The 55,162-nt window shown below is 39.6% G+C and carries 49 protein-coding genes and 1 pseudogene (1 of these 50 running past the window's edge); 30 read left to right on the plus strand and 20 right to left on the minus strand.

Annotation, left to right across the window (positions count from 1 at the left end; translation table 11 throughout):
- Positions 1-1,977: the 5' portion of a putative LPS assembly protein LptD gene (locus tag H148_RS0100290; RefSeq protein WP_156877172.1), read on the minus strand. 678 nt of this gene lie to the left of the window's left edge; 1,977 of the gene's 2,655 nt are visible here — the first part of the coding sequence; the start codon lies at positions 1,975-1,977; its stop codon lies beyond the left edge, outside the window.
- Between the two features lie 168 nt (positions 1,978-2,145).
- Between H148_RS0100290 and H148_RS0100295 the strand changes: the two genes are divergently transcribed.
- Genes H148_RS0100295 through H148_RS0100310 form a run of 4 tightly spaced genes read left to right on the plus strand, consistent with a single transcriptional unit; the run spans position 2,146 to position 6,461 of the window.
- Positions 2,146-3,264: an N-acetylmuramoyl-L-alanine amidase family protein gene (locus H148_RS0100295; RefSeq protein ID WP_037324421.1), complete on the plus strand. Its 1,119-nt coding sequence runs from the start codon at positions 2,146-2,148 to the stop codon at positions 3,262-3,264.
- A 55-nt stretch (positions 3,265-3,319) separates the two neighbouring features.
- Positions 3,320-4,270, plus strand: coding sequence for an MlaD family protein (locus tag H148_RS0100300; protein WP_029033005.1), 951 nt, complete (start codon positions 3,320-3,322; stop codon positions 4,268-4,270).
- Between the two features lie 10 nt (positions 4,271-4,280).
- A complete protein-coding gene (locus tag H148_RS0100305) occupies positions 4,281-5,630 on the plus strand; it encodes a 4Fe-4S dicluster domain-containing protein (RefSeq protein ID WP_029033006.1) in 1,350 nt (449 codons plus the stop codon).
- 39 nt (positions 5,631-5,669) lie between these two features.
- Positions 5,670-6,461 carry a (Fe-S)-binding protein gene (locus H148_RS0100310; RefSeq protein ID WP_029033007.1) on the plus strand — a complete coding sequence of 264 codons (792 nt, stop codon included), beginning with the start codon at positions 5,670-5,672 and terminating at the stop codon, positions 6,459-6,461.
- Positions 6,462-6,514: 53 nt separating this feature from the next.
- On the opposite strand, the gene H148_RS0100315 is transcribed toward H148_RS0100310, so the two are convergent.
- Positions 6,515-7,045 (minus strand): hypothetical protein, encoded by a 531-nt coding sequence (locus tag H148_RS0100315; RefSeq protein WP_029033008.1) that lies wholly within the window; start codon positions 7,043-7,045, stop codon positions 6,515-6,517.
- A gap of 180 nt (positions 7,046-7,225) precedes the next feature.
- Here H148_RS0100315 and H148_RS0100320 point away from each other — a divergent pair, with 180 nt between their 5' ends.
- Genes H148_RS0100320 through bshA form a run of 3 tightly spaced genes read left to right on the plus strand, consistent with a single transcriptional unit; the run spans position 7,226 to position 11,790 of the window.
- Positions 7,226-7,711, plus strand: a complete 486-nt coding sequence (locus H148_RS0100320; protein WP_029033009.1) for a hypothetical protein — start codon at positions 7,226-7,228, stop codon at positions 7,709-7,711.
- Positions 7,711-10,635 (plus strand): serine hydrolase domain-containing protein, encoded by a 2,925-nt coding sequence (locus H148_RS0100325; protein WP_029033010.1) that lies wholly within the window; start codon positions 7,711-7,713, stop codon positions 10,633-10,635. Before H148_RS0100320 ends, H148_RS0100325 begins: the two co-directional genes overlap by 1 nt.
- 3 nt (positions 10,636-10,638) lie before the next feature.
- A complete protein-coding gene (gene bshA, locus H148_RS0100330; RefSeq protein ID WP_029033011.1) occupies positions 10,639-11,790 on the plus strand; it encodes an N-acetyl-alpha-D-glucosaminyl L-malate synthase BshA in 1,152 nt (383 codons plus the stop codon).
- Between the two features lie 36 nt (positions 11,791-11,826).
- Here bshA and H148_RS0100335 read toward each other — a convergent pair whose 3' ends face one another.
- A complete protein-coding gene (locus H148_RS0100335; protein ID WP_029033012.1) occupies positions 11,827-12,309 on the minus strand; it encodes a hypothetical protein in 483 nt (160 codons plus the stop codon).
- A 133-nt stretch (positions 12,310-12,442) separates the two neighbouring features.
- On the opposite strand from H148_RS0100335, the gene H148_RS0100340 reads away from it, so the two are divergent.
- The 4 genes from H148_RS0100340 to H148_RS0100355 all read left to right on the plus strand — a co-directional run bounded on the left by H148_RS0100340 (position 12,443) and on the right by H148_RS0100355 (position 19,080).
- Entirely contained in the window at positions 12,443-15,352 is a 2,910-nt protein-coding gene (locus H148_RS0100340; protein WP_029033013.1) for an FAD-binding and (Fe-S)-binding domain-containing protein, read from the plus strand.
- 51 nt (positions 15,353-15,403) lie between these two features.
- Positions 15,404-16,468, plus strand: a complete 1,065-nt coding sequence (gene aroC, locus H148_RS0100345; protein ID WP_029033014.1) for a chorismate synthase — start codon at positions 15,404-15,406, stop codon at positions 16,466-16,468.
- 18 nt (positions 16,469-16,486) lie between these two features.
- Positions 16,487-17,812: a dicarboxylate/amino acid:cation symporter gene (locus tag H148_RS0100350; RefSeq protein ID WP_029033015.1), complete on the plus strand. Its 1,326-nt coding sequence runs from the start codon at positions 16,487-16,489 to the stop codon at positions 17,810-17,812.
- Between the two features lie 113 nt (positions 17,813-17,925).
- Positions 17,926-19,080: a peptidase MATCAP family protein gene (locus tag H148_RS0100355; protein ID WP_029033016.1), complete on the plus strand. Its 1,155-nt coding sequence runs from the start codon at positions 17,926-17,928 to the stop codon at positions 19,078-19,080.
- An 86-nt stretch (positions 19,081-19,166) separates the two neighbouring features.
- Here the strand turns inward: H148_RS0100355 and H148_RS0100360 are convergent, their stop codons facing one another.
- Both H148_RS0100360 and H148_RS0100365 read right to left on the minus strand, forming a co-directional pair.
- A complete protein-coding gene (locus tag H148_RS0100360; protein WP_029033017.1) occupies positions 19,167-19,580 on the minus strand; it encodes a thiol-disulfide oxidoreductase DCC family protein in 414 nt (137 codons plus the stop codon).
- A gap of 12 nt (positions 19,581-19,592) precedes the next feature.
- Positions 19,593-21,764, minus strand: a complete 2,172-nt coding sequence (locus H148_RS0100365) for an endonuclease MutS2 (RefSeq protein ID WP_029033018.1) — start codon at positions 21,762-21,764, stop codon at positions 19,593-19,595.
- A 44-nt stretch (positions 21,765-21,808) separates the two neighbouring features.
- On the opposite strand from H148_RS0100365, the gene ung reads away from it, so the two are divergent.
- Entirely contained in the window at positions 21,809-22,474 is a 666-nt protein-coding gene (ung, locus tag H148_RS0100370) for a uracil-DNA glycosylase (protein WP_029033019.1), read from the plus strand.
- Here the strand turns inward: ung and H148_RS0100375 are convergent, their stop codons facing one another.
- From H148_RS0100375 to H148_RS0100405, 7 genes are all read right to left on the minus strand, one after another.
- Entirely contained in the window at positions 22,475-23,122 is a 648-nt protein-coding gene (locus H148_RS0100375) for a hypothetical protein (RefSeq protein WP_037324406.1), read from the minus strand.
- A gap of 8 nt (positions 23,123-23,130) precedes the next feature.
- Complete coding sequence (locus H148_RS0100380) at positions 23,131-23,979, minus strand: substrate-binding domain-containing protein (RefSeq protein ID WP_029033021.1); 849 nt, start codon at positions 23,977-23,979, stop codon at positions 23,131-23,133.
- Positions 23,976-26,027 carry a polyphosphate kinase 1 gene (gene ppk1, locus H148_RS0100385; protein WP_029033022.1) on the minus strand — a complete coding sequence of 684 codons (2,052 nt, stop codon included), beginning with the start codon at positions 26,025-26,027 and terminating at the stop codon, positions 23,976-23,978. Before ppk1 ends, H148_RS0100380 begins: the two co-directional genes overlap by 4 nt.
- Positions 26,028-26,093: 66 nt before the next feature.
- Positions 26,094-26,969, minus strand: coding sequence for a nucleoside phosphorylase (locus H148_RS0100390; RefSeq protein WP_029033023.1), 876 nt, complete (start codon positions 26,967-26,969; stop codon positions 26,094-26,096).
- Position 26,970: 1 nt separating this feature from the next.
- Entirely contained in the window at positions 26,971-27,906 is a 936-nt protein-coding gene (locus tag H148_RS0100395; RefSeq protein WP_029033024.1) for a DUF1835 domain-containing protein, read from the minus strand.
- 10 nt (positions 27,907-27,916) lie between these two features.
- Complete coding sequence (locus H148_RS0100400) at positions 27,917-28,273, minus strand: translation initiation factor (RefSeq protein WP_029033025.1); 357 nt, start codon at positions 28,271-28,273, stop codon at positions 27,917-27,919.
- Positions 28,274-28,277: 4 nt separating this feature from the next.
- The gene (locus H148_RS0100405; RefSeq protein ID WP_029033026.1) at positions 28,278-29,225 is read right to left on the minus strand and encodes an isopenicillin N synthase family dioxygenase; all 948 of its coding nucleotides are present in this window, start codon (positions 29,223-29,225) and stop codon (positions 28,278-28,280) included.
- Between the two features lie 127 nt (positions 29,226-29,352).
- Here H148_RS0100405 and H148_RS0100410 point away from each other — a divergent pair, with 127 nt between their 5' ends.
- The 14 genes from H148_RS0100410 to H148_RS16955 all read left to right on the plus strand — a co-directional run bounded on the left by H148_RS0100410 (position 29,353) and on the right by H148_RS16955 (position 42,530).
- Entirely contained in the window at positions 29,353-31,362 is a 2,010-nt protein-coding gene (locus H148_RS0100410; RefSeq protein WP_051286100.1) for an alpha-ketoacid dehydrogenase subunit alpha/beta, read from the plus strand.
- Positions 31,363-31,491: 129 nt separating this feature from the next.
- Positions 31,492-31,653, plus strand: a complete 162-nt coding sequence (locus tag H148_RS18435) for a DUF1328 family protein (RefSeq protein ID WP_029033028.1) — start codon at positions 31,492-31,494, stop codon at positions 31,651-31,653.
- Positions 31,654-31,735: 82 nt separating this feature from the next.
- Positions 31,736-32,212 carry a lipocalin family protein gene (locus H148_RS0100420; RefSeq protein ID WP_029033029.1) on the plus strand — a complete coding sequence of 159 codons (477 nt, stop codon included), beginning with the start codon at positions 31,736-31,738 and terminating at the stop codon, positions 32,210-32,212.
- Positions 32,213-32,223: 11 nt separating this feature from the next.
- The gene (locus H148_RS0100425; protein WP_029033030.1) at positions 32,224-32,919 is read left to right on the plus strand and encodes a YiaD family glycine zipper/OmpA-like lipoprotein; all 696 of its coding nucleotides are present in this window, start codon (positions 32,224-32,226) and stop codon (positions 32,917-32,919) included.
- A gap of 29 nt (positions 32,920-32,948) precedes the next feature.
- Positions 32,949-34,100, plus strand: a complete 1,152-nt coding sequence (locus H148_RS0100430; RefSeq protein ID WP_342663229.1) for an NAD(P)/FAD-dependent oxidoreductase — start codon at positions 32,949-32,951, stop codon at positions 34,098-34,100.
- Positions 34,100-34,807: a methyltransferase domain-containing protein gene (locus tag H148_RS0100435; protein WP_029033032.1), complete on the plus strand. Its 708-nt coding sequence runs from the start codon at positions 34,100-34,102 to the stop codon at positions 34,805-34,807. Before H148_RS0100430 ends, H148_RS0100435 begins: the two co-directional genes overlap by 1 nt.
- Before the next feature lie 9 nt (positions 34,808-34,816).
- Positions 34,817-35,869 carry a type III polyketide synthase gene (locus H148_RS0100440; protein ID WP_029033033.1) on the plus strand — a complete coding sequence of 351 codons (1,053 nt, stop codon included), beginning with the start codon at positions 34,817-34,819 and terminating at the stop codon, positions 35,867-35,869.
- Entirely contained in the window at positions 35,863-36,657 is a 795-nt protein-coding gene (locus H148_RS0100445; RefSeq protein ID WP_029033034.1) for an enoyl-ACP reductase FabI, read from the plus strand. Before H148_RS0100440 ends, H148_RS0100445 begins: the two co-directional genes overlap by 7 nt.
- A 109-nt stretch (positions 36,658-36,766) precedes the next feature.
- Positions 36,767-37,219, plus strand: coding sequence for a 3-hydroxyacyl-ACP dehydratase FabZ family protein (locus tag H148_RS0100450; protein WP_029033035.1), 453 nt, complete (start codon positions 36,767-36,769; stop codon positions 37,217-37,219).
- Positions 37,216-38,490 carry a beta-ketoacyl-[acyl-carrier-protein] synthase family protein gene (locus H148_RS0100455; RefSeq protein ID WP_029033036.1) on the plus strand — a complete coding sequence of 425 codons (1,275 nt, stop codon included), beginning with the start codon at positions 37,216-37,218 and terminating at the stop codon, positions 38,488-38,490. Before H148_RS0100450 ends, H148_RS0100455 begins: the two co-directional genes overlap by 4 nt.
- A 55-nt stretch (positions 38,491-38,545) precedes the next feature.
- Positions 38,546-38,800 (plus strand): acyl carrier protein, encoded by a 255-nt coding sequence (locus H148_RS0100460; protein ID WP_029033037.1) that lies wholly within the window; start codon positions 38,546-38,548, stop codon positions 38,798-38,800.
- Positions 38,797-39,399, plus strand: a complete 603-nt coding sequence (locus H148_RS18220; RefSeq protein ID WP_051286101.1) for a 4'-phosphopantetheinyl transferase family protein — start codon at positions 38,797-38,799, stop codon at positions 39,397-39,399. The genes H148_RS0100460 and H148_RS18220 overlap by 4 nt, the downstream gene beginning before the upstream one ends.
- 60 nt (positions 39,400-39,459) lie before the next feature.
- Entirely contained in the window at positions 39,460-40,191 is a 732-nt protein-coding gene (locus tag H148_RS0100470) for an MBL fold metallo-hydrolase (RefSeq protein ID WP_029033038.1), read from the plus strand.
- 308 nt (positions 40,192-40,499) lie between these two features.
- A complete protein-coding gene (locus H148_RS16955; protein WP_051286102.1) occupies positions 40,500-42,530 on the plus strand; it encodes an aconitate hydratase in 2,031 nt (676 codons plus the stop codon).
- 44 nt (positions 42,531-42,574) lie between these two features.
- On the opposite strand, the gene H148_RS0100485 is transcribed toward H148_RS16955, so the two are convergent.
- Positions 42,575-43,141: a 3-hydroxyacyl-CoA dehydrogenase NAD-binding domain-containing protein gene (locus tag H148_RS0100485; RefSeq protein ID WP_029033039.1), complete on the minus strand. Its 567-nt coding sequence runs from the start codon at positions 43,139-43,141 to the stop codon at positions 42,575-42,577.
- 191 nt (positions 43,142-43,332) lie between these two features.
- Between H148_RS0100485 and H148_RS16960 the strand changes: the two genes are divergently transcribed.
- Positions 43,333-43,836, plus strand: coding sequence for a DUF4251 domain-containing protein (locus H148_RS16960; protein ID WP_051286103.1), 504 nt, complete (start codon positions 43,333-43,335; stop codon positions 43,834-43,836).
- Between the two features lie 284 nt (positions 43,837-44,120).
- Here H148_RS16960 and H148_RS18225 read toward each other — a convergent pair whose 3' ends face one another.
- From H148_RS18225 to H148_RS0100505, 3 genes are read right to left on the minus strand one after another with little or no spacing between them, the layout of a single operon-like run.
- Positions 44,121-45,788: a KGGVGR-motif variant AAA ATPase gene (locus tag H148_RS18225; RefSeq protein WP_051286104.1), complete on the minus strand. Its 1,668-nt coding sequence runs from the start codon at positions 45,786-45,788 to the stop codon at positions 44,121-44,123.
- A gap of 7 nt (positions 45,789-45,795) precedes the next feature.
- A complete protein-coding gene (locus tag H148_RS16970; RefSeq protein ID WP_211222964.1) occupies positions 45,796-46,302 on the minus strand; it encodes a helix-turn-helix domain-containing protein in 507 nt (168 codons plus the stop codon).
- Position 46,303: 1 nt separating this feature from the next.
- Complete coding sequence (locus tag H148_RS0100505; protein WP_029033040.1) at positions 46,304-46,684, minus strand: type II toxin-antitoxin system HigB family toxin; 381 nt, start codon at positions 46,682-46,684, stop codon at positions 46,304-46,306.
- Positions 46,685-47,016: 332 nt separating this feature from the next.
- On the opposite strand from H148_RS0100505, the gene H148_RS0100510 reads away from it, so the two are divergent.
- Complete coding sequence (locus H148_RS0100510) at positions 47,017-49,332, plus strand: S9 family peptidase (protein ID WP_037324409.1); 2,316 nt, start codon at positions 47,017-47,019, stop codon at positions 49,330-49,332.
- 70 nt (positions 49,333-49,402) lie between these two features.
- On the opposite strand, the gene H148_RS0100515 is transcribed toward H148_RS0100510, so the two are convergent.
- The 4 genes and pseudogenes from H148_RS0100515 to H148_RS18780 form a co-directional block, all read right to left on the minus strand.
- The gene (locus H148_RS0100515; RefSeq protein WP_029033042.1) at positions 49,403-49,876 is read right to left on the minus strand and encodes a DUF1569 domain-containing protein; all 474 of its coding nucleotides are present in this window, start codon (positions 49,874-49,876) and stop codon (positions 49,403-49,405) included.
- Between the two features lie 115 nt (positions 49,877-49,991).
- Positions 49,992-50,726, minus strand: coding sequence for a translation factor GTPase family protein (locus tag H148_RS18770; RefSeq protein WP_245583365.1), 735 nt, complete (start codon positions 50,724-50,726; stop codon positions 49,992-49,994).
- A 42-nt stretch (positions 50,727-50,768) separates the two neighbouring features.
- Positions 50,769-51,032 (minus strand): annotated as a pseudogene (locus H148_RS18980) (elongation factor G); the annotation flags it as partial.
- Positions 50,986-52,110 (minus strand): GTP-binding protein, encoded by a 1,125-nt coding sequence (locus H148_RS18780; RefSeq protein ID WP_245583366.1) that lies wholly within the window; start codon positions 52,108-52,110, stop codon positions 50,986-50,988. The gene H148_RS18780 and the pseudogene H148_RS18980, both read right to left, overlap by 47 nt.
- Positions 52,111-52,411: 301 nt before the next feature.
- Here H148_RS18780 and H148_RS0100525 point away from each other — a divergent pair, with 301 nt between their 5' ends.
- Positions 52,412-54,280, plus strand: coding sequence for a M61 family metallopeptidase (locus tag H148_RS0100525; protein WP_029033043.1), 1,869 nt, complete (start codon positions 52,412-52,414; stop codon positions 54,278-54,280).
- A 114-nt stretch (positions 54,281-54,394) separates the two neighbouring features.
- A partial coding sequence (locus H148_RS0100530) for a transposase (protein ID WP_029033044.1) occupies positions 54,395-55,162 on the plus strand: 768 nt, incomplete at its 3' end.

Here is a 55,162-nt window from a genome sequence, read left to right on the forward strand (position 1 = left end):
ACTTCCGCGGATACTAATAGGAGATAGTTTCAATGAATCTCCCGCCAAATTATAGGAAGTGCTTATATTAAGATTGTTAAGTAGTTTTACTTTTCGCGGTTCGGCATCTACCGAATCTTTCACCTTTGCTTCAAAAGTATTACTTAATGAAAGGCCAATAGAACTGGAGAATATTTTTCCCGGGGGACCGTATAAGGTTCCCTGGAATCTGGAATATTCGACAATACGTTCTTCACGACCTTCAGTCTCCGGAATGATATAATTATCATAATAATACCCAAACCCGGGATTTATATTATAACTTATAGATGGACGTATCATGTGCCGAATGGCCTGTAGTTTTCCATCTCCGCTAAAATTTTTGGTTCCGTAGATTGTGGTCCCAATACTAGTGTTGAAGTTGTAGGTGCGAAAGGAGTCAAAGCCACTCACTGTGTCGATGATCTCAAGGCGTGCATCCTCATCGTAGGATCTTTTAAAGGTCCTGAAAACCCATGACTCGGTATAATTTGTTCCCGCACTTACACTTAAATAATTAAATAATTTAAAATTGGTGGTGAGCGGGATAGAATGCTGAGCTCCTAAGATGGCATTTTTGAACATTTCGGGTTGAAAGAAGAGGGAATCTGTAGTCTGAAATCTATTCTCTCCTCTAAAATTGTACTGGAAATTAATGTTCTCTATGATACCTTTTTTGGCACCTATCTTGGGCTCAAATGGGTAAACTCGAGCCATGCTAGCCTGCACGGTAGGAAGCGTCATATTAATCTGTTCCGTATTGGTATTCTGGCTATGCGTCGCAGCGATGCTCAAGTTTACCTGAGGCTGGATGTTAAAAGTTTTTGAGTACGAAACCGAAGAGCTTAAGGTATTTGTCAACCGGTTTCCTGTGTTCATTTGGTTGGTAGAAGCCTGGTAATAGTCACTACTACCAAGGTTCACAGCTGCAGAGAACCTGGAGGAAGGATTTGCTTTTGAATCCTGGGCGTGGTTCCAGCGAAGGTTGTAAATAGTGGATTCAGAAAAATCTGGAAACCCTCTTTCACTGTTGATCAACTTTTCATATCTAAAACTCACATTTCCCCTAAACCTGTAGCGAAGAGCATAGGAGGATTCCATCCTTAATCCATAACTCCCGTTGGTATAATAATCTCCCAGGACAGTAAGATCAACATAATCACTTATGGCAAAATAATAACCTCCATTTTGCAGATAGAAGCCGCGATTGTTGTCATCTCCAAAAGAGGGGATGATAAATCCTGAAGTTTGCTCATCGGTCATTGGGAAATATCCAAAAGGCAGACCCAATGGAGTAGGAACATCGGCAATATACATGTTTACAAGCCCCGAAACTATTTTCTTATCGGGTACTAGTTTGATCCTTCTGGCGTAAAAATAGTAATCGGGATTCTCTTCATTGGGAGAGGTGGTAAACCTTACATTTTGCATGTAATAAACTGAATCATTTTCCCTTTTAGTGATTTCCCCAAGCACTTTAAATTCTCCCTGGTCTGTACGGGAATTGAACACAAGAGCTTTTTCAGAATCGAAATTAAAACGAATAGAATCGGGACGTACTACACTCTGGGCCTGGGTGAATACCGGCTTTTGAGTGTATACACCTGCCGTGTCAACAATTCCGTAGGCATAAACCTCATTCCGCTCATTGTCGAGAATGATTCGACCCGCAGTAATATTAATATCACCATAAGTGACTTCGGCATTGTTGTAAAGATAGATCCTGTTTTCGCGCGGACTTAAACGCATATAGTCAACGGCCGTGTAAACAACTCTATCTGCAAGCATTTCATTCCGCGGTCTCACCGTATCTTGTTGTGTAAGACTTATAACGGGAACCGGAGCTTCTATAATAATGGAATCGAGTATTACTTGCACCGGTTCACGTTCTGCAGGAATGCGGATACCTTCATTTGTTTTGATTTCCTGTGCTGTAGATTTTGGGGCTAGAAAAAGCATAAAAATACAGCAGGAAAGTATGTAAAGTATCTTTGTTCGCAATGCTAGTTATGCTATTTTTGTATGGTGTGGCTCGTTTTTTGAAGTCTCAAAATTACATATATTTTTTAAGGAACCTTTTAGAGTTCAGGAAAAATAATAAGCGTTTTAATGAACCGTTATTTCAATATGAAAACGAACATTTTAGTCTTTTTGATATTTTTTACTACTATTAATTTCTCCCTGGCTGCTTCTGTTGGGGGAGATCCGCCGCGAGATCCTTTCGTAGTGGTATTAGACGCAGGCCATGGAGGTAAGGATCCGGGAAATAGCTGGAATGGATATTCAGAAAAGGATATTTCCCTCAATATAGCTCTACAGGTAGGAGCCGAACTTGAAAAAATTCCGGATGTAAAGGTTATCTACACTCGTAAATCTGATGTTTTTGTTACTCTTGCAGGAAGAGCCAATATTGCAAATAAGGCTGAAGCAGATCTTTTTGTTTCTATTCATATGAATGGTCATAGATCGCAAGCCCAGGGGACAGAGACTTTTGTATTAGGACTTCACCGAAATCAGGATAACCTCGAAGTAGCTATGCGGGAAAACCAGGTAATTTTTCTGGAGGAAGATTATGAAATGACCTATGATGGTTTTAATCCGAATTCACCTGAATCTTACATAGGCCTTACTCTTATGCAAGAGGAGTATCTCGACCAAAGCATCCTATTAGCAGATCTTATTCAAAAAAACTTCACGAATATTAATAAGAGAGTGAACAGGGGAGTGAAGCAGGCAGGATTCCTGGTGTTAAGAGAAACTTATATGCCGAGCGTCCTTGTTGAAGCAGGTTTTTTGAGCAATAAGGCTGAAGGAGCTTTCCTTAATAGTGCTGCGGGGCAATCTGCGATTTCAGCATCTATTGTAAGGGCAGTTAAGGATTATAAAAACTCGATTAATCATGATATTCTGGACAACTTGGAGGCCAATCCGCCCGTACAGCTTACGCAGGAAACTGAGGAAATGCCTTTAGATGTTTATGACGGAATAACTTTTCGTGTACAATTGGCTGCCTCAGGTAAGAAGCTTGATCCTTCTTCCCGAAATTTTAAAGGCTTAAAGCAGGTCTCAAGGAATAAGGAGGGAAAACTTTTTAAATATTATTATGGAGCTACTTCCAGTTTTTCGCAAATCCAGGATTTCCATGAAATGGCAAAGCGCACAGGTTATCCTGACAGCTACATAGTAGCTTTTCGTGGAAATGAGAAGATCAGCGTTAATGAGGCGTTAAAAACAAAAACCAAATAGACCTTCTTTACTAGATAAATTTTATATTTGTGCCTCATCAAACAGGACAATTTTTGTGAAATATACTAAAGAGGTAAAAACCGCTCTTCTGGCCATTGTTGCCATTCTTTTATTTATTTTTGGATACAGCTTTTTAAAAGGTAAAAACTGGTTTGATTCCAGTAGAACGTTCTATGCCGTCTATAGTGATGTGGAAGGACTTTCACCTTCATCCGCTGTTACTATTAATGGCCTTAGGGTGGGTAATGTCACCAAAATTGGATTTCTTGATGTCTCCGGGAGACTGGTAGTGACTTTTTCTGTTGATAATGATTTTCCTTTTTCTGAAAATAGCGTAGCCCAAATATATGGGGGTGGACTCATTGGAGGTAAATCGCTTGCCATTATTCCCGAATATGAACCGGGAAATATTGCAGTGTCGGGAGATACGCTTCCCGGTGAAATAGAAGAGGGGCTACTTGAACTGGTAAACGAAAGGCTTACTCCGCTGCAGGAAAAAATAGAAGATCTCATTGTAAGTGCAGATTCTTTAGTCAATTCTTTTAATGAAGTAATGAGCCCTGCCACGAGAAAAGATATAAAGAACAGTATTGCAAGTCTTAATGCAACAATGGTTTCCCTCAACAATTCGGCAAATACTGTAGAAGAGGTGTTGGACGAAAATGCTCCTAAACTTGACCGAACTTTTACCAATCTTGATGAGATGGCTATAAACTTTAGTAACTTCTCAGATACCCTTGCTGAAGTTGATATACTTAAAATCACAGAGGAGCTTGAAGCTACAGTTGCTAACCTGGAAGAATTTTCTGAAAAAATGAACTCCGGCGAGGGAACAGCCGGAAAGCTTGTTAATGATCCTTCAGTTTACAATAATCTTGAAAGGGCAACAAATCAGCTTGATGCTTTGATACAGGACGTGAAATTGAATCCAAAACGTTACGTACATTTTTCTATCTTTGGGAAAAATCCGGGACCTTATTCGCCACCGGGAGATTCATTAAAATAACCAACCAACCATGCAGATCCTTGCACAAATCGTCTTTATCCTTGCTCTGGCAATTGGGATAGGTATTTTCGTTCGCAATATTCGGAGGATGATTCGGAATATTAAATTAGGCCGGGAAATAGACCGGACCGACAATCCCGGGGCAAGATGGAGGAAAATGGCAAAAATTGCACTCGGCCAGTATAAAATGGTGCGCAGACCTGTCTCAGGAATCGTGCATGTTATTGTATACATAGGTTTTATCATCATCAACATTGAAGTTCTTGAAATTATTATTGACGGAATTTTTGGTACCCATAGAATTTTTGCCTTTGCAGGTGAACCTTATCGTTACCTGATAGGTGCATTTGAAATTCTCGCACTTTTGGTTTTATTAGGAGTTATCATTTTTTGGATCAGGCGAAACGTAATGAACATCTATAGGTTCAGAGCCAGGGAGATTACAAGTTGGCCCAAGAATGACGCCAATTATATCCTCTATTTCGAAATGGTTTTGATGACCCTATTTTTGGTTATGAATGCGGCAGATTATCAATTGCAGTTAAATCTTGCTCCTCATTACGCCATGACAAGCGGGGAGATCGCAGGTGCTTTTCCGGTAAGTAGTTTTTTATTGCCACTGCTGGATGGATTTAGTAATTCTACACTTATTATTATTGAGAGAACCGCCTGGTGGTTGCATATTCTGGGGATTCTTTTCTTCCTGAATTATCTCTACTACTCTAAACATCTTCATATTCTTCTGGCTTTTCCAAATGTCTATTATTCCAAAATAAGGCCGAAGGCAGAATTTGACAATATAGATGCTGTTACAAAAGAGGTTCAACTTATGATGGATCCTGATACAGATCCATTTGCCGCACCGGCAGAACCTGAAGGGGAAGCTGAGGGAGAGCCGGCAAAATTTGGCGCATCAGACATTTTCGATCTCAATACGGTGCAGTTGCTCAATTCCTATACCTGTACCGAATGTGGGCGTTGTACAGATCAATGTCCGGCAAACAATACAGGTAAATTACTTTCTCCCAGAAAAATCATGATGGATACTCGTGACAGGTTAGAAGAGGTTGGAGAAAATATTAACAAAAATGGCAAGTTTGTAGATGATGGAAAACAACTCCTGGATGACTATATACAACGTGAGGAGATATGGGCCTGTACCACTTGTCAAATGTGTGTGGAAGCCTGTCCTGTTGGTATAGATCCTATGTCAATCATTGTGGAAATGAGAAGATATCTCATGATGGAGCAAAGTGCCGGACCGGCAGATCTGAACAATGCATTAAGCAATATTGAGAATAATGGAGCTCCATGGCCCTATAACCAAATGGACCGCCTGAACTGGGCAACCGAAAATTAATTACCAAACCGGCCTTTTCGAGGCTGCAATAAAGAAACAATGGCAGAAAATATTAAAGTGCCAACAATGGCAGAATATATGGCCGAAGGAAAAAAACCCGAAGTTCTTTTTTGGGTTGGTTGCTCCGGAAGCTTTGATGACAGGGCAAAGAAAATAACAAAGGCTTTTGTGAGGTTGCTCAACAGGGCAAATGTAGATTTTGCTGTTCTTGGAACAGAGGAAAGTTGCACCGGTGATCCTGCAAAACGTGCCGGCAATGAATTTCTTTACCAAATGCAGGCTGCCGGAAATATTGAGGTATTAAATGGATATGAGATAAAGAAAATCGTCACCACCTGTCCACATTGTTTTAATATTATGAAAAATGAATATCCTGGACTTGGAGGGAATTATGAGGTAATGCATCATACCACCTTTTTAAAGTCCCTGTTGGAAGAGGGGCGTCTTACCGTAGAGGGAGGAAAATTTAAAGGTAAAAGGATAACCTTTCATGATCCTTGTTATTTGGGTCGGGGAAATGGTATTTATGAAGCTCCTCGCGATTTACTGAGAAAGCTGGAAGTTGAGCTTGTGGAGATGAAAAGGTGTAAAAAAGATGCGATGTGTTGTGGTGCCGGAGGTGCCCAGATGTTCAAAGAACCCGAACCGGGAAAAGAAGATGTCAATGTCGCCCGCACAGAACAGGCAATAGAAGTAAAGCCGGAAGTAATCGCCGCAGGATGTCCTTTCTGTAACACAATGATGACAGATGGAGTTAAGGCAAAAAACAGGGAAGACAATATAGCTGTCATGGATATTGCCGAAATGATTGCAACTGCCGAAGATTTGTAGGCAAGAGAAAAAGTATAAAAAGGGGCTGTAAAATATGATTTTACAGCCCCTTTTTATCTTTGTTCCAATTTTAGTCTTGCTTCATTCGGCCTGATATTTCTCACCAGGATCAAAATTTCATCTTCCGTAAGTCCTTCTTCTATGTAATTTCCCTGTCTCCCTCGTAAATAGGCGTACTTTTCCAAGTTCGTCCTATACTGAAGCCAGGAGCTTTTCTTGTCTTTTTCCCCATAACCTTTTAAATAGGCAATAATCACCTGGTCGTCTGCAACCTTAATATGTTTTTGTTCATTGTACATGTGTAAAATCTCCATACCGTGCGAAATTCCCTGTTGCAGCATTTCAGAGTACGAATTCCCTCCCGATGCATAAACAGGTTCCAAATAGTAAGTACAAACAGGGGTAGTGATGGTATAGCAATATGATTCAACGTAATTGTTAAATTCGTCCCAGATGCTGCCCACTTCAATATGGATCTGTTTGTCCTCGCGTAACCATTCCGTAAGGTTATGGAGATGATTAGTTCCGCGAGAAAACCCCAACTTCTTTGCAATTTTAAAAAGTTCCTTTTCCTTATTTTCCATAAGACAAAATTAGAGTAGAAAGTTTCTAAAATTATGATTTTTGTCAGCCTGTGGCAGTACTTTTGATGACAAAGTCTTAGAACCTTTATGAGAAGGAGAATAAGTGCAACTTTAACCTTCACAAATTGGAATCCCGCTTTCAAATATGTTATTTTTGTAATTCTAAATTTATCCAAATTAATGTACGTTCCATTTGAATCTTTACCCGAGAGTTCCAGAGTTTGGATCTTTCAGGCAAATCGCTCTTTTACAGAGGAAGAGCAGACCGAAATTAAAGAAAAACTTCAGGCTTTTATTGAGCAATGGACTGCCCACGGTGCCAATCTTCAGGCTTCTTATGAGATGCGCTATAAACGATTTATTATTCTTGCTCTTGATCAAAAAATGAATGCTGCCACAGGTTGCTCCATTGATGAATCTGTACGATTTGTTCAGCAGTTGGAAAAAGAATACAATGTTGATCTTCTGGACAAGATGAATGTTTCCTTTAAACAGGGAGAATTTGTTGCTTATAAGACGCTCACAGATTTCAGAAAGATGGCTAAAGACAAAGCGGTTTCTCCAAAAACCATTGTTTTTAATAACCTCGTAAACAATAAAGCTGAATATCTTTCAGATTGGGAAGTTCTTGCATCTGAAAGCTGGCACAAGCGTTTTCTAAATTGATGAGAATTAAAATCCTTATTACAGGTCTCTTGCTGACCTTGTTTTTTATTCCCCAAATTTCCTACTCTCAAAGTCGTCCTTTAATTGCTGAAGATGTAGAGCAACAGCGGCAATGGGTAGACAGCATCTATAATGCAATGTCTTTAAAGGAAAAAGTTGGACAGCTTTTTATGATAGATGTATTTTCTTCAGATCCTGCTTCCAAAACCGACAAAGCAAAGGAACTGGTGGAACAGCACCATGTTGGCGGGGTGATCTTCTCAAAAGGAGGACCAAAAAGACAGCTGAAACTACAGAATGAACTGCAGGATCTTTCCAAAGTACCACTTCTTATAGGAATGGATGCCGAATGGGGTCTGGCGATGCGGCTCGATTCGACCTATGCCTATCCCTGGAATATGACTTTGGGGTCCATACAGGATGAAAGTTTGATTACTGAAGTTGGGGCGAGTATTGCAAAACAATCAAAGAGGTTAGGAGTACATGTAAATTTTGCACCTGTGGTGGACATAAATACAAATTCTGAAAATCCTATTATAGGAAACCGTTCTTATGGCGAAAACAAAAACAATGTCACCAGAAAGGCTGTTGCTTTTATAAAAGGTATGCAAAGAGAGGGAGTTCTTGGAAGCGCTAAGCATTTTCCCGGCCACGGAGATACCGAAAGAGATTCTCATAAAACTCTGCCCACAATAGATTTCTCTCGTGACAGGATCTTTAGAGAAGAACTATTTCCTTACGGGGAGTTAATTGCTGAAGGTTTAGGTAGTGTAATGGTGGCCCATTTAAATGTTCCCAGTCTCGAGGAGCGCACCGAATTTCCTTCCACTCTTTCTCATGAAATCGTCACCGGAATTCTAAAGGAGGAGCTTGGGTTCAACGGACTTATTATTACTGATGCTCTAAACATGAAGGGTGTTGCCAACTTTGATGAGCCGGGAAGAATAGATCTGGCTGCATTTTTAGCAGGGAATGATATTTTGCTTTTCTCTGAAGATGTACCCAAAGCTTCAGAATTAATTATAGAAGCATATAATAAAGGTCATATTACAGAAGAACGGCTGAAGCATTCAGTAAGAAAAATTCTTTATGCAAAATATAAGGTTGGTTTAAACAAATATGAACCTGTAGATCCCACATATATAATTGAAGATCTCAACAGCATTCGAAATGAGGTGCTTGCCCATAAACTGTATGAAAATGCTATGACGGTAATAAAAAATGACAGGTCGACCCTTCCTGTCAAGGATCTGGAAACCAGTAAAATTGCCTATGTTCATTTTGGGGAAGATTCAGGGGATGCCTTTTACGAACAATTGAACCGATATGCTCAGGTTGATTCGGTTTCGGCAGAAAATCTTAATGAGTTATTGGATAAGCTGGAATCATACAACCAGGTAATTATTGGTTATCATCAATCTTCTGCTTCTCCATGGAGCGGTTTCAGGCTTAATGAACAAGAGCAGGTTTGGCTTTATGAAATAGCCCGAAAAAACAAGGTGATTTTTAATGTTTTTACCAGCCCCTATGCTTTACTGGATCTACATACCACAGCAAATTTTGAGGCGATCCAGGTAGCTTATCAAAATAATGATCTTGCACAGCAAAAGGCAGCACAGGTTATTTTCGGGGCTCTTGAGGCTAAAGGAAAACTTCCTGTTAGTGCAGGAAAGAATTTTCCCGTAGGAACCGGTTACAAAACCAGAAATTTAAACCGTCTCTCTTATGGACTGCCTGAACAGGTGGGGATGAATTCATATAAGCTTAATAAAATTGATGATCTTATTGAGAAGGCGATTGAACAAAAAATGACACCTGGGTTACAGGTGCTTGTAGCACGAAAAGGAAAGGTGATCTACGAGCGAAATGCAGGCTATCATACCTATGAGAAAGAAAGGCCCGTAAAGGCTTCAGATGTTTATGATTTAGCTTCTCTAACGAAAATCCTTGCAACCCTTCCGCTTTTGATGGAGCTGGTAGATCAGGATGAAATAGATTTAGATTCAACCTTAGGCGAAATGTTACCATCTTTCCGCGGAAGCAATAAAGAAAATATTACCATCCTGGAAATGCTGTCCCATTACGCCCGACTCAAAAGTTGGATTCCTTTTCACTGGATGACCATTGATCAAGACACTAAGCGTCCCGATGTGAAGTATATTCGTTCCCAGCAGGATAGAGGTTACAATGTACAGATAGCCGAGAATATGTATGCCAGGAATGACATTAGGGATACAGTACTTCAAATAATTAGAGATAGTGAATTGGAAAGAAGGAAGGAGTATAAATATAGTGATCTGCCTTTTTATCTCCTCAAGTTTTACCTTGAAGACATTTACGGAACCTCTCTCGAATATCTAACCCAGGATCATTTTTATAATTCTCTGGGGGCCCATTATACTACCTATTTACCACTTCAAAAATTTTCTAAAGAGAAAATTGTGCCCACAGAGGAAGACAGTTACTGGAGAAGTCAGCTGTTGCAGGGATATGTTCATGATGAAGGGGCGGCACTTCTAGGAGGAATAGGAGGGCAGGCTGGATTATATTCAAATGCCAATGACGTGGCCAAAATCATGCAAATGTATTTAAATGGAGGGCAGTATGGAGGTAAGAGATATTTTGATCGAGAAACAGTAGATAAATTTAATACCTGCTATTATTGTGACGATGACGTGCGACGGGGAGTTGGGTTTGATAAACCCCAGCTTCGTGAAGCCGGACCTACCTGCGGTTGTGTTTCTATGTCCAGCTTTGGACATAGTGGATTTACAGGAACTTTTACATGGGCAGACCCCGATGAAGAAATAGTTTATGTATTTTTATCGAACAGAATTCATCCTTCTGCAGAAAATAATGAACTTACGAGGGAAAGTATCCGCTCGAATATCCAGGACCTTATTTACGAAGCTATAGAACGCTAATACATGAAAATTGCCATTGTTTGTTATCCCACTTTTGGGGGAAGTGGTGTGGTCGCTACAGAATTGGGTATGTCTCTCTCCAGGAGAGGTCATGAGATCCATTTTATAACATATAAACAGCCTGTTAGGCTGGAGCAGCTATCCCATAATATTCATTTTCATGAAGTTAATGTGCCCGAGTATCCTCTTTTCCATTATCAGCCGTATGAACTTGCTTTAAGTAGTAAGCTGGTAGATATGGTGAAGCTCTATAAAATAGAGGTGCTTCATGTACACTACGCTATTCCTCATGCCTATGCAGGCTACATGGCAAAAAAGATGTTGGAGGAAGAAGGAATTTTTTTGCCCATGGTGACCACTCTTCATGGAACTGATATTACCCTTGTTGGCAATCATCCATTTTATAAACCGGCTGTAACTTTTAGTATCAACAGTAGCGATGTTGTGACTTCTGTATCCCAAAGCCTTAAAGCAGATACTCTGCGTCTTTTCAACGTGAAGCGGGAGATTGACGTGGTGCCAAACTTTATTGATACTACTAAATACACTCAGTCAATTAGTAATTGCCAAAGGAGTATGTTGGCCGCAAATGATGAAAGGATCATTACTCATGTTAGTAACCTGCGGAAGGTAAAACGCGTGAAAGACGTAATTATGATCTTTAATGAGGTGCAGAAGAAATTAAAATCAAAACTCATTATGGTAGGGCAGGGGCCTGAAAGAGAAGTGGCCGAAGATTTGGTCCACGAACTGGGATTGGAAGAAAAAGTATTGTTCCTGGGAGAATCTCATGAAATTGATAAGGTGTTGAGCTATTCAGATCTTTTTCTGTTACCTTCAGAAAAAGAAAGTTTTGGACTCGCAGCTCTTGAGGCTATGGTCAACGGTGTTCCGGTTATTTCTACCAACACCGGCGGACTTCCGGAGGTCAATAAACAAGGTTTTTCAGGATATTTAAGTGATGTGGGCGAAGTCTCAGAAATGGCTGCAAACGCCATATATATTCTGAAAGATGATAAAATTCTGAAAAAATTCAAAGAAAATGCCCGCAACCAGGCCTTTGTTTTTGATGTAGATTCTGTGGTTCCTCTCTATGAATCTTTGTACCAAAAAGCCTTAGATTCAGGCATAAAAGAAAAGGCTGCTAAAAATTAAATTTTTAACAGCCTTTCCGGGTATAAATTTATATGTTTAGAACTGATAACGCAGGCCAAGTGCGACATCAAATCCTAGATCATCACCGTAGTAATTTACTAAACCTATTTCAGGTCTAAAATCGAGAGAGATCAACAGTGGAAAGTCAAAGTCGTATTCGATACCTATGTTTCCGGCCGCAGTGACAAAAAGACCGTCATCATCGTTATCATTATCATCAACTTCAACAGAACCAACACCTGCACCAAAACCGGCATACCAGTTAAATCCTCCTTCTATGTTCCAAACCCAATGATGAAGTCCGGTTAGACGAAAAGCATCGTATTCTCCACGGCTGCTCCATCCAAGATCAAACTCGAGGCGATTGTTTTCTGACAGCCCATGCTGATAGGAAATTTCAGTTCCAACACCATTATTGTCACCTAAACGTAAACCCAGGGCATGATCTGCAATAGTTTGTGCTTGTGAAGAAAGGGTAAAACCAAAAATACATAAAGCTAATAAAACAATTTTTTTCATAATTTTTCATTTAATTTGTTCCTACAAAATTAGACTATCTGAGTGACCGACTATCCCCAACTTCAGCTAATTAAATGTTAATGTTAACAGAGACCTGTTAATCCGTATGCCAAAAGCTGAGAATAATAAAACTATGATTGATGAGCTTAAAGGTCTTGAATCCAATTTGGAAGGGAAACTCTTCTACGACGCCCTCTGGCGTAGGATATTTGCTACAGATGCTTCTGTTTACCGTACGGTTCCACTGGCAGTAGCCTATCCTAAAACTGTTGAAGATCTTAAAAAACTAATTTCTTTTGCTACAAAAAATAATACCTCTCTCATTCCACGCACCGCAGGCACCTCACTTGCCGGCCAGTGTGTTGGAGAGGGCATAGTAGTAGATGTTTCAAAGTATTTCACCGGGATTATTGAACTTAATACTGGCAAAAGGACAATAAAAGTTCAGCCAGGGGTGATCCGGGACGATCTTAACAGGTATCTCAAATCTCATAACCTCTTTTTTGGTCCTAATACTTCAACCTCCAATCGTTGTATGATTGGCGGAATGGTGGGTAATAATTCCAGCGGAACCACCTCCATTAAGTATGGCGTAACCCGGGACAAGGTACTGGAAATGAAAGTACTGCTTTCTGATGGCTCTGAAGCTGTTTTTTCTGAAATTACTTCGGAAGAATTACGGGAAAAAATGCAGTTGGATTCCATGGAAGGAGACATCTACCGGAAGTTATATCAGGAACTTAAGTCGGAAGATGTAAGGCAACAAATTATTTCAGGTTTCCCAAAACCGGAAATTCACCGCCGCAATACCGGATATGCAGTAGATGAACTCATTTCAGCTGAAGTTTTAGGGGGGGAAGAGGAGAAGATCAACATTTGCAAATTGCTTTGTGGAAGCGAAGGAACTCTCGCTTTAACAACCGAAATTACTTTGCAGCTGGATGAGTTGCCTCCAAAAGATGCTGTAATGATTGCAGCACACTTTGATTCTGTTGAAAAATGTTTACAAGCGGTAGTGCCTGCTATGCGGCACTCTTTGTTCACCTGTGAGATGATGGATAAGGTCATCCTGGATTGCACTAAAAACAGCATTAAATACAGGGAAAACAGATTTTTCATAGAAGGAGATCCTGCAGCGATCCTTATGCTTGAAATTAGATCTGCTTCTGAAGAAGAGCTTACTGACCGAACTGCCGACCTGCTCAAAACTCTTTCCGATTCAAATTTGGCTTATGCACTACCGGTACTTCGAAATGAAACAATTGAACTTGCTTTGGAATTGCGAAAGGCAGGTTTAGGCCTTTTGGGAAATATAGTTGGGGATCGAAAAGCCGTGGCTTGCATTGAAGATACCGCTGTTGCAGTGGAAGATCTCGCAGCATACATTTCTGAATTTTCAGATTTGATGAAGGATTACGGTCAGGAAGCAGTTTATTATGCTCATGCCGGTGCAGGAGAATTACACCTGCGTCCGATTCTTAATCTTAAAAAGGAACCTGATGTGGCCCTTTTCAGAAAGATAACCGAAGACGTAGCTTCCCTGGTTAAAAAATATGGCGGTTCCATGAGTGGAGAACATGGTGACGGTAGGGTGAGAGCAGAGTTTATCGAATTCATGATAGGTGAAGAGAATTATAACCTCTTGAAAAGGGTGAAAAACATCTTTGATCCAGAGAACATTTTTAATCCTGGGAAGATTATTGATGCCCCTGCTATGGATGAAAGTTTACGGTACGAACCGGGCCGCCGGGAACCGGAAATCGACACCTTAATGGATTTTACAGATTCCCTTGGTATTCTAAGAGGTGCCGAAAATTGTAACGGTAGCGGCGACTGTAGAAAGCCGTCCGAAGCCGGAGGTACAATGTGCCCCAGTTATCGTGCCACCCGTAATGAAAAGGATACAACCCGCGCCCGTGCCAATGCTCTACGAGAATTTTTAACACATTCAGATAAACCTAATCGATTCGATCATGAAGAGTTGAAGGAAGTTCTTGACTTGTGCATTAGCTGTAAAGGCTGCAAAAGTGAATGTCCTTCTAATGTTGATATGGCGGCATATAAGGCAGAGTTTCAATACCAGTACAATCGTGCAAATGAAGCTTCCCTGCGCTCGAAAGCATTTGCTTTCAACGCAGCGTTGAACAAAAAAACATCAGGAATTTCCCCTTTTTCGAACTTCATGTTTTCAAACTCCCTGACTTCCGGAATTCTGAAGAGAACCATGGGAATTGCTCCACAGCGCAGTCTTCCGCCACTTTCTCGTCAAACATTGTCTTCATACTACAGGAAAAATCAAAGAAAAGTTGAAACCCCGATCAAAACGGTTTACCTGTTCAATGATGAATTCACGAACTATCTGGACTCCGAAGTAGGAATGGCGGCTATAAAACTTCTTAACGGCCTAAATTATGAAGTGAAAATTATAGAACATCCCGAAAGTGGACGGGGCTTTATTTCTAAGGGCTTTTTAAAAGAAGCCAAAGAAGTAGCCAATAAAAACATTCAGATATTTAAAGATATTATCTCACCTGAAAGTCCGTTGTTGGGATTGGAACCTTCTGCAATTTTAACCTTTAGGGATGAATATTTAAGATTGGCCGATGATAAAGCAGCTGCAGAACGGGTATCCAAAAATGTCTTTCTACTGGAAGAATTTTTCAAGAAAGAAGTCATTGCGGGAAATATTACTGCCGACTCTTTTACTTCAGAAAAAAAGAGGATCAAATTGCATGGACATTGTCATCAAAAAGCACTCTCGGGTGTGGAAAATACATTTGTAATGCTAAATCTTCCGCAGAATTTTGAGGTGACGGTGATTCCTTCGGGTTGTTGCGGTATGGCGGGTTCTTTCGGGTATGAAAAAGAGCATTATGAGGTAAGTATGCAAATTGGTGAACAAACATTGTTCCCGGCGGTAAGAAAAGCATCGGAAGGGACTGTTATTGCAGCTCCCGGTACCAGCTGTAGACATCAAATCCAAGATGGAACGGGTAAAAAAGCTCTGCATCCTGTAGTGATCATGGCCGAAGCATTGAAATAAACATTTTCAAATCTTGGCTTAAAAAATTACATTTGCTCAAAATCACCTTCAATGGCGGGAAATTCCTTCGGAAAACTTTTTAGACTTACCACATTTGGGGAATCTCATGGCGAAGCCATTGGAGGAATTATTGACGGCTGCCCCGCCGGTCTTAAACTTGATCTGGAAAAAATTCAGCAGGAAATGGAGCGGCGTAAGCCGGGTCAATCTGCTATCGTGACCCAGCGGAAAGAACCTGATACAGTGAAGTTCTTTTCGGGCATTTTTGAAGGAAGAACAACAGGAACCCCTATTGGGTTTGTTATTGAGAATGCAAACCAGAAGTCAAAAGATTACTCGCACATTAAGGATGTCTATCGTCCTTCCCATGCCGATTATACCTATGACAAAAAATACGGCAACAGGGATTACCGGGGCGGTGGAAGGTCTTCGGCCCGCGAGACAGCGTGCAGAGTAGCGGCAGGAGCTGTTGCAAAGCAACTGCTTCAGGAAATAAAAATTACGGCTTATACTTCTTCAGTTGGTAATATTCAGCTTCAGAAAAAATTTGAAGAGTTGGATCTTTCAGAAATAGAAAAGAATCCCGTTCGTTGTCCCGATCCTGAAACTGCAGCCGAAATGGAATCCTTTATTAAAGAGATTAGATCGCAGGGAGACACTGTGGGTGGAGTAGTGGAGTGTGTCATATCGAATGTTCCGGTAGGGCTGGGAGAACCTGTTTTTGATAAACTTCATGCCACTTTAGGTGCAGCTATGCTTTCAATTAACGCTGTAAAAGGATTTGAGTATGGAAGCGGGTTTGCTGGTGCGGCTATGAAAGGTAGCGAACATAATGACCTCTTTGAGCCTGATGGCTCCACAACTTCGAATTTTAGCGGAGGCATTCAGGGAGGTATATCCAATGGAATGGATATTGTTTTTCGTGTGGCTTTCAAACCCGTGGCCACCATAATGCAAAAGCAAAAGACAATAAATGCTGAGGGCGAAAGTGTAGAAATGCAGGGCAAAGGAAGACATGATCCTTGTGTGGTGCCCCGGGCAATTCCAATAGTGGAAGCCATGGCCGCCCTGGTGCTGGCCGATTATTATTTGATGGATAGAACTTCTAGGATATAATTATACAGAAACTATAGTATGAAAAAATTAGCACTGCACTGGCAAATCTTACTGGGAATGGCTGCCGGGGTGATCTTTGCGCTTTTAATGACCAATTTTTCCTGGGGAGCCGAGTTCATAAGTGACTGGATAAAACCTTTCGGAAATATTTTTATTAATGCCCTCAAGTTAATTGCAGTGCCTCTAATTTTGGCTTCGTTAATAAAAGGGATTTCCGATCTTAAAGATATTTCGAAGTTATCCAAGATGGGGACCCGAACTATTTTGATCTATATCGGTACCACATTGATTGCAGTGACCATTGGTCTCTTATTGGTGAATTTAATAGAACCGGGTGGTGCTATTGCCGAGGATACGAGAAATGATCTTATTGCCAGTTATGAAGGTGATGCAAATGTACGAATAGCCGATGCTCAGCGACAAAAAGAGGCCGGACCACTCCAGGCCCTTGAGGATATAGTACCAGGAAATATTTTTGCTGCAGCCAGTGATAATGGTAATATGCTTCAGGTGATCTTTTTTGCCATCTTTTTTGGACTGGGTCTTATTTTGATTCCTGAAGAAACTGCAAGGCCTGTAAAAGCTTTTTTTGACGGGTTCAATGAAGTGATTCTCAAATTGATTGACCTAATAATGCTGGCTGCACCTTATGGTGTTTTTGCCTTACTTGCCGCGCTCGTGGTGGAATCTCCCAGTGCAGATCTCTTTGCCGCACTGGCTATGTATGGTGTCACTGTAATCATCGGCCTCGCCTTAATGATTGGCGTTTATATGCTAATCGTTTGGATCTCCACCGGGAGAAATCCAGCCTTTTTTGAAAATGGTATTGCCCCCGCTCAATTACTTGCTTTTTCCACTAGTTCAAGTGCTGCGACCTTACCTGTGACCATGGAGCGAACCGAAGAGCATCTTGGAGTACATGAAGAGGTGACAAGCTTTGTTTTACCCATTGGTGCTACAATAAATATGGACGGTACGAGTCTATATCAGGCTGTGGCTGCTGTATTTATAGCCCAGGCTTTTGGAATGGATCTTACTTTAGGTGCACAATTAGGTATTATTGCCACTGCAACTCTTGCTTCAATAGGTTCTGCAGCTGTCCCGGGTGCCGGAATGGTAATGCTGGTAATTGTACTTTCCCAGGCAGGAATTCCCGAAGCAGGTCTTGCCCTTATTTTTGCAGTAGACAGGCCACTTGATATGTGCCGTACCATGGTAAACGTGACTGGTGACGCCGCAGTCTCTATGATGGTAGCAAAATCTGTAGATAAGCTGGGAGATCCACGGGTAAAAAACTGGGATGATAACCTTCCAAAGAGAGAGAAGATTCCTGCGGAAAAATAGATATTCTAAATCCTCTTACAGATCCAACGATTTTTCCCTTCCAAAGCTTGTGAGACTTGGCGGAAATCCTTGTATTTGCGCGGGATAAATTTTTTACCTGAAAATCTTCCATAATGACCAATAAAACCCGCAATTACTTTAAAACCCTCCTGGAAATCGACCAAAACCTTGACAGGCTTGTGCGGGAGATTGACGTGCTGAATTATTTGAATCCGCTGAATATTGAGCAGGAAAAAAAACGTTTTTTTAGTTCAAAGTTTTCGGAAGAACCTGTCTTCAAGTACAGAAAACTTAAATTTGATCCTTATACCCTGCAGCGGCAGTTATTTAGCCAAAGACTGGAGGATATTCCCGATGAAGATATCCATAAGCTGTATTATGATGCGATTTATGAGTATTCGGGATTGGTGCAATGTGTAGCCACAGTTGGCAAGGAGAAAAAATTCTTTTATAACTCCCTGCGGGTGTTTGGCACTCCCACCGAACGAGATGTTAAAAATGCTAAATTCATCCTTCATTTTCACAAAGAAGAGGATGCTGAAGAAATGGTGCCACGTTATAATGCCGATCAGGCACAAGCCTATTTTCAGGCATTTGGAGAGCATTATCCATTTAAATTCAGAATTAGACAGAGCAACAGTATCACAGGAGCTGCCATGGCTTTAAATTCCGGGGAACTTTTAGTGAAGAAAAACAGGAAGTTTAGTGATAACGACCTAAAGATTCTCTCTAACCATGAGATTGGAGTTAACATGCTAACTACTTTTAACGGACTCGATCAACCTCTTCGCATATTCTCTCATGGATTTGCCAATAATCATCCTACCCAGGCTGGACTAGGGATCTTTAGTGAATATATGAGTGACAGCCTGAGTTTAAAAAGGGTGAAAGAGCTGGCTTATCGCGTTTTGGCTGCGGATAGTCTTATAAAAGGCTACAACTTTAGTGATACTTTTGATCTTTTGTACAATCAATATAAACTGGACAGGGAAACGTCATGGTTAATCACGCTAAGGGCTCACCGTGGTGGTGGATTTACCAAGGACCACCAGTACTTGCCCGGGCTTAAAAAAGTTTATGACTATCACTCTTCCGGCAATGATATGGGGCTCCTGCTCACCGGAAAAGTAGCCATGGAAGACGCTGATCTAATTCAAAAACTTCAGCAGAAAGAACTGGCTCAACAGAACACTTATTTTCCCCATTCCTTTAAAGAGAATAAGAATACGAATGACAAGCTGGAATTTTTACTGAGTAACCTAAAGTAAGTAGGCAGTGTTCAGTGCTCAGTTGGCGGTCTAAAAATTGGAAATTAAACTTCTATTTAAAACTAAAAAGCAGTTTTTTGATAAGCTTATTTCAAAAACAAAGCCTGCAGCTCGGGAGTTGGTGTCATACAGGTTTCTTTTTTACCAAACCAGCTATAACGGTTATTGGCAACAATGCTATAAACGCCATCCCTCAAACCTTCAGGAAGAGTTTTAAAATACTTTAGCCATTTATAACCCCTAAGATGTTTGGCTATTTCAATCGCTGCGGTCGACTTGTGATAGTAGGCGACTCCGGGGTCAATGAGAATGACCGAATCCAGGTTTTCTGTATCAATTCCTCTTTCATTGATGATTTGACGCCCCACGTCACTTTGAAGGGGTGCAAATCTAAAAACATCATCAACGTCATTCCTTATAATTGTTTGGACAGTATTATTGCAAAGATTACACACACCGTCAAAAAGGATAATTTTTTTATTCTCGGGAAAGTTTACCATAATTTTCTTTTTCTATTTTTTTCGCTGCACAAGTTCCAGTTGGTCCACAGATACCGAGGTGGTGAAAATACCATAATTGACTTTTGCGGTCCCTTTTTCAATGCTGTCAATGCTACCCACGGCTTTGCCGTCCTGCATTCGCACCCGGTCACCCACCTTTAGTACCGGTCTTGGCTTTGCAACTTCTTCTTTAATTTCTTTTTCCTGCTTTTCTTTTTTCTTCTTCCTTATTTCTTCCACCTTCTTTTCGGCCTCCTGCATCACCTTTTTTTCCTTAATCTTTTCAACCTTCTTTTCTTTAGCCGTTACCTTTTTTCGTTTAGAATTTTCAACTTCCACGATCTTAAGGAATTCGGCAATAAGTTCTTTTTTTCGCTTATTCTGAAAATACTTTTCGCTTATTTCATTTATCTTATTTCCTAAGTATATAAGTCGTTGATTACTGTCATACAGTTCCTGAAAGTTCTCCAGTTTCTGCTGAATTCTGGCGTTGGTTTCTTCCAGTTTTTTCTTTTCAGATTCTGTTTGCTGTTCCTTGGTCTTTAATGAAGTAGTGGTCTTCGAAAGTTTAGATCGTTCTTTCTGAAGATCGGCAATACTTTTATCGAATCTTATTTTTCCACGTTCAACTTTCTTTTTGGAGCGGTTGATAAGACTATAAGGAATCCCATTCTTTTGCGCTACCTCAAAGGTGAAGGAACTTCCCGCTTCTCCCATATGCAGCTTGTAAAGAGGCTCGAGGGTGCGGGCGTCAAACAGCATATTTGCATTGATAACATGCGGCAGCTCATTAGCCAGCATTTTTAAGTTGGCGTAATGGGTTGTGAGGATCCCAAAGGCTTCTTTTTCATAGAACACTTCCAAGAAAGTTTCCGCCAGGGCACCTCCTAACTCAGGGTCACTTCCTGTTCCAAACTCATCTATCAAAAAGAGCGTTTTATCATCTACTTTTTTCAGAAAGTAATTCATGTTTTTGAGCCGGTAACTGTAGGTGCTCAAATGATTTTCAATACTCTGGTTGTCGCCAATATCAGTGAGGATCTTATCAAAAAAACATATACGGCTGTACTCGTGAACCGGAATAAGCAAACCACTTTGCACCATGATTTGAAGCAGGCCAATGGTTTTAAGAGTAATACTCTTTCCACCTGCATTTGGACCTGAAATTACAATGATGCGCCTTTCCTTATTCAGTTCAATCGTCTGCGGAAAAGTCTTCTCATTCTTTTTACGATTATTCAATAAGAGCAAAGGGTGAAAAGCATCAATGAGTTCCAGCTCCCGATCCTTACTTATCTTTGGCATTACTGCATCCATTTCCATGCCGTACTTTGCCTTTGCAGCAACAACATCTATGTCACTTAGAAAATCCTGATAATCTATTAATAAGGATCTATAGGGACGAATAAAATTTGTAAGCTCCTTAAGGATCTTTTTTATTTCCTCCTTTTCCTCGTATTCCAGATTGTTAAGCTCTCGTGTGTAGTTGTAAGTGGCTTCTGGTTGAATATAAACAATGCTTCCAGTTTTGGAATTTCCTAAAATCCCACCTTTTACTTTCCGTCGGTGCATGGCAGTAACTGCCAGAACCCGAATATTATCCACTACGGTTTCTCGTATATCATCAAGATACCCGAGATTATTGTAATGGGTAAGAGCGCTACCAAAGCTGGAATTAATTTGCCCTTTTACATGTCCTATCTTTCTTCTGGTTTCGTGGAGCAGGGGAGAAGCATCATCTTTCACTTCTCCAAAACGATCTATGATACTATTGATCCTTTCAATGATCTCGGGAGTATATTCTACTGCGGAAGCTGTTTCGTGTAGACACGGATACAGCTCCTCAAACTTCTTTAAAAATTTAATAAGAGTATTGGAGGTTTCGGAAATGGATCCAATCTTCCTGAAGCCTGAAGCTTCCAATCGTGTTTCTTCTATTCCCAGAAGCTTTATTTCCTGGTCTATGGCATCAAAGCCGTGATTGGGGATTCGGCTTTCCTGCTGGTACGAGGATACATATTCATTGGTTTGTCTTAAACCGAAAATAGTTTTTTGATAGCTTGAAAAAGGTACTATTTCGAGAGCTTTATCCTTTCCCGGACCTGTAATAGTGTACCGGCTAACTTGCTGGCAAACTGTGGGAAATTCCAGGTCCTGAAGAGTCTTGGCTGTAACTTTGATCATATAAAATTTCCCTATTTTTGAGGAGCCGCAATTTAACCATTATTATGACCTTTAACATAGCCCCGAGTTGGAAAAAAAAGTTAAATCATGAGCTTGAAAAGCCTTATTTTAAAGAACTCATGCATTTTGTAACTGCTGAATATAAAGCTAATGAATGTTTTCCCCCTCCAGATAATATTTTTAAAGCTTTTGAGCTTTCCACCTTCAATGAAACCAAAGTTGTGATTATAGGACAGGATCCTTATCACGGCTACGGACAGGCTCATGGTCTCTGTTTTTCGGTGCAGCCGGAAACTAAAGTTCCTCCTTCTTTGGTGAACATTTTTCGAGAGATAAAAGAAGACCTGGGAAAGCCGGTACCAAAACACGGAAATCTGCAGCATTGGGCAGAGCAGGGGGTTTTAATGCTCAATGCCACACTTACTGTGCGGGCTCGGCAAGCTGGTTCTCACCAGGGAAAAGGTTGGGAAAAGTTCACAGATGCTGTCATATCCACTCTTTCGGAAGAGCGGGAGAATCTCGTATTTCTTTTATGGGGAGGCCCGGCTCAAAAGAAGGGCCGAAAAATAGACTCTAATAAGCATCTGGTTTTGACAAGCGGGCATCCTTCTCCTTTGGCCGCCAATCGCGGGTATTGGTTTGGTAACAGGCACTTCAGTAAAACCAATGAATATTTGAAATCTTTAGGAAAAGAACCTATCAACTGGTAATTAGAACCGGTAGCCAATTAAAACCGACGGGAGAATAACAATATCGGGGGAGTATTTATCGAAAAGGTTTCTTCCTATTCCGAAGGAAACATCTGCAAGAAATCCTTGTTTTGAGACCCACTTGCTACCCACACCAATTCCAAAAGCAAGGTCTGTATATTCCATGTCCACCTCTTTTTCTTCCGGTACTCCGGTTTCTGAATTAGGAAATTCCATGTTTACTTCATTCGATCCATTTGAAAACATGCCAAAAACCTGAGCGTAATAACCCCATGCGGTTTTATTTTCCTGCGGGAAATATTTTAATTTTCCGGTGATGGAGAAATCTTTAGCGTAAATCTTTGAAAGGTCTGTGTCTTCACCTTTATTTTTATTAAAGACCTTGGAGAAAATTTCCACTCCAGCAGAAGTATGATCGTTGATCAACCTCTCGTATCCCACATCCAGTGCTCCAAACACCAGAAGATTCAGGACGTTAAGGTGAACCTCACTTTTCAAAGTATCCCTTCTAAAGGTAATTTCCTCCTGTAGCTGCGGCTCAACTACCAAAGTATCTTCTGAGAATTCTTCAAACCCGGTTTCCTGAGCTATTGAAGGCAGGGCTGTCAAAATGAGAAAGAGTGAAAGATATGTCTGTAGTAACTTCATGTTTTGTCTTATTGATGTAAAAAATAATAATTGTCTTTTATTTCCGGTATAAGTCCCAGTTCCTTAAGTTGATCCTGAACTTTCTGAATCTCCTGTACCGAAATTTGCTTCTGGCTCCAGGAGGTGATCTTTAACCATTGCTCAATATCTTCAGTTTTCTGATCGTATTTTCTTGCCAGAGCCAACTCTATTTTTGGAATTCCCTTGAATTTTCTTGTTAGATCATTTATGGTTTTTAACATGCTGAGAACTGTAACGGTTTCTTTCTCCAAAAATTCTTTTCTTACAGCAATTACAAAACAGGACCAGGGAGTAGGGCAGTCGGCAATCCTTCTAAAAACTCCTTTATCCACCAGCGGCTTGGTCGTAAAATGTTCCCACATAAAATAACCAGCTCTTCCTGATCTAAGCGCCTCAATGGCACCCTTAATGTCGCCTACAACTTCAAATTCTAGTTTTGAAGGATCCCAACCAAGATTTCGGGCATTTACAAATGCCATTAAATGTGATCCCGATCCATATCGGCTTATGGCAACTTTTTGATGCTTCAGGTCTTCAAAATTCTTAAAACCCGATTCTGCTGCTACATGAACGCCCCAAATAAGAGGAGAGGCAATATATTCCTGTACGATCACAGCCTCATTACCATGGTGAATATCTTTAATGATCCCTTCAGTTAAAATAACGGCGGCATCTATCTCTTTATTACGCATTGCTTTGCACATGGCCCCTGTACCATCGGGAAAATTTCTCCAGCTAAGATCCAGACTATTTTTTTTAAAAGTGCCATCATCTATGCAAAGATGCCATGGTAAATTGAAATGTTCCGGAACTCCCCCAACTTTAATTTTTTTCATGAAGCATGTTTTTCTTTTAAATAGTTGTAAATCTCATCTTGAGATCTTATTGGTTTTTCTCCGAGCCCTGCCTTAACGAAGGTATTTGTTTCTGTAGGATCCTGTATTCTCGCTTTCACATTGTCATTAAACTGAATCTCAAGAATATCTTTAAATTCCCTGGCGATATCCTCATCATAAACGGGTGCAATAACTTCAATCCTTCTGTCGAGATTCCGGGTCATCCAATCGGCACTTCCAAAGTAAAGCTCTTCATTCCCATCATTTTCAAATAGATACATGCGGCCGTGTTCCAGGTAACGATCAATAATACTTGTCATGTATATATTACTACTCAAATTTTCTATTCCCGGCACCAAACAGGTAAAGCCCCTTACCAGCAGTCTTATCTTTACACCAGCCTCACTGGCTTCATATAAAAGGTTTATGATCTCTTTATCCTCCAGGCTGTTCATTTTGGCTTTAATCCCCGCTTTTTTCCCCAGTTTAGCATTCTGTATCTCCCGGTTTATTAAATCTGAAAAAGCTTTCCTGGTAGAAAAGGGGGAAATAAGCAGACGTTTTGCCCGGGGGATGATTAATTCTCCTTCCAAAACCAGAAAAACCCTTCCAAGTTCTGACGTTATTTTTCCATGAGCCGTAAAAATAGCATGATCACAGTAGATCTTGGATGTTTTACTATTGAAATTCCCGGTTCCTATATAAGCATAATCTTTGAGTTCCCCCTTTTCCTCCCGGCTCACCAGAAGGATCTTGGAATGCACCTTAATTTTTGGGTAACTATAAATTACTTTTGCGCCCTCTTCTTCAAATTTCCGCCCCCAGTCGATATTATTTTTTTCATCAAACCTCGCTTTAGCTTCAATAAAAACTGTGACTTTTTTATCATTTTTCAGAGCTGTAAGAAGGGCAGTGGTCACGACAGATTCATCAGCAATCCTGTAAATGGATATCTTGATCTCCTTAACCAAAGGATCATTTGCAGCCTGTTGTATGAACCGCTCTACATATTCAAAAGACATATATGGAAAATGAACCGATTGGTCTTTTTTTGAAATAACTTCAAAGTAATTTTCGGCATTTTCCAGGACCGAATGTTTTACGGGAGTTAGTTCTTCATAATGCAGGGCCGAATTATTAGTGGGATCGGGAAAAGAAAAGAAATCACTAAAATTGTGGTACCTGCCACCCGGCATCATATCAATTTTTCCTAATTTTAAAGTCTTACGTAAGATTTTCTGATCTTCTGCCGGCATACCGGAATCATAAAGTAACCTGGTGGGTTGCCCGTCTGTACGTTGTTTAAGGGAATCATAAATTTTTTCGGCTAGTAACCCGTCTATTTCATCATCAATATACAATTCGGCATCACGGGACAGTTTTATTTCATAAATCCCTTCAATTTCCTTCTGCGGAAATAGTTCCGGTATATTCGTTTTTACGATATCATCCAAAAAGGTGATCTTGTGCTCCTCTGTTTCAGAAGAAAATTTTATAAATCTGTCACACTTATCTGTAGGAATATTAACCACTCCAAATTCAGATTTATCTTTAAAAGAAACCATGAAATAGAGGGCGTTGTTTTCCAAAAAAAACTCCTTCTCATCTGAAGGATCTAAAATGGAAGTTTTAATGCATTTTTTTATTTTCCGGAAATATTTGCGGGCAAATTCTTCATGGTATTTATTATAGTCTTCCCGATGAACCAGGTAGATCCCTGCCGTTTCTAGTTCGGGAATTATTTGTTCCCTGTAGATCTTACCGAATTTACTCTGTTGCTCCCGTACTTCTTTAAGTATTTGCTTTACCGTTTTGTTTGGCTTAAGGGCAAGTTTTTTTCTAATACTTTTCTCCACCCGTTTCATCTGTCTCAACTGGGAAACTCTAACCCTAAAATATTCATCAAGGTTCATTGAAAATATGGCAAGAAATTTTAGCCTCTCATAAAGTGGAGTGGTGCTGTTTTGTGCTTCCTGAAGCACTCTTTCATTGAAACTTAACCAATTTAAATCGCGATGCCTTGTAATTTTATCTTCAGGCTTTAACATAGGGAGGGGTTTACCCAAAAATACGAATATGAGGTATGCGTGCTTTTAATATTCTGTTAAATGAAATTATGCAGAGACTAGCTTTTCCAAAGCATATTTTATTGTATTATCCACTGCCTTTGCTCCATCTTTAGTAAAATTCCCGGTTGCACGGTTTGCAATAATAGCATTAAGGGAAAGGGCCTTGTGCCCCAGCATTTTTGAAAGACCAAAAATAGCCGAAGTCTCCATTTCCAGGTTGGTTATTTTTTTGCCCTTAAAATTAAAAGCAGCAAGTTTATCCTTCATATTATCATCTCTTAACGGTAAACGAAGAACGCGCCCCTGGGGTGCATAAAACCCCACATTTGAACCCGTAAAGCCGGAAAATACCTGTGGACTCAGAAATTTCTCTACCAAAGAAGGATCGGCAGGAACGACGTAAGGTTTGCTGTTCTTTTCGTAAGTATTGAGGTGGCCTTCAAGGGCTTCATTGAAATCCTGAAGTTGAACGTCATCACTTTGGTAATAATGGAGCAGACTATCAAAACCTACTGCCAGTTCACTTACCACAATAGAATCTACAGGTATATCTTTTTGAATGGATCCCGAGGTTCCAATGCGGATAATATTAAGACTTGTCTTCTTTTCTTTGATCTGCCGTGTACCGAAATTGATGTTCACCAGGGCGTCAAGTTCGTTGAGAACTATGTCAATATTATCTGTACCAATTCCGGTAGATATTACTGAAATTCTTTTTCCCCTATAGGTTCCTGTCTGGGTATGGAATTCTCTTTTTTTGACCACCACATCTACTTTATCAAAGTACTTAGTGATTTTCTCTACACGATTTTGGTCTCCCACCAGAAGAATGGTATCAGCGAGATGTTCAGGTTTAAGATTGAGGTGATATATGCTGCCATCAGGGTTCAGAATCAATTCTGAAGCTGCTAAGTGATTCATTTTATAGTTTTAATATTTCATGGTTATCGGGGTCGTAGAGAAAGTCGTATTTCCTAACCCCGCCATAACATTCGTTATCTTTTAGGTTTTGATAGTAATTCTTTGAACCATTAAGGGCTTTAAGACCATCGTTAGTTAGAGATAATCCATTATCTGAGACGTCATAGAACGGACTAAGTTTTTCCAAAACCCTTTGCATTTGTACATCTACGTAACCATAATAACCCTGGTACTGTAAAGCATAACCAAGGAGGTGATTCATAGATTTTATTTTGTGTTCACGAATGAGTTTTAAAACATTTACTTCCAACGAATTTAAGCCGGTCTTAACACTGGGAAAGCGCTCAATATGTGCCCTTATGGAACTGGACAAGTACTCAAAATTTGTAGTTTTTTTAATTTCTGACGCCAAACGTCTTGGATTTTTACTGCAATAGAGTTCCCAGATCAATTGTGCAGTTTGAATATCCTGATCGGTTAATGAAATTTTTTGAAGGTAATGTTCTTTGAGGTGTTTAGGTGAAAGCTGAGAAAGAGGGGTCATTTCTTCCTCTCCTTTAAGCTTTCGACTGCAAACCAGTGAGAAAGGACCGCCTTTTTTATTTTGAAGCAGGAAACTAATAAGGGCAAGCATATTCATGTGGGAGAATAGATCAAACTCAAACCACAAAACTACTTCATCATAATTATTTATAGCAGCGAGTTTCACCAGTTCACCCAGGAATTCCTGCTGGTACCTTTCCTCTGAAACCTTATATTTTTCCTGGAGAAAAGTTTTACGCAGCAGAACGAACTCCTCGTCTCCAACATCTATTGAAGCAGGACCTTCACACAACATCTCGCGCCAGGTAATAACATCTCCCGGCAATTCTAATGTGAGGATCTGTCTTGAAAGATCGTCACCATTAGTAATATGTAAAATCTTATTTTCTTCCATCAAAGCCAGTTTATCCTCCTACGCGCTTTACTTTGTAACCAAGTTCTCTAAGATAAGACATTACCTTATCCCTCACATCTCCCTGTATAATTATTTCTCCATCTTTTACAGAACCTCCTACGCCACATTTCTTTTTCAGATCTTTACCAAGGGTATTAAGGTCTTCCGCGCTACCAACAAAATTAGTAACAATAGTGACTTTTTTACCTGCACGACCTTTTGAACTGTAGTGTGCTTCAAGAAGTTGATCCCCGGGTTTTAAAGTTTTTTCATTTTCTTCATTACCGTGAACATCGGGTTCAAAATCTTTGTCCGTAGAGAAGACAAAACCTCCAAGATCCTCCAGCCCCATCTTTTTTTTAGCCATGGAATTATTTTTTGAGTCCTATCTCAACCAACCGCTGGTGAAGAAATTCTCCGGCAGTAATATCAGGATAAGTTTTTGGATGCTCGTCATCAATACATTCTTCTAAACAATTAAGCGGCATCTCACTGCGCGGATGCATAAAAAAAGGAATTGAATATCTCGGTTTATTCCACTCTTCTTTGGGGGGATTGACGACCCTGTGAATTGTGCTTCGAAGTTTGTTGTTTGTATGCCTTTCCAGCATATCCCCTACATTTATCACTAATTCATCCTCGTTTGGAACGGCATCTATCCATTCCCCGTCTTTTCTAAGCACCTGTAAACCTCCTGTAGATGCACCCATTAATAGCGTAATAAGGTTGATGTCACCATGAGCTCCTGCCCGTACTGCACCTTTAGGCTCTTCTGTAATAGGAGGGTAGTGAATGGGCCGAAGAATACTGTTCCCATTACTTGCCCAATGGTCAAAATAAAATTCATCTAAACCAATATAAAGAGCAAGTGCTCTTAAAACATAGATTCCGGTCTTCTCCAGCATCCGGTACGCTTCCATCCCGGTATGGTTAAAATCCGGTAGCTCTTCTACCTGCACATTGTCCGGATATTCTTCAGTAAGATTTGCATCTTTAGAAGGTTCCTGACCAAAATGCCAGAATTCTTTAAGATCTCCCTCTTTTTTTCCTTTAGCATGTTCCTTTCCGAAGGAAATATATCCCCGTTGACCTGCCAGACCCTCAATTTCATATTTTCGTTTGGTTTCGAGCGGAAGAGCAAAGAAATTTTTCACTTCTTTATATAGCTCGTCCACGAGGTTGTCACTTAAGAAATGATTTTTTAAGACAACAAAACCAATTTCTTCGTAGGCTTTACCTATCTCATTTACAAATTTCTGTTTTCTCTGCGGGTCATCAGACAAGAAGTCTGCGAGGTCAACACTTGGAATGTTGTTCATTTCCATAAGATATTGTTTTATATACCTCACAAAGTTAAATAAAATACTTAGAGTGGACTTGGCTTTAAATTTTTCTTAATAACAAGGAGTTCTATTTTAAGTACATTTGATAAACCAATTATTAAATATGGAAATCAGTCAAACTCCATTCCAATCCAACATAAAATTCAACAGGACCAATTTTGAGGATGAACAACTACTTAAAATTTATAAAGCTCTTTTAAAGCCACGACTCATTGAGGAGAAGATGTTGGTTCTTCTTCGACAGGGGAAAATATCCAAATGGTTTAGCGGCATAGGTCAGGAAGCGATTTCTATTGGAGTAACACTTTCTCTTCACAATGATGAATATATTCTCCCAATGCATCGCAACCTGGGAGTTTTTACAACCAGGGAGATTCCTCTTCACAGGCTTTTTGCCCAATGGCAAGGAAAAGCCCCGGGGTTTACGAAAGGGAGAGATCGCAGTTTTCATTTTGGAACCCAGGAATATAAGATTATTGGGATGATCTCCCATTTAGGCCCTCAGCTTGGAGTTGCCGATGGAATTGCCCTGGCACACAAACTTCAAAAAGAGCAAAAAGTAACCGCAGTTTTTACGGGTGAAGGAGGGACCAGTGAAGGAGATTTTCATGAAGCTCTTAATATAGCATCGGTTTGGAAGCTCCCGGTGCTGTTCTGCATTGAGAATAATGGCTACGGACTTTCCACTCCAACTTCCGAGCAATTTAACTGTGAACATATTGCAGATCGTGCCGTTGGTTACGGTATGGAATCCCATATAATTGACGGGAATAATATTCTTGAGGTGCACGAGAAAGTTTCTCAGCTGGCCGAAAGCATGCGGAATAATCCTCGTCCGGTTCTGGTTGAATTTAAGACTTTCAGGATGAGGGGACATGAAGAAGCCAGCGGAACAAAATATGTTCCCGATCAATTGATGGAGGAGTGGGCTAAAAAAGATCCTGTGGACAACTTCAGACAATTTCTGTTGGCCGAAAATATTCTTTCTGAAGATCTTGATTCCAAACTTAAAATGGAGATCAAGAAGGAAGTAGATGAAGATCTCAAAAGCGCAAACTCTGAAGCTGCTATTGAATTTAATAAAAGTAAAGAGTTAAATGATGTTTACAAAGAGTTTGTTTATGAGGATATTAAACCTTCAGAAGAAACTGAAGAACTTAGGTTCATAGATGCAGTTTCACAGGGATTAAAACAATCCATGGTGCGACATGAAAACCTGGTTCTCATGGGTCAGGATATTGCAGATTACGGCGGAGTATTTAAGATCACAGAGAATTTTCTTGAGGAATTTGGGAAAGAAAGAGTACGAAATACTCCAATTTGTGAATCTGGTATAGTGGAAACCGCCATGGGACTTTCTATCGCAGGTATGAAAGCCATGGTAGAGATGCAATTTTCTGATTTTGTGAGTTCGGGTTTTAATCCGATTGTAAATTATCTGGCCAAGGTCCATTACCGATGGGGCCAAAATGCCGATGTTGTTATAAGAATGCCCTGCGGGGCGGGAGTGGGAGCAGGACCGTTCCATAGTCAGACTAACGAAGCCTGGTTTACTAAAACTCCGGGTTTGAAAGTGGTTTATCCTGCATTTCCCTATGATGCTAAAGGCTTATTGAACACTGCATTTAATGATCCAAATCCTGTGCTCTTCTTTGAGCATAAAGCCCTTTACCGCAGCATAAGACAACAGGTGCCAAAAAACTACTACACCCTACCATTTGGAAAAGCTGCCCTACTGAGAGAAGGGGAAGATGTGACGGTGATTAGTTTTGGGGCAGCAGTTCACTGGGCCCTGGAGATCCTCGAGGCAAACCCCGACATAAAAGCCGATCTACTTGACCTGCGTACTTTGCAGCCACTCGACAGCGAAGCTATATTTTCTTCAGTTAAAAAGACGGGAAAAGTCATCATTCTACAGGAGGATAGTTTATTTGGAGGGATAGGAGCAGATATTGCTGCTATAATTGGGGAGGATTGTTTTGAATTTTTAGATGCTCCGGTAATGCGCGTAGGAGGTCTCGAAACTCCTATTCCATTCTCAAAAGCTCTGGAAGAAGGATATCTTCCAAAAAAGCGGTTTGAGGAGAAACTTTTCGAATTATTGAAGTATTAAGAAAGAATTGGCTTCGTTTTTAAATTGTTAGGATATCTTTACAAAAAAGTTGTTAAATAAGTAATAATCTTTTGTGTGACGGGTGGTCGAAACGTAATTTAGAGTAACTAATCACTAAAACCTTAAATTATGATACGATTAATCGTTATCTTTTTAATCATTGCAATTATTGCTGCCATTTTTGGATTTGGTGGAATTGCAGAAGGTGCTGCCGATATCGCGCAAATCATCTTTTACATCTTCCTTGTATTATTGGTTATAGCACTAATAAGTAGACTTTTCAGAAGATAATTGTAGAGAGAACAAATCCGGTGTCAGTTGAAACTTTGAATAGTCCTGACATTGGATTTTTTTATTAATCAAAAATAGAAGAATGAAAAAAGTTGGTTTTTTAATTTTAAGTGTGTTTTTCCTAGTTTCCTGCGGCTCAAGTCGTGTTGAAAATGATGCAAGGGCTACCATAAATGGAGATTGGCAATTGACTGATATTACCTACCCTGGTAATGACCAAAATGTACAGGTATCGCTCCTCAATGATGTTCCTGCGAGATGTCTTGAAGGCAGTACCTGGAATTTTATTTCGAACAATAACACAGGATCTTTTGTTAATTCAGGGATCAATTGTGATTCCGAAACCGAATTCTTTATTTGGTCTATAGATGGCTCTAATGCTGCTATGGGTAACTATGATCTTATGTTCAAACCTACCAATGCCGACCATAAATCTGAAACCGGTAATCAAGGTTACAGGATAAATCTTACTCAACTTTCCGGTGACCAAATGACCTGGGAACAAACAGTAAGTTTTGAAGGAAAACCTTTTACCATTAGAATGAACTTTAATAAATAAAAGAAACTACTATGAAAATGAAACAGAATAGATTATTTGCCTTTTTATTTGCAGCACTTATCACGTTAGCGGGATGTGATGCCACAAGAAATGCGAATAATAAACAAAAAGGAACCGTCATAGGTGCATCAGGTGGTGCAGTTATTGGAGGGGTTGTAGGTAACAATGTAGGAGAAGGGAATACCGCACTTGGTGCCATTATTGGTGGTGTTGTAGGTGGTGCTGCCGGTGCATACATTGGTAACCGAATGGACGAACAGGCTCAGGAGATCGAACAGGAGATCCCGGGAGCAGAAGTTGAAAGAGTTGGTGAAGGTATTAACGTAACATTTGATGAAACCAGCGGAGTATATTTCGCTTCAGAGGAATATGCCATTGAAGGAGAGTCTAGAGAAGCATTATTAAAGCTTGCTAATATTTTTGAAGAATACCCAGATACTAATATTTTGGTTGAAGGGCATACAGACAGCTCTGGAAGTGATGCGTATAATTATACTCTTTCTAAGAACAGAGCACAGGCTGTAACCGATTTTCTTACCAGTCATGGAATCTCTTCAGGAAGAATTGATACAAAATGGTATGGTGAGACTCAGCCAAAATATGATAACTCTACCGTAGAAGGTCGTTCTAAGAACCGTAGAGTGGAACTTGCGATCGTAGCTAGCGAGGAGCTTGTAGAAGAGGCAAAACAAAAGGCCGGCAATTAATATTCCGGATTAAAGTAAAAAACCCGGTTTTGCCGGGTTTTTTTATTCCTTATAAAACCGAAATGATTAACAGCAATATCATCATTGTGGGCGGTGGCCTTGCAGGTTTGACTGCTGCAATACACCTGGCTCAAAAAGGACAAAAAATCACTCTTTTTGAGAAAGACAGTTTTCCGCATCACAAGGTATGTGGTGAATATCTTTCCCGGGAAGTAAAACCTTACCTGGATGATCTGGAAATCAACCTGGAGAAATTGAAACCTAAAAATCTCGATCGGCTTTTATATAGTACGCCTTCAGGACGGTCTATTGAAGTTGACCTACCTTTAGGTGCCTTAGGAGTCAGTCGTTATGCTCTGGATGAATTGCTTTATGAAACAGCCAAAGCTAACGGGGTAGAAGTGTTGCAGGAAAAGGTCACGGAAATCACATTTTTAAAAGACCGGTTTAAAGTTACTTCTTCCGAAGGAGAATATTCAGCCGGTTATGTTTTGGGTGGCTTCGGAAAAAGATCGCTCCTGGACAAAAATCTCAACAGAGAATTTTTTAAAGAGGCGGCACCATGGGTGGCAGTAAAAAGCCATTATCAACTGAAGGATTTTCCCGATGATCTTGTAGCATTGCACAACTTCAAAGGCGGCTACTGCGGACTCTCCCGCACAGAATCAGGTAATATTAACATGTGTTACCTGGCCACTTATGAAAGTTTTAAAGCTCATAAAGATCCTGAGATATTCAATGAAAAAGTACTTCGGAAAAACCCATTTTTGAATAATTTCTTAGCTGAAGCTTCGCCGGTCTTTGAACAACCCTTAACTATTGCACAAATTTCCTTCAGTAAAAAAGAGGCGGTTAAGGATCATGTTCTTATGATGGGAGATACAGCCGGACTCATTCACCCCTTGTGCGGGAATGGAATGGCTATAGCAATTCACAGTGCTAAAATAGCTTCTGAAGAGATTTTAAAGCATTTTAAAACAGGGAACAGCCGGGAAGAAATGGAAAATGCATATAAGGAACGTTGGGATAAAATTTTTAGCCAAAGATTTAGAACAGCTTTCTGGCTACAAAAGATCCTGCTCAGCGAAAATCTGGCAGAAATTTCACAGACACTTATTTCGACTATGCCATTTCTGCTTCCAAAGATCATTAAAAAAACACATGGAGAACCAATCGTTTAATGGTAAATACACGAAATAGATCAAACCAAAAGGAGATCATGGACGATCTCGATATGCAGGGGGAAGAGCTCGAGAAAACGCTGCAGGATCTCGACAAAGTAAACCGATGGTTGGGTGGTAATGAAATCACGTTGGAAGGAGTGAAGAAACTTCTAAAAAGCTGCTGTTATAAGCGGCCCATCAGGATCATTGATGTAGGCTGTGGCAATGGCAGTATTCTTAAAGAGGTAGCAGATTTTGGTCGAAAAACGGGGGAGAAGTTTGAGCTTCTTGGAGTTGACGCCAATACGAATGCAATGTCGATTGCAGAGAAAAATCTTTCGGCTTATCCTGAAGTTTCTTTCCGTGGTATGGATGTGTTTTCAGAAGAATTTAAAGCCCTGGAAGCAGATATAATTTTGTGTACCTTGACCCTGCATCATTTTACAAATGGGCAAATAAGGGAGCTAATGAAGATCTTTACTCAAAAGGCTGAACTTGGAATAGTCATTAATGATTTAAAAAGAAGCCGGTCTGCTTACTACCTCTTTCAGGCATTTTGTGCGGCTTTTGGAATAAGGGAGGTCAATCGCAAAGATGGTCTAACATCTATCCTTAGAAGTTTTAAAAAAGAGGAACTTGAGGAGTTTGGAAAAGAATTAAATGTAAGTCGGCAGGAGATTAATTTAAAGTGGGCTTTCAGGTATCAATGGATACTGTATAATTAGAAAAAAAGAATGAGTGTAAAAATAACGACAGTAGCAAAACAACTTCCGGAGTATTCCCGTGAAACGGCAGAGGTCATTCCATTTGTAGAGACCTGGCTTGACGGACAGGAGGAGAGGTATAAAAGAAAAGTGATCAAGATCTTTGAGGGAGCTGCGGTCGATAAGCGATATTCTATTATGGAACCTTCGGAAGTCTTTACAGCGACTTCATTTGAAGATAAGAACAGGATCTATTCCCGGGAAGTAAAAAAATTAGGTTCAAAAGTGCTGAAAAAGGCCCTGGAGCAATCAAATTGGGAGGCTGAATCTATTGATTACATCATTACCGTTAGCTGCACCGGAATTATGATCCCGTCGTTGGATGCTTACCTTATAAATGAATTGCAAATGCGACAGGACGTTGTTCGTCTTCCTGTCACAGAAATGGGATGTGCCGCCGGAATTTCAGGAATGATCTACGCCAACAATTTTTTAAAAGCCAATCCCGGAAAAAGAGCTGCAGTTATTGCGGTTGAGAGTCCCACAGCTACTTTTCAGCTGGAGGATTTTTCAATGGCAAATATGGTTAGCGCGGCAATTTTTGGGGACGGTGCTGCCTGTGTCCTCATGTCTTCGGAAGAAGATGCCAGGGGACCAAAAATCGTGGGAGATGATATGTACCATTTTTTTGATGCCACAAATCTTATGGGTTTTGACCTCACAGATCTCGGACTGAAAATGGTGCTGGATCCCGCTGTACCACAAACTATTGCCGATCATTTCCCAAACATAATTCATCCCTTCCTGAAGAAAAATAATACATCCATTGAGAATGTGGACCACCTTATTTTCCATCCCGGAGGAAAAAAAATTGTGCAAACAGTTGAGGATCTTTTTGGTAAATTAGGTAAGAACATAGATGATACTAAGGAAGTGCTCAGGCTTTACGGAAATATGAGCAGCGCAACAGTGCTTTATGTTCTTGAAAGATTTTTAAACCGGCCGATAGAAACAGGGGAGCAGGGACTCATGCTGAGTTTTGGACCCGGATTTTCGGCTCAAAAAATATTGTTGGAATGGTAAAGGATTTTGAAGAAAAAAATTACTGGGCCCTGGTTCTGGGCGGGAGTAGCGGCCTTGGCTTTGCTTCGGCTAAGAAGCTGGCAAGGCATGGAATGAATGTCCTTGTGGTCCATCGTGACAGGAAGGACGATCTTCCCGAAATTAAGGCAGCTTTTGATGAGATACGGGAGCTGGGTGTAAAACTGCATTCCTTTAACCGGGATGCGACCCGAAAAGATCGCCGGGAAGAAATGAGACAGGAAATGAAGGAGATCATGGGAGAAACCGGAAAAATTAGAACCATGATTCACAGCATCTCTAAAGGCAATCTGAAGTCAATGCTGGGAGAGGAGCCAACCCTTGGAAATAATGATTTTCAACAAACCATAGATGCGATGGCGATAAGCCTTTATGATTGGACACGATTGATCTATGATGCCGGTCTCTTTGCCAAAGATGCACGAATTTTGTCCTTTACCAGCGAGGGCAACACTAAGGCCTGGAAAGATTATGCAGCAGTTTCGGCGGCCAAGGTTGCCCTGGAGGCGATCACTCGCAGTATTGCCCTTGAATTTGCCCCAAAAGGCATTCGGGCAAATTGCATTCAGGCGGGAGTAACTGTTACCCGTTCTCTGGAGTTGATCCCAAGCTATGAAACTTTGCGGCAGCATGCCCTGAAGCGGAATCCCTTCAAACGTCTTACCACCCCCACAGATGTTGCCAATGCCGTTTACTTATTGAGCAAAGACGAAGCAAGCTGGATTACAGGAACAGTGATTCCTGTAAATGGAGGAGAACACCTAAAGTAATGTGTGCAGTGTGGAGTACTCAGTAGGCAGTAATTGCAGTTAAAAATACGGGTTAAGAAGAACAAAAAATAAATTTAAGCACCAATTTCCGATTTTAGGAGAATTAACTGTGGGACCAGAAACCTTGAGTGAACATCAAAAAATTATTGACCTTCTTCCTTATTCACACCCTTTCCTTTTTGTGGATGAGCTGGAAAAAGTAACTGAAAATGGCATTTTAGGCACTCATACTTTTCCGATGGATGCCTATTTCTATAAGGGGCATTTTAAAGATAATCCCGTGACTCCGGGAGTGATCCTCACCGAATGTATGGCGCAAATAGGAGTAGTTTGCCTGGGAATCTTTCTTCTGAAGGATGAAGAGCTGCAAAGTTTCGGTGTTGCCTTGTCAAACGCATCAATAGATTATTATTTGCCGGTATTGCCGGGGGAAAAAGTGAAAGTAGTTTCAGAAAAACTATATTTCAGGTTTGGCAAATTGAAATGCAAAGTAAGAATGTTTAATGCTGAAGAAAAGCTCGTGTGCCGGGGGGAAATTTCAGGAATGATAAAAGCTGAATGAATAGAAGAGTAGTAATAACAGGAATGGGTGTGGCCGCTCCCAATGGCGTTGGATTAAAAGCTTTTTCTGAAGCTCTAAAAAAGGGCAAAAGCGGAATAAAATTTCAACCCGAGTTGGAACGGCTGAAATTCAGGTGCCAGATTGCAGGCAAGCCTGAAATTTCCGAAGAAATGCTAAAGGAATATTTTACAGATCTCGAACTCAGAGGGTTGAACAGCAGCGGAATCGTATATGGTGTAATTTCTGGGGTGGATGCCTGGAAAGACGCTGGTTTGCCCTTTGGTCCCGAAGCGGAAACCGACTGGGATAATGGAATCATCTTTGGGACCGGGATTTTAGGAGTCGATAAATTCAGGGAAGCAATTCATTTAATTGATGACAAGAATACCCGCAGGCTTGGCAGTACAAGTGTTGTTCAAACCATGGCTAGTGGGATTAGTGCTTACCTTAACAGCAAATTGGCCTGTGGCAACCAGGTTACTACCAATTCTTCGGCCTGTACCACAGGAACAGAAGCCATTTTAATGGCAGCCGATAGAATTCGTGCGGGTAAAGCCAAAAGAATTTTAGCGGGCAGTTGTGGTGATAGTGGTCCTTACGTTTGGGGTGGCTTTGATGCCATGCGAATTCTTCCACATAAGTATAATGATAATCCCCAAGCGGGATCAAGACCTATGAGTGAATCAGCAGCGGGTTTTGTTCCGGGGAGTGGGGCAGGAGCACTGGTGATTGAAGACCTGGAGTCGGCATTGGAAAGAGGAGCAAAAATCTATGCCGAAATCCTGGGTGGACACATCAACAGTGGCGGACAAAGAAATAAAGGTTCCCTGACGGCCCCGAATTCTGAAGGCGTAAAAAAATGTATCGGAAATGCCATTTTTGACGCCGGAGTACGACCAGACGAACTCGATACCATCAATGGGCATCTAACCGCTACTGCCATGGATCCCACAGAAGTTGCCAACTGGAGCGAAACACTTAAATTAAGAGGAACTAAATTCCCTTACATCAACAGCCTTAAGAGCCTTACAGGTCATTGTCTTAGCGCCGGAGGGAGCATAGAAAGTGTCGCAAGTGTATTGCAAATAGACGAAGATTTCATCTTTGGAAATATAAATTCCGAAGATCTGCATCCTGAGATCGAAAAGCTTGTGCCCCGCAAAAATGTTCCGGAAAAAACCCTTTTTAAGGAGGTAAATATAGTGGCTAAAGCAAGTTTCGGTTTTGGAGATGTCAATGCCGTGGTGATTTTTAGTAAATTCCGGGATTAGTTATTAATCAATGGAATTCCTTGAACTTTAAACCTTAAAATCTGAACCAGAGGAAATGGAAACAAAAGAAATAATTTATTGCCTAAAAAAGATAGTGAAACCCTATGTTCAGAATGATCTGGCGTTTCAGGATTTTGGAAAGGACACAGATTTTATAAAAGATCTGGAGATAAATTCTGCCAACCTTGTGGATATTGTGCTGGACGTGGAAGATGAATTTAATATAGCCATAGATAACGATTCCATGGACAAAATGCTCACCGTCAAAGACGCAGTAGAGATCATCAAAACAAAACAGCAGGAACAGTGATAGGGAATGATGTGGTAGACCTGAAACTGGCGGAACGGGAGAGCAACTGGCGCAGGAAAGGTTTTTTAAAAAAAGTGTTTTCCCCGACAGAACAGGCTTATATTACCACATCTACAGATCAAGACCGGTTGGTATGGCTTTTATGGAGCATGAAAGAAGCGGCATACAAAGCACATCAAAGGATGTTTGATCTACCACGACGGCTTAACTGGTTAGCACAGGAATGCCGAATTTCTAACATGACTTCAGAAACTGCTTCAGGTACAGTAGATATTAAAGGGAATATTTATTACACTTCTTCAGAAATAGCTTCAGAATATATCCACACTTCGGCAGAGAAATTTATTGATTCGGGTGTCAAAAGTGGCATTTTTGATGCCTCTTCTTCCGAAGTAAAAAATGAGCTAATCTCAAAAGTAGCTAAACAATTTGAAGTGAATCTTATAGAGCTTCAGCTTAAAAAAGATGAACTTGGAATGCCTTTTTTGAGCAGGAACAACTCAAAAATATTTGATAGTTTTTCTTTTAGCGGACATGGGAGGTTTAATGCTTACAGCCTGTCGTTAATTAACTGTGAAACCGCAGTTAAACAGTCTTAAGGCTTTTGGACGCTTTTGGGTGCGATTGTATCTTTAATTGAACCCAAAAACAAAAATTAAATGAAATCTGTCGATAAAAAAGAAGTTATTAGCAGCCAGTCGGCTGAATTTATTCAACAAGCTGAAGCGGGAAAATTTCACAAGATGATTCCCGATACTTTTATTATTAAAATGGAAAATGGTGCCCAGGGATATGCCATAAGACATCTGAACAGACAGGATATTCTTCTTATAGACACCACTGCTCCCGGAGCTAAAAACGGAATAAAACACCTGGTAGAAGAAGGCTATAAGATCAAAGGGATCCTGGTGACACATAAAGATGCTTTGCAAAAAACATATGCTCCATTAAAAGAAATTTCTGAAGATGCAGGTGGTGCGCCTATCTTTAGCCACCCCGTAAATAACACCAATACAGATTTTAACGTTCGGGATATCAATGCTAAAAATGATATTTTCAAACATTTTTCTATTGAACTTACAGATTTCCCTTCAAAGGGCGGGGAAACAGCAGTTGTTTATACTGAAATCAATGAAGGAATGATCTTCGCCGGAGACACTGTTGAAGCGACTTCTTATGACCAGGATGGTGACGAATTTAAAAGAGCCGACACCGGCAGTGAGAACAAGAACCGCGGAATGGGTGAAACCTGGAGAACTTATATGAAAGATTTCAGGTATTCCTTCCCTTACAAGGGAAAGCCGAAATTTAATCTTTCTGAAGGTCAGCAAAAGGATTTGATCGTAAAATTAGGTAGTACGGGAGAAGGCGGCAGTAATCCGAATCTTTAAGCTGTTGTAAATACCCAATAATTTACGGCCGTCAATTTGATTCAATTAATTTGAGTCTGGCGGCTTACTATGAAAAAGAAAAAGAGAAACAGGACTATACCCTGCAGTACTTTCGCGTTTGCCTCGATTTTTCACCTTCATATGAAGTGCTGAAGAGTTCCGGCAAACGTATATGGAAGGTGCTTTTCGGATAGTCCTCTTTCTTTTTTGTGCTTTTACGAACTTCCTGTTTAAGTATAAGATATTGTTAAACCACCCACCATTCCGGCTGAATTTTGATAATTTAAAAGGAAATAAATCTTCAAAAAATGTCACAACTCAACGTCACCCAAAAATTAATTAAAGAACACCTTTTAAAAGGGGAAATGACCCCGGGCAAGGAGATTGGTATAAAAATAGACCAGGCTTTGCTACAGGATGCCACAGGAACCCTTGTACAGCTGGAACTTGAGGCTATGGGCCTTGACCGTGCAAAAACTGAAGTAGCCGTACAGTATGTAGATCATAACCTGTTGCAAACAGATTTTAAAAATGCCGATGATCATGCATTTTTACTTTCGGCATCTCAGCGGTTTGGAATCTGGTATAGTAGACCCGGGAATGGAGTAAGTCACCCGGTGCACATGGAGCGCTTTGGTAAACCGGGTAAAACAATGGTGGGATCAGATTCCCACACCCCTGCAGCAGGATCGTTGGGAATGCTGGCAATTGGTACGGGAGGATTGGATGTGGCCGCAGCCATTGCGGGTCAACCATACTTCGTGAAAATGCCGCAGGTGATGGGAGTGAAGCTTACAGGGAAAATGCCCGACTGGGTGAGTGCAAAGGATCTTATCCTGGAGATGCTGCGCCGTTACGACGTGAAGGGCGGAGTAGGGAAGGTGATAGAATATTATGGTCCCGGTCTGGCAGAATTAAGTGCTATGGATCGTCATGTGATCGCAAATATGGGAGCTGAACTTGGTGCGACAACAACGGTTTTTCCAAGTGATGAAATGACAAGAAAATTCCTGAAAAGTCAGGATAGGGAAGAGGATTGGACAGAACTTTTAGCCGACGAAGGTTGTACTTACGATCTCGAAGATGAAATTGTACTGGATGATCTTGTACCGCTCATAGCTAAACCCACAAGTCCCGGAAATGTCGTAACTGTAAGAGAAGTCGAAGGAATGGAGATAGGACAGGTGGTTATAGGATCATCTGCAAATCCCGGAGTTAGGGATTTTTGGGTAGCAGGAGCGATTGTAGACGGTAAGGCAACCAAAGAAGAAGTTTCTTTTGATGTAAATCCAACCTCCAGGCAGGTAATCCAGAATCTCATCGCCAATAAAGGCTTTGAGAAGCTTATCGCCGCAGGGGCCCGGTTCCACCAGTCGGGTTGTATGGGATGTATAGGTATGGGACAGGCACCGGCATCAGATACTATAAGTTTAAGAACAATGCCCCGGAATTTTCCAAGTCGGTCGGGAACAGAAGATGACCAGGTCTACTTGTGTAGCCCCGAAACTGCAGCAGCCTCCGCTTTGACGGGAAAGATCACAGATCCCCGTGATCTTGAGAAGCTTTATGGTATGAAATACCCTAAGTATGAATATCCCGAAAAAGAATTGATCAATACCATGATGCTTGTAAAACCACCGGAAAATACAACTGAGGTGGAGCTGAAGAAAGGACCGAATATTAAGTCGCTCCCTTACATTGAACCTCTTAGAGAAGCCTGTGACGTGCCGGTTTTACTTAAAATGAGTGATAATGTTTCCACAGATGAGATCCTACGGGCGGGAGCAGAGGTGTTGCCTTTTAGAAGTAATTTACCCGAAATAAGTAAATTCTCATATTCAGTAATTGATGACACTTTCTATGACAGAGCTCAAAAGGCTAAGGAAACCCATGGAGGACATGTGGTAGTAGCCAAAGATAATTACGCACAGGGTTCCAGTAGAGAACATGCTGCACTGGCTCCAAAATATCTGGGACAGATTGCAGTTATAGCCAATTCCTATGCCCGCATCGCCTGGCAAAATTTGGTCAACTTCGGAATTCTGCCTTTGGAATTCATTGATATTTCTGACTATGATAAAATAGAACAGGGAGATCACGTTAATCTTCTTAACCTACGGGAGGACGTGAAAAACCGGAATAATATTAAAGTAGTTGTAGATAAACAGAATGGGCAACGTGTGGAGTTTGATACTAAACACAGTATGAGTGACCGCCAGATTCAGGTACTCCTTAAAGGTGGAATTATAAATGAATTTAAGGAACAACTTAAAAATAAAGAAGTGAACGCCGTAAAAGAAAATACGGTTACTGATAATGAAAGGAAACAGATAAAATAGAAACAGCTGTGAAGCTGAGGACCCGGACGAATTGTCCGGGTTTATTATTTCTGTCGTTCCAGGTGTTTTATAGTTACTTCCATACCTATGCTTCCAAAGAAATCTATTGTAGATTCTAATACATCTTTTCGGATGGTGGGCAAGTCAATTACTTCTAATGTATAATTTTCGCCGAAGTCATCTGTAAAATGAAGAGGAAGGAATTTATCTGATCTTCCTGAAGCCTTTGCAAGCATCTCAGAATCCAAACCTTCTGAAGTGGTGACTAAAAAAGCATTTTTAGGAGCAGATTTTTGAAGTTCCCTATAGAAGTACTTTTTGGCTTTAATATCTTCAGCTACAGCCTCAATAATCAATTGGGCATTCCCGGCCGCCTCTGTAATATCCTTAGAATAGGCAATATTGGCCAGAGCAGCTTCAATTTCTTCTTTAGATGCGTCGTAGTGGTTCTGATAATAGTCACTAAGTTGACGAAATCGTGTTCGGGCTTCTTCCAACAGGCCGTAATCCATGTCATAAACTGTAACGTCAATTTTATTAAAGGCAATATGAAAGGCTAACCTGGAGCCAAAATTCCCCGTTCCGAAAACAGTTACTTTTTTAATTGTCATAGCAGCAAAAATTTAGTCCTCTTAAGGACCTGTTGAGACCTAATGTCCCATTTATATTTCTTAAAGCCTGTCAAGGGAATATTAATTTCCTTTATTTTCAGACTACTTTAACTTTAAAATAGACTAATGTAAAAGTTTGAGTATCAAAACCTCAAAATTTTGTATTTTAAGGTGAATTAATTCAAGTATAAATGAAGAAGCATATCCCTGTAACATTCCTGTTTTTTGCAATATTATTGACTTCCTGTGGTAGCTTCCAGAGAGATAGTTCGAATTCCATTGAATATATCCAGATGTTGGAAAAGGTACAGGATCTTGAATTTGAGATCGAAAATGAATGGGCTAATCCTATGAAATACAGGAGAGTAAATTTATTAGGAAATCCAAATCATATTAAATTTGAAGGAGATAGTGTGAAGGTATATCTGCCATTTTTTGGAGAAAGGCAATTTGGAGGGGGTTATGGTTCTGATGAAGGTGCCATACAGTATGAAGGACCTTTAAAGGATCTTCGAATTGAAGAAAGGCCTCGAAAAAATCAGATCCGAATTTTCTTTGAAGGGAGCAATGACAGTGAAAATCTGGATTTTAGCGTAATTGTATTTCCGAATGGTAAAACAACTACATTGGTAAATTCTTCACAGAGGGATCAAATTAATTATGAAGGAAAGATTAAAAAACAAGAATTGGAATAATTTATTAATTGTAATAAAAATTCATTATTCACCAAATTGACATTTAAATTTAGAAAACCGGGAGATTCCTTCGACTGCATAAGAAAAGGGGTTACATAAATAATTCCAGGTTTTCTTTATTTTCTATTTTACATAATATAAATTATAGTTCACACAAAAAATATATTGTTTTTTAAATCTCATTTCAATGTAAGACAACTTAGGACTTTAAAAATATGGTCCCTTCAACCATCCGATTTTATATCTAAAATTTTATAAGTTCTTTAAATACCATAATTCAACATTTATATCTCTTGAGGAAATTCAATCTTAATATTGTATTTATCCAATATATTCAGAAATTTGGGATCTTCATAAAACTGAATATAAATATCTTCCTCATCAATAACATGCTGAAAGACTTCATTATTCATTCCAAAATTAAAAGCTAACTCCAAGTTTTTATAAAATTCTCTTTTATTTCCCAAATGTGCATGAATTTCAGCTAAAGTTGTTGTGGCATAAGGATTTTGTGGATTTATTTCAAGCGCTTTGTAAATAAGGTCAAGAGCAATTTCATACTCTCCATTTTTTCTATAAGTATCCGATATAGAGTTATATCCATTATCATAATCAGGATGATATTTGATTACCTTCTCCTCATATTCTAATGCTTTAGTCATTTCATTTCTTTTATGATATATTAATCCCATTTGAACTAATGAACCTAATTGTTTTTTATCTTTTTTTAAAATATCAACAAAAACAGATTTTGCTTTTTCTTCATCTATTTCTTTTAGAGCCAACCCTTTTATGTACAAATAGTCTAAATTACTTGGATTAATTTCCAAAGCTTTTTGTATTGTATCTAATGATTCATCATAATTTCCATTTTCATAAAATACTCCTGCTAAATCATGATAAGCTTGATTAGATTTTGGATTTAATTCTATAGCGCTTTTTAAAAGCTTGATTTTTATTGAATTATTTGTTGCTGACCTTGATTGTTCAATTAATACTTTTACTCTTCTTAAAGTGCTGAATCTTTCTCTTTCTTTATCAGACAATACATCTTTTGTTAATTCTTGAAATAATTCTAAATAGTCAATGGAAATTGGAGGTTTATCTTTATCTAAATCTTGTCTATCATGTTCATAGCCAATTTTAAATTTTTCTTCAAGTTCTAAATCTGGATCAGAATGAATGATGAATATTTTTTCTAACTTAAAATTATTATTTTTGTGCCGCTTTAAGTAATGATTAATATCTCGAAAAGCTTTATTTTTTACATTTTGTACTTTAATTTTCTGTTTTGGTTCTGAGGAGTAAGGAATCCTTGATAGAACCACATTTAATTTTGGAACACCTTCAATAAAGGTATTCTCTGGAATGGTTAAGGTGTTTATTATTTGTTTTGTCCCTTCTATGTTTTCTTTATTGTTAGCAGCCATTAAAACTATTTCATCAGCTAAAACAGACATTGTTATACCTGAAATATCAGTTATCCCTGTTCTAGAATCTATTAATAAAAAATCTGGTTTGAGTTCTTTTTTTATTCTTTCTTTTAAATCAATAAACAGAGCAATCCCTTGACTATTATCTTCATAAAAAAGTTCATTCCATTTTATTGATGAAAGTTTTCTCCAATAGTCTTTAGACTCAGTATTACCCGCCGCAATTAAGCTAATGTCTTTCAAGTTTTTATTCTGAAATCTGACTTTAGTCACATACTCAGATAAGGATTCAGGACGAATTTTATTTTCAGAAAATTCATAAATATAATCAACAATTCCATTATTAATAATTGATTTCTTTAAATTCTTTCTAAATTTATATTGGAGACCAGGTGCTTCCAAATCAAAATCTAATAAGCATACCTTTTTTCCAAATTCAGAAAGCCTTTTGGCAATATTTGATAAAGCAAGTGTTCTCCCAACTCCTCCTTTGTAAGAATAAAATGTTATTGTTTTCATATTCAATTTAATTTAATTGGACATTCAATAACATGCCATTGTTTCTAACCCTGTTGGAATATGAAGCAATATATTGGGAAAAAGCTTCATCAAAAGCAAAGGGAAACGAAGAAGTATTTTTTGAGACATTTCTTTTTTTATTGAATATCTCATATGGAGTATTCAAGATATCTTGATCAATATTTAAGAAATCTGATAGGCATCTTATCATTGATTTTGATAATCCTCTTTTTTTATTCATGACTTCAGAAACCACTCCCTTACTTCCAATTACACCAATCAAATCTTTTTGTTTTAAGCCCATATAATTCATTTTTAATTTAATAATTTCAATGGGGTTGCCTTTTTCAATATGAAAATTATTGTTTTCATAATCATTAATAAGTTTGTCTAATAACTCAAATTCATTAATAAGATCTTCGTCTTCAACAAATTTTGGATTATCACCTATTTCTTCTAACCGATAAATAGCATTTTGATAATCCTGTTCAGATTTTAATATTTTTTGTTTCATCTTAAGACTTATTTTGATCAAATAAATTTATATCGTATTGATTTTTATTCTTTACTAGTTTATCATATTCAGCATGTGTACCAATCCATTTTAAATAAAGTATTGAGATTTTCATGTTCTCAAAAAATTGATATTTTGCTATAATTCTTATGTGATTTCCTTTTACATCAATGACTACTCTTTCCGATGATTGAGTTGCTTTTTTGGTGTCTTTTTTACCTAAAAAGTCAACTGCCTTAGCTCCGAAAGTTTCTACTATATCTTGTGGCTTTTTCCATGTACTTGATTCAACTACAGATAACCAAGCTTGAAGACCTTCTCGATAATTGGAGTGTTTCTTTATAAAATCTTTTATATGTTTTTTAGCAACAACACGGGCCATTGGATTCTAGAAATTTCAACAAATATATAAAAAGTTCTCAACACGAGAACTTTTTATATAAACCTTTAACACAATTTAAAATTTTTTTCACACACATCCACTCCTCTTCTATTGTCGTTTCTTGTATATTTCTGACCTATATACCGAGCTTATATAGATAACGAAATTCTTTTTGCATCCACTCTACCTACACAACGGAATTTAGGCTTTATTTCTGGTACTATAGGAAATTGACTGCATTTCAAATCTAGATCATTGTTCATCTTACCAGAAAGATTTGCAGCTTTACCAAAATTAACTAACTTCCGTGCCTTAACTATAAAAATTTTCGAATGAAGAACCGGTTTTTAAAAATGTCATCTATCCTTGTATTTTCCGTGGTCACCGGAATTAGTGGAATTCAGGCTCAGGAAATAGAAGGTTCCTGGGAAGGAAAATTGAATGTTCAGGGTAACGAACTTCCCTTGAAATTTGATATAACCCGGGAAGACGACTCACTGGTCGGGACTATGGATAGTCCGTTGCAGGGAGCTTTCGGATTGCCTCTGGATGAAGTCAAACTGGAAAATGACCAGGTTACCCTCTCCTATTCACAAATTGGGGCCACTTATACCGGCACTCTGAATGGGGAAACTATTACCGGTACTTTTAAGCAGTCCGGACAGGAATTTCCTCTGGTACTTCAAAAGGTAGAAAAAACAGTTCCCGGAGATCCAACTCTGCCTTCTTCAGAAAAAGAATTGGAGCAACTGGCTGAGTACGATCAGGGGAATTACAAATATGAAGTAGAAGATTATTTTGCTAAACCAAAGGCGAGTTCTTTCCAGTTCTCTCCAGATGGAAAGTACATGTCCTACCGTGAAAAAGATGAAAATGCCAAAAATCATGTTTATGTAAAAAACCTTGAAACTAATGAAATTACCAGAGCAATTGTGGAGAAGGATGAATTGGTAAGGGGCTATGGCTGGGCAAATGAAAATAGACTCCTCTATGTAATGGACAAGGGAGGAAACGAAAATTACCATTTATACGCAGCAGATGTTGACGGTTCAAACACAAAGGACTTAACACCATTTGAAGGAGTTCAAACCCAGATTTTAAACCTCTTAAAAGATGATAAAAACCACGTGATTGTTTCTATGAACAAGAAAAATGCACAGGTTTTTGAACCATATAAGGTGAATATTGAAACCGGAGAGATTGAAAAACTATACACCAATGATGATGTAGAAAATCCTATTATGAACTATCTTTTTGATAAAAACGGAACTTTAAGAGGATTTGTACGCTTACGGGAAGGTGTGAATATGGATCTCTACTATAACAAAGATACAGAAAGCCGGGATTTTGAGGTAATTAAGCAGAATAACTGGAAAGATACCTTTAATCCTACTTTAAATTATGCTACTGAAAATCCTCATGATGCATATGTTATTTCAAATCTCGAAACAGACAAAAACACAGTTTATCTATACGACCTGAAAGAAAACAAGATTATTAAAAAGTTGTTTTCCAATGACAAGTATGATATTTCAGGAGTTTCTTTATCAAGAAACCGGGATTATGAACTTGACTATTACTCTTATGAAGGAGAAAAGCGGGAGATCGTTCCGGTTAGTGATTACTATAAAAAGCTACATAAGCGAATCACTGAAGAATTTCCCAATAAGCAATATTCTATAGCCGATAAAACCGATGATGAAAGTAAATATCTTGTTTTCCTTCAAAGCGATAAACTATACGGTGAATATTGGTCGTATGATGTAGAAAACGATGAATTTGAACTGTTGTACAATTTGATGCCACAGCTCAAAGCCGAAGACATGGCCGAAATGAGGCCAATTACCTTCAAAAGCCGGGATGGAAAAACCATACATGGTTATATTACCCTCCCAAAAGCCGCTCTGGAAGGAGAAAAAGTTCCCGTTACCGTCAACCCACATGGAGGGCCACAAGGAATAAGGGACTCCTGGGGCTTTAATCCCGAAGCACAATTATTTGCCAGCCGTGGCTATGCTACGCTACAGGTCAATTTCAGGATCTCTGGTGGCTATGGCCGTGAATTCCTTGAATCGGGCTTTAAACAAATTGGAAGAAAGGCTATGGACGATGTAGAAGATGGTCTACAGTACGTAATTGATCAAGGCTGGGTAGATCCAGACAAAGCTGCTATTTACGGTGGAAGTCATGGTGGATATGCCGTGTTGAGAGGTCTTACAAAAACTCCCGATCTTTATGCTGCAGGTGTGGATTATGTTGGAGTTTCCAATTTATTTACATTTATGGAAACCATTCCGCCTTACTGGAAGCCTTATGAGAAGATCTTAAGGGAAATCTGGTATGATGAAAACGTGCCGGAAGAAAAAGCCATTATGGAAGAAGTTTCCCCAGTGTTCCACATTGATAAGATAAAGAAACCACTGTTCGTGGTACAAGGCGCTAATGACCCGCGTGTCAACATCGATGAATCCGATCAAATCGTGAGAGCACTACGCGCAAAAGGCGTGGATGTTCCTTATATGGTAAAGTATGATGAAGGACATGGTTTCGGGAAAGAAGAAAACAGAATTGATCTTTATGAAGCAATGATGGGCTTCTATGCCAAGCATTTAAAGGACGAGGAACTCGAACCACAGTTCAGGGATTAATTTAAAGTCACCTTTATACCTATAACTTTTTTTTTGATCTCGTCTAATTCACTTGCTTTTTAATAAAAAGTTATTTTGTCTTGTCTTCAAGGATTTCCCTTATAATTTTAAGATGATGCTCAGTATGGATCACAAGGAACTTAGGAGTTTTATCTCTCTTTATGTGCCCAAAATATGGATGCTCAAAAAAGGCATTTTCAGGAAGTTTTGTAATTCCATTGATCCTTAATTTTGCTGCAGAGATCTGTTCCTGCAGTTCTGCTTCTGAAATATTTTCTTCAGGAATTACCTTTTTTGGTGCTCTCGCTTTTCCCCTGGGAATTTTGCCGAAAAGATACACTAGTTCCTTCTTCCAGCTGAAGGATTTGCGGTAAGAAGCCGGTTCAGATTGCTCCAGACCGGTAATAATAGAGTTGATCACCTTCAGGTTATGTGCCAGATGCCAACCAACGGGCGCCTTGGAGACTTCTGGCTTTTGTAACGTCTTGTGTTTAATGTAGCTCTCCATTTCTCCTAACTGCGCCTGCAGTACTTGTAATTTCATAGACTAGCTTTATTTTTTCATAAGTTAAGAATTACAAACATATTCTTACCCGCAACTTCCAGACGGTTGCGGGTAAGATATTTTGATCGATAATAATGGATAATCCTTTCAGAATTTAATGAACTAATTCCCTGTTGTTCGTCAATTCAGCCTGAATATTGGCAGGAACAGGTTGATAACCAACAAAGCTTGTGCTGAAGGTGGCTCTTCCTTTGGTAAGGGACCGAAGTTCAGTAGAGAATCCAAACAATTCAGATTCAGGTGCAATACATTTTAAAACCTGATAATTCTCTGCACTTTCTATACCCTGGATAATTGAGCGCCGGCTTTGCAGTTCGGTCATAACATTACCCACCATTTCTTCCGGCACCTTAACTGTTAGGTCCAGGGCAGGCTCAAGCAGTTTAGGATCTGCATTCAAAAATGCCTTTTTGAAGGCGTGTGCACCTGCAATTTTAAAAGAGATGTCATTAGAGTCTACAGAGTGCATCTTTCCGTCATAAATCATGACTCTCACATCGCGGATATATGAGCCGGTTAAAGGACCCTTTTCCATGACCTCAAGAATTCCTTTCATGACTGAGGGCAAATACCGTTGATCGATCACTCCTCCCACTATACAGTTGTAAAATACCAGCTTTCCTACCCATGGTAGATCCAGTTCTTCTTTTCCCCTTATATTAAAACCGTCCGGCTCAGGCATATTCTCCTCCCATGGTTCTATTTTCATATAAACTTCAGCAAATTGGCCGGAACCTCCCGATTGTTTTTTATGCCGGTAGTTCGAAGCTGATGAACTTTGAATAGTTTCCCTGAAGGAAATTCTTGGATTTTCAAATTTTGCCTCCACACCATAAAAATTTTTGAGTAGCCAATCTATAGTTGCCAGATGAAGTTCCCCCTGGCAGGCCAGGATCAACTGTCTCGTCTCATTGGAAAAGGAAAATTCTACTGTAGGATCCTGGCTATGAATTTTTTTTAAAGCTTCATTTAGTTTTTCCTCATCCTTGGTATTTAGTGCCGATACTGCCCTTCTTATCCTGGATTGAGGATACGTAATAGGTTTTAGGGCAACTACTTCCCCGGGAGCACCTAACGTATCATTGGTTTCAGTATGTTTTAGTTTTAGAGTTGCTCCTATATCCCCGACGACCAGCTTTTGAAATCATATTTCTTTCTTTACCATCCATGATGAAGAGCTGGTTGAGAACTTCGATCTCTCCATTTCTCGTATTTATCAACTTATCATTTACTTTCACCTCTCCTCTTTTCACCTTGAAAAATGTCACCTGCCCAAGGTTGGGTTGGTGAACAGTTTTAAATACGAATACCACTGGTGGTTCTTCAGGTTTAGGTGAAATATTCGTCCCTTTTGCAGTGATTTCAGGTTTAAGCTCGGTTGCTGCGGGAGCCACGTTATCAATAAACCCCATAAGTCTGCCGCTTCCCATATCATTAAGAGCAGAAGTACAGAAAACCGGGAAAAGGTCATAATTAAGCATTCCTGCCTTTATTCCTTTTCGCATTTCATCTTCGTTAAGCGTGCCCTTGTCAAAATATAATTCCATTAATTCCTCGTCATTTTCGGCTGCTTTTTCCACCAATTCATTGTGCAGGGCAGCCGCTGTAGCTTTTTGATGTTCAGGAATGGGAAGCTTCTCGGGTTTCCCTCCTTCCGGAGAAAATTTGTACATCTTCATTTTGAGTACATCAATAATACACTGTGCACCGTCATTGATAAGAGGATACTGTATCTTAACCGCTTTTTTACCTACCAGGTCTTTGACACCATTAAAGCTTTTCTCAAAATTAAGCCCTGGGTGGTCAATCTGGTTTATAACAAAAACGGTTGGTTTATGATATTCTTTGATATAATTCCAGATGATCTCGGTTCCTACTTCCGCCCCGTACTGGCCGTTTAGAACAGTGACTATGGTATCAGCCACTCTAATGGATGAAATGATCTCTCCAATATAATCATCCAGACCGGGAGTGTCAATAATATTGATCTTGAAATTCCTCCACTCGGTATGCAAAGGTGTGGCAAAAACAGAATTCCCTTTTTCATGCTCAATTTCATGATAGTCTGAAACCGTGTTTTTAGCTTCTACAGTACCACGCCTGTTTATCAAACCGGCTTCAAATAACATGGTTTCTGCTAAAGTAGTCTTGCCGCTATTATGGGCGCCGACAAAGACCACGTTTTTGATGTGTTTGTCATCGTAAATTTTCATCTTTTAAAGGTTTTAAAGGAACAAGAGGGAAAGAGAGTGCGAAACATCCGGGAAAATTTGTAAGATTGTGCATATAATTAATCATAAGTTTCCTGGATTAACTTAAAAATAAACACCTATTAAATTTAATAGTTTTGGATTATATTTTTTTGAATAAATTAATAATTTCACTCTTTCATGACCAATATCATAAAAGCCAGGTTATTTGGGTTCAGGAATAAATATTTAATTAGATCTGTAATTAGCTTCTTTTTGTAACGTTTTAAGAAACATGAGGTCTTATTCAAAACTAAAAATCTTTATGAAAAAAATAATCTATTCCCTGGCATTGACTGCCATGGCTTTGGGTTGTAAAACCCAACAAGTTTCCGAACCTGTCGTTCAACCCATAGTTGCCACTCTGGACCTGGTGAATGTGAAGGATGACAAGATCATGGTCACTGTGGATCCAGGAGAAATTAATACTGAAACTATAATATTTTATATTCCAAAAACAGTTCCCGGCACCTACTCTACTTCTAATTATGGGGTTTATGCGGAAGATTTGAAGGCTTTTGATCGGAAGGGTAACGAATTGCCTGTCACGGTTTATGATGAAAACAGCTGGGGCATTGAAAATGCAACCAGGTTGGATAAAGTTACGTACTGGATGAACGATACCTTTGATGTTGATGGGGAGGGCGGTATCTATTCCATGGCTGGAACTAATATCAATGAAGGAAATAATTTCCTGCTGAATCTGCACGGTTTCGTTGGTTATTTCAACGACCTTACTGAAGTCCCATACCGTTTGGAAATTACCCGACCCAATGATCTTTTCGCCGGAAGTGCCCTGGATATTACTGAATCTTCTCAAATTAATGCAGTTACAACTAAAGACATTTTTAATGTTAACCGATATTTTGAGGTGACTGATAATCCAATAATGTACGCAGTACCCGATACAGTAAGCTTCAAAGTGGATGAAATGGATGTGCTCCTTCACGTTTATTCTCCCACCAATAAATTCAATGCGCAGGATTTTAAACCTGCCATGGAAAGGATGATTACAGCTCAAAAGGATTTTCTGGGTGAAATTGACAGTACCGATAAATATGCAATTCTCCTGTATCTTTCTGCTACGCCCGGTGAAGGAGATGCCTCCAACTTTGGTGCGTTGGAACATCACACCTCTACGGTTGTGGTTATGCCCGAGGATATGGGCAAGGAGGCCCTTAATGAATCCCTTACGGATATAGTTTCCCATGAGTTTTTCCACATTTTGACTCCGCTTGGGGTGCATTCAAAAGAAGTTCATTATTTTGACTATAATGATCCACAGATGTCGCGGCACCTTTGGCTTTACGAGGGTGTTACCGAATATTTTGCAAATCTTTTTCAGGTGAATCAAGGGCTCATTACTCCTCAGGAATTCTATGACAGAATGCAGGAAAAAATTGTTGTTTCAGGGAGATTTGACGATACAATGTCATTTACCGAAATGAGTCAGAACATCCTGAAAAAGGAATTTAAAGACAGCTATTACAATGTATATCTGAAAGGTGCACTTATAGGTATGGCTCTGGATATTAGGTTGAGAGAATTAAGCAACGGGGAAATGGGCTTGTTGGATCTAATGAAGCAACTCACCACGATGTACGGAAAAGATAAACCTTTTGAAGACGAGGAACTTTTTCCCGTCATTACCGAATTGACTTATCCCGAGATCGGGGAGTTTTTCAATACTTATGTTAGTGGGAACACTCCAATCCCATACAATGAATACTTTCAAAAAGTAGGACTGGAAATGAGGGAAGGTGAAGTTCCGGTTGATTACTTCCTGCAAGACCCTTCTACACCCTATATTACCGTTAATGCTGAAGGAGAGATCGTTTTGAGAAATGATATGCCTTTAAACACCTTCTTTAAAGAAGTCGGATTAATGGGTGGGGATATCATAAAAACAATTAATGAAAAACCATATAATGTTCAAAACGTTTATGACCTCATTAATGATTCTGTAAACTGGTCTGTTGGAGATCCTGTAAGTTTCACTATTGAAAGAAATGGTGAGGAGTTACAGGTTGAAGGAAAAGTAATTGAGCCTATGGCGACAGGAATGCGTCTTATGGAGACTATGAACCCAAACAGCGAACAAATGGAATTACGCCATAGCTGGTTAAAATCATAAAGTAAAAGAGGCTGTCTCATTAATTTGAGGCAGCTTTTTTTTTTCATTTTATAGGTTCTTGCTATTGAATATTTGAAGGTATTTTCTTACCTTTAGGTATTGATAATCAAACACATGAGCCATAAATTCAAGGTTTATAACCAACAGCAAAACTGGCTTTTTCCTCCTTCCATTGAAGAATTAATTCCACAAGATCATCCGGTGAGGATTGTTAATGGAGTTATTGAACATCTGGATCTAAAGCCACTGATCAAAGCCTATAGTAAAGATGGACAGCCCAGTTATCATCCCAAAATGATGTTGAAGGTGATGGTCTATGCTTATATGGATAACACCTATTCCAGCCGCAAGATTGAGAAAGCCATGCGTGAGAACATTAACTTCATGTGGCTCTCCAATAGACAGGTGGCCGATCATAATACCATTGCTCGATTTAGAAGCACAAAGCTAAAGGGTGTCTTTAAAGACATTTTCAAACAAGTGGTGCTATTGCTGGCTGAAGAAGGGCTAGTAACTTTAAAAGAAGTCTACACCGACGGCACCAAGATCGAATCTGTAGCCGGGCGCTATACCTTTGTTTGGGGTAATGCAATAAAAACACGCAAAGAAAAAATGATGCAGCAACTCGAAGAGATGTGGGAGTACGCTCAGAGTATAGCTGATGATGAAGATAAGGATCCTACTCCTCCAGATTTTAAAAAAGTGGAGAAGGAAAAGGTAGAGCAGACTGCCAGGAAAATTAATAAGATACTCAAAGGAAATGACAAGGCCACTCCTAAGGCTAAGGCCAAGGCCCGGTATATTAAAAATAATTTTGCTGCCAACCTTGAGAAGTATGAGCAGCAGGAGAAACTCCTTGCCGGTCGAAATAGTTATAGCAAA

The sequence above is a fragment of the Salinimicrobium terrae DSM 17865 genome (assembly GCF_000424665.1).
Classification (GTDB): domain Bacteria; phylum Bacteroidota; class Bacteroidia; order Flavobacteriales; family Flavobacteriaceae; genus Salinimicrobium; species Salinimicrobium terrae.

Bases quoted from the DNA above. Each gene is read 5' to 3' on its own strand.
- H148_RS0100295 (WP_037324421.1), top strand. From the start codon at position 2,146: ATGAAAACGAACATTTTAGTCTTTTTGATATTTTTTACTACTATTAAT.
- H148_RS0100305 (WP_029033006.1), top strand. From the start codon at position 4,281: ATGCAGATCCTTGCACAAATCGTCTTTATCCTTGCTCTGGCAATTGGG.
- H148_RS0100310 (WP_029033007.1), top strand. From the start codon at position 5,670: ATGGCAGAAAATATTAAAGTGCCAACAATGGCAGAATATATGGCCGAA.
- H148_RS0100315 (WP_029033008.1), bottom strand. From the start codon at position 7,045: ATGGAAAATAAGGAAAAGGAACTTTTTAAAATTGCAAAGAAGTTGGGG.
- H148_RS0100320 (WP_029033009.1), top strand. From the start codon at position 7,226: ATGTACGTTCCATTTGAATCTTTACCCGAGAGTTCCAGAGTTTGGATC.
- H148_RS0100325 (WP_029033010.1), top strand. From the start codon at position 7,711: ATGAGAATTAAAATCCTTATTACAGGTCTCTTGCTGACCTTGTTTTTT.
- bshA (WP_029033011.1), top strand. From the start codon at position 10,639: ATGAAAATTGCCATTGTTTGTTATCCCACTTTTGGGGGAAGTGGTGTG.
- H148_RS0100335 (WP_029033012.1), bottom strand. From the start codon at position 12,309: ATGAAAAAAATTGTTTTATTAGCTTTATGTATTTTTGGTTTTACCCTT.
- H148_RS0100340 (WP_029033013.1), top strand. From the start codon at position 12,443: ATGATTGATGAGCTTAAAGGTCTTGAATCCAATTTGGAAGGGAAACTC.
- aroC (WP_029033014.1), top strand. From the start codon at position 15,404: ATGGCGGGAAATTCCTTCGGAAAACTTTTTAGACTTACCACATTTGGG.
- H148_RS0100350 (WP_029033015.1), top strand. From the start codon at position 16,487: ATGAAAAAATTAGCACTGCACTGGCAAATCTTACTGGGAATGGCTGCC.
- H148_RS0100355 (WP_029033016.1), top strand. From the start codon at position 17,926: ATGACCAATAAAACCCGCAATTACTTTAAAACCCTCCTGGAAATCGAC.
- H148_RS0100360 (WP_029033017.1), bottom strand. From the start codon at position 19,580: ATGGTAAACTTTCCCGAGAATAAAAAAATTATCCTTTTTGACGGTGTG.
- H148_RS0100365 (WP_029033018.1), bottom strand. From the start codon at position 21,764: ATGATCAAAGTTACAGCCAAGACTCTTCAGGACCTGGAATTTCCCACA.
- ung (WP_029033019.1), top strand. From the start codon at position 21,809: ATGACCTTTAACATAGCCCCGAGTTGGAAAAAAAAGTTAAATCATGAG.
- H148_RS0100375 (WP_037324406.1), bottom strand. From the start codon at position 23,122: ATGAAGTTACTACAGACATATCTTTCACTCTTTCTCATTTTGACAGCC.
- H148_RS0100380 (WP_029033021.1), bottom strand. From the start codon at position 23,979: ATGAAAAAAATTAAAGTTGGGGGAGTTCCGGAACATTTCAATTTACCA.
- ppk1 (WP_029033022.1), bottom strand. From the start codon at position 26,027: ATGTTAAAGCCTGAAGATAAAATTACAAGGCATCGCGATTTAAATTGG.
- H148_RS0100390 (WP_029033023.1), bottom strand. From the start codon at position 26,969: ATGAATCACTTAGCAGCTTCAGAATTGATTCTGAACCCTGATGGCAGC.
- H148_RS0100395 (WP_029033024.1), bottom strand. From the start codon at position 27,906: ATGGAAGAAAATAAGATTTTACATATTACTAATGGTGACGATCTTTCA.
- H148_RS0100400 (WP_029033025.1), bottom strand. From the start codon at position 28,273: ATGGCTAAAAAAAAGATGGGGCTGGAGGATCTTGGAGGTTTTGTCTTC.
- H148_RS0100405 (WP_029033026.1), bottom strand. From the start codon at position 29,225: ATGAACAACATTCCAAGTGTTGACCTCGCAGACTTCTTGTCTGATGAC.
- H148_RS0100410 (WP_051286100.1), top strand. From the start codon at position 29,353: ATGGAAATCAGTCAAACTCCATTCCAATCCAACATAAAATTCAACAGG.
- H148_RS18435 (WP_029033028.1), top strand. From the start codon at position 31,492: ATGATACGATTAATCGTTATCTTTTTAATCATTGCAATTATTGCTGCC.
- H148_RS0100420 (WP_029033029.1), top strand. From the start codon at position 31,736: ATGAAAAAAGTTGGTTTTTTAATTTTAAGTGTGTTTTTCCTAGTTTCC.
- H148_RS0100425 (WP_029033030.1), top strand. From the start codon at position 32,224: ATGAAAATGAAACAGAATAGATTATTTGCCTTTTTATTTGCAGCACTT.
- H148_RS0100435 (WP_029033032.1), top strand. From the start codon at position 34,100: ATGGTAAATACACGAAATAGATCAAACCAAAAGGAGATCATGGACGAT.
- H148_RS0100440 (WP_029033033.1), top strand. From the start codon at position 34,817: ATGAGTGTAAAAATAACGACAGTAGCAAAACAACTTCCGGAGTATTCC.
- H148_RS0100445 (WP_029033034.1), top strand. From the start codon at position 35,863: ATGGTAAAGGATTTTGAAGAAAAAAATTACTGGGCCCTGGTTCTGGGC.
- H148_RS0100455 (WP_029033036.1), top strand. From the start codon at position 37,216: ATGAATAGAAGAGTAGTAATAACAGGAATGGGTGTGGCCGCTCCCAAT.
- H148_RS0100460 (WP_029033037.1), top strand. From the start codon at position 38,546: ATGGAAACAAAAGAAATAATTTATTGCCTAAAAAAGATAGTGAAACCC.
- H148_RS0100470 (WP_029033038.1), top strand. From the start codon at position 39,460: ATGAAATCTGTCGATAAAAAAGAAGTTATTAGCAGCCAGTCGGCTGAA.
- H148_RS16955 (WP_051286102.1), top strand. From the start codon at position 40,500: ATGTCACAACTCAACGTCACCCAAAAATTAATTAAAGAACACCTTTTA.
- H148_RS0100485 (WP_029033039.1), bottom strand. From the start codon at position 43,141: ATGACAATTAAAAAAGTAACTGTTTTCGGAACGGGGAATTTTGGCTCC.
- H148_RS16960 (WP_051286103.1), top strand. From the start codon at position 43,333: ATGAAGAAGCATATCCCTGTAACATTCCTGTTTTTTGCAATATTATTG.
- H148_RS18225 (WP_051286104.1), bottom strand. From the start codon at position 45,788: ATGAAAACAATAACATTTTATTCTTACAAAGGAGGAGTTGGGAGAACA.
- H148_RS16970 (WP_211222964.1), bottom strand. From the start codon at position 46,302: ATGAAACAAAAAATATTAAAATCTGAACAGGATTATCAAAATGCTATT.
- H148_RS0100505 (WP_029033040.1), bottom strand. From the start codon at position 46,684: ATGGCCCGTGTTGTTGCTAAAAAACATATAAAAGATTTTATAAAGAAA.
- H148_RS0100510 (WP_037324409.1), top strand. From the start codon at position 47,017: ATGAAGAACCGGTTTTTAAAAATGTCATCTATCCTTGTATTTTCCGTG.
- H148_RS0100515 (WP_029033042.1), bottom strand. From the start codon at position 49,876: ATGAAATTACAAGTACTGCAGGCGCAGTTAGGAGAAATGGAGAGCTAC.
- H148_RS18780 (WP_245583366.1), bottom strand. From the start codon at position 52,110: ATGAAAATTTACGATGACAAACACATCAAAAACGTGGTCTTTGTCGGC.
- H148_RS0100525 (WP_029033043.1), top strand. From the start codon at position 52,412: ATGAAAAAAATAATCTATTCCCTGGCATTGACTGCCATGGCTTTGGGT.